Source organism: Streptomyces sp. UW30 (assembly GCF_008042075.1).
Classification (GTDB): domain Bacteria; phylum Actinomycetota; class Actinomycetes; order Streptomycetales; family Streptomycetaceae; genus Streptomyces.
Genome location: NZ_RDBN01000021.1, coordinates 198,980 through 253,790, shown reverse-complemented (window position 1 = coordinate 253,790; position 54,811 = coordinate 198,980). Strand labels below are relative to the sequence as shown.

At 71.0% G+C, this 54,811-nt stretch carries 57 protein-coding genes and 2 pseudogenes (1 of these 59 only partly in view); 23 read left to right on the top strand and 36 right to left on the bottom strand.

The window, feature by feature from the left end:
• Positions 1–256, bottom strand: the 5' end (the start) of a protein-coding gene (locus EAO75_RS11475) for a (2Fe-2S)-binding protein (protein WP_147994942.1). The gene continues 596 nt to the left of window position 1, outside the view; the window shows 256 of its 852 coding nt (coding positions 1–256); it begins with the start codon at positions 254–256; its stop codon lies beyond the left edge, outside the window.
• A gap of 154 nt (positions 257–410) precedes the next feature.
• Here EAO75_RS11475 and EAO75_RS11470 point away from each other — a divergent pair, with 154 nt between their 5' ends.
• Positions 411–1,253: a GntR family transcriptional regulator gene (locus EAO75_RS11470; RefSeq protein WP_187284390.1), complete on the top strand. Its 843-nt coding sequence runs from the start codon at positions 411–413 to the stop codon at positions 1,251–1,253.
• A gap of 364 nt (positions 1,254–1,617) precedes the next feature.
• Here EAO75_RS11470 and EAO75_RS11465 read toward each other — a convergent pair whose 3' ends face one another.
• From EAO75_RS11465 to EAO75_RS11445, 5 genes are read right to left on the bottom strand one after another with little or no spacing between them, the layout of a single operon-like run.
• On the bottom strand, positions 1,618–2,415 hold the full coding sequence (locus EAO75_RS11465) for a type III pantothenate kinase (protein ID WP_147994941.1): 798 nt from the start codon (positions 2,413–2,415) through the stop codon (positions 1,618–1,620).
• A gap of 7 nt (positions 2,416–2,422) precedes the next feature.
• A complete protein-coding gene (nadC, locus tag EAO75_RS11460; protein WP_147994940.1) occupies positions 2,423–3,394 on the bottom strand; it encodes a carboxylating nicotinate-nucleotide diphosphorylase in 972 nt (323 codons plus the stop codon).
• A gap of 5 nt (positions 3,395–3,399) precedes the next feature.
• A complete protein-coding gene (locus tag EAO75_RS11455; protein ID WP_147994939.1) occupies positions 3,400–5,109 on the bottom strand; it encodes an L-aspartate oxidase in 1,710 nt (569 codons plus the stop codon).
• Positions 5,106–6,107 carry a pantoate--beta-alanine ligase gene (panC, locus tag EAO75_RS11450; RefSeq protein ID WP_147994938.1) on the bottom strand — a complete coding sequence of 334 codons (1,002 nt, stop codon included), beginning with the start codon at positions 6,105–6,107 and terminating at the stop codon, positions 5,106–5,108. The genes EAO75_RS11455 and panC overlap by 4 nt, the downstream gene beginning before the upstream one ends.
• Positions 6,104–7,042, bottom strand: a complete 939-nt coding sequence (locus tag EAO75_RS11445) for a Rossmann-like and DUF2520 domain-containing protein (protein ID WP_147994937.1) — start codon at positions 7,040–7,042, stop codon at positions 6,104–6,106. The genes panC and EAO75_RS11445 overlap by 4 nt, the downstream gene beginning before the upstream one ends.
• A gap of 276 nt (positions 7,043–7,318) precedes the next feature.
• Here EAO75_RS11445 and EAO75_RS11440 point away from each other — a divergent pair, with 276 nt between their 5' ends.
• Positions 7,319–8,722 carry a threonine aldolase family protein gene (locus EAO75_RS11440; protein WP_261989242.1) on the top strand — a complete coding sequence of 468 codons (1,404 nt, stop codon included), beginning with the start codon at positions 7,319–7,321 and terminating at the stop codon, positions 8,720–8,722.
• Here the strand turns inward: EAO75_RS11440 and EAO75_RS11435 are convergent.
• Positions 8,712–8,927: a hypothetical protein gene (locus EAO75_RS11435; RefSeq protein ID WP_147994936.1), complete on the bottom strand. Its 216-nt coding sequence runs from the start codon at positions 8,925–8,927 to the stop codon at positions 8,712–8,714. The two genes, EAO75_RS11440 and EAO75_RS11435, sit on opposite strands and share 11 nt — an antisense overlap.
• Positions 8,928–9,093: 166 nt before the next feature.
• On the opposite strand from EAO75_RS11435, the gene EAO75_RS11430 reads away from it, so the two are divergent.
• A complete protein-coding gene (locus EAO75_RS11430; RefSeq protein WP_147994935.1) occupies positions 9,094–10,200 on the top strand; it encodes a DUF5937 family protein in 1,107 nt (368 codons plus the stop codon).
• Between the two features lie 41 nt (positions 10,201–10,241).
• Here EAO75_RS11430 and EAO75_RS11425 read toward each other — a convergent pair whose 3' ends face one another.
• From EAO75_RS11425 to EAO75_RS11415, 3 genes are all read right to left on the bottom strand, one after another.
• On the bottom strand, positions 10,242–10,898 hold the full coding sequence (locus tag EAO75_RS11425; RefSeq protein WP_147994934.1) for an AAA family ATPase: 657 nt from the start codon (positions 10,896–10,898) through the stop codon (positions 10,242–10,244).
• Between the two features lie 52 nt (positions 10,899–10,950).
• Positions 10,951–11,622: a response regulator gene (locus tag EAO75_RS11420; RefSeq protein ID WP_147994933.1), complete on the bottom strand. Its 672-nt coding sequence runs from the start codon at positions 11,620–11,622 to the stop codon at positions 10,951–10,953.
• A 75-nt stretch (positions 11,623–11,697) separates the two neighbouring features.
• A complete protein-coding gene (locus EAO75_RS11415) occupies positions 11,698–12,912 on the bottom strand; it encodes a sensor histidine kinase (protein ID WP_147994932.1) in 1,215 nt (404 codons plus the stop codon).
• A gap of 118 nt (positions 12,913–13,030) precedes the next feature.
• Here EAO75_RS11415 and EAO75_RS11410 point away from each other — a divergent pair, with 118 nt between their 5' ends.
• Positions 13,031–14,023 (top strand): SAM-dependent methyltransferase, encoded by a 993-nt coding sequence (locus tag EAO75_RS11410; RefSeq protein WP_147994931.1) that lies wholly within the window; start codon positions 13,031–13,033, stop codon positions 14,021–14,023.
• A gap of 42 nt (positions 14,024–14,065) precedes the next feature.
• On the opposite strand, the gene EAO75_RS11405 is transcribed toward EAO75_RS11410, so the two are convergent.
• A complete protein-coding gene (locus EAO75_RS11405) occupies positions 14,066–15,217 on the bottom strand; it encodes an NADH-quinone oxidoreductase subunit D (protein WP_147994930.1) in 1,152 nt (383 codons plus the stop codon).
• Between the two features lie 31 nt (positions 15,218–15,248).
• On the opposite strand from EAO75_RS11405, the gene EAO75_RS11400 reads away from it, so the two are divergent.
• Entirely contained in the window at positions 15,249–15,767 is a 519-nt protein-coding gene (locus EAO75_RS11400) for a PH domain-containing protein (RefSeq protein WP_147994929.1), read from the top strand.
• Complete coding sequence (locus EAO75_RS11395; RefSeq protein ID WP_147994928.1) at positions 15,764–17,098, top strand: PH domain-containing protein; 1,335 nt, start codon at positions 15,764–15,766, stop codon at positions 17,096–17,098. Before EAO75_RS11400 ends, EAO75_RS11395 begins: the two co-directional genes overlap by 4 nt.
• A gap of 73 nt (positions 17,099–17,171) precedes the next feature.
• On the opposite strand, the gene EAO75_RS11390 is transcribed toward EAO75_RS11395, so the two are convergent.
• Positions 17,172–18,677 (bottom strand): hypothetical protein, encoded by a 1,506-nt coding sequence (locus EAO75_RS11390; protein ID WP_147994927.1) that lies wholly within the window; start codon positions 18,675–18,677, stop codon positions 17,172–17,174.
• Between the two features lie 144 nt (positions 18,678–18,821).
• On the bottom strand, positions 18,822–19,940 hold the full coding sequence (locus EAO75_RS11385; protein WP_147994926.1) for an alpha/beta hydrolase: 1,119 nt from the start codon (positions 19,938–19,940) through the stop codon (positions 18,822–18,824).
• 257 nt (positions 19,941–20,197) lie between these two features.
• On the opposite strand from EAO75_RS11385, the gene EAO75_RS11380 reads away from it, so the two are divergent.
• From EAO75_RS11380 to folK, 5 genes and pseudogenes are all read left to right on the top strand, one after another.
• Positions 20,198–21,967: a phosphatidylglycerol lysyltransferase domain-containing protein gene (locus EAO75_RS11380; protein WP_147994925.1), complete on the top strand. Its 1,770-nt coding sequence runs from the start codon at positions 20,198–20,200 to the stop codon at positions 21,965–21,967.
• Between the two features lie 102 nt (positions 21,968–22,069).
• Positions 22,070–22,972 carry a dihydropteroate synthase gene (gene folP, locus EAO75_RS11375; protein ID WP_147994924.1) on the top strand — a complete coding sequence of 301 codons (903 nt, stop codon included), beginning with the start codon at positions 22,070–22,072 and terminating at the stop codon, positions 22,970–22,972.
• The gene (locus EAO75_RS11370; protein ID WP_147994923.1) at positions 22,969–23,472 is read left to right on the top strand and encodes a nuclear transport factor 2 family protein; all 504 of its coding nucleotides are present in this window, start codon (positions 22,969–22,971) and stop codon (positions 23,470–23,472) included. The genes folP and EAO75_RS11370 overlap by 4 nt, the downstream gene beginning before the upstream one ends.
• Before the next feature lie 304 nt (positions 23,473–23,776).
• The gene (gene folB, locus EAO75_RS11365; protein WP_147994922.1) at positions 23,777–24,136 is read left to right on the top strand and encodes a dihydroneopterin aldolase; all 360 of its coding nucleotides are present in this window, start codon (positions 23,777–23,779) and stop codon (positions 24,134–24,136) included.
• Positions 24,133–24,489 (top strand): annotated as a pseudogene (folK, locus tag EAO75_RS11360) (2-amino-4-hydroxy-6-hydroxymethyldihydropteridine diphosphokinase); the annotation flags it as partial. The gene folB and the pseudogene folK, both read left to right, overlap by 4 nt.
• Before the next feature lie 153 nt (positions 24,490–24,642).
• On the opposite strand, the pseudogene EAO75_RS11350 reads toward folK, so the two are convergent.
• Positions 24,643–24,846, bottom strand: a pseudogene (locus EAO75_RS11350) (DUF3180 family protein); the annotation flags it as partial.
• Positions 24,847–24,970: 124 nt separating this feature from the next.
• On the opposite strand from EAO75_RS11350, the gene EAO75_RS11345 reads away from it, so the two are divergent.
• The gene (locus EAO75_RS11345) at positions 24,971–25,459 is read left to right on the top strand and encodes a DUF3180 domain-containing protein (RefSeq protein ID WP_147994921.1); all 489 of its coding nucleotides are present in this window, start codon (positions 24,971–24,973) and stop codon (positions 25,457–25,459) included.
• A gap of 73 nt (positions 25,460–25,532) precedes the next feature.
• Here the strand turns inward: EAO75_RS11345 and folE are convergent, their stop codons facing one another.
• The 6 genes from folE to dacB all read right to left on the bottom strand — a co-directional run bounded on the left by folE (position 25,533) and on the right by dacB (position 33,367).
• Entirely contained in the window at positions 25,533–26,138 is a 606-nt protein-coding gene (gene folE, locus EAO75_RS11340; protein WP_147994920.1) for a GTP cyclohydrolase I FolE, read from the bottom strand.
• A 141-nt stretch (positions 26,139–26,279) separates the two neighbouring features.
• Positions 26,280–28,319: an ATP-dependent zinc metalloprotease FtsH gene (gene ftsH, locus EAO75_RS11335; RefSeq protein ID WP_147994919.1), complete on the bottom strand. Its 2,040-nt coding sequence runs from the start codon at positions 28,317–28,319 to the stop codon at positions 26,280–26,282.
• 207 nt (positions 28,320–28,526) lie between these two features.
• Positions 28,527–29,087 (bottom strand): hypoxanthine phosphoribosyltransferase, encoded by a 561-nt coding sequence (gene hpt / locus EAO75_RS11330; RefSeq protein ID WP_147995251.1) that lies wholly within the window; start codon positions 29,085–29,087, stop codon positions 28,527–28,529.
• Between the two features lie 73 nt (positions 29,088–29,160).
• Complete coding sequence (gene tilS / locus EAO75_RS11325) at positions 29,161–30,327, bottom strand: tRNA lysidine(34) synthetase TilS (protein ID WP_147994918.1); 1,167 nt, start codon at positions 30,325–30,327, stop codon at positions 29,161–29,163.
• A gap of 211 nt (positions 30,328–30,538) precedes the next feature.
• Positions 30,539–31,663 carry a zinc-dependent metalloprotease gene (locus EAO75_RS11320; RefSeq protein ID WP_147994917.1) on the bottom strand — a complete coding sequence of 375 codons (1,125 nt, stop codon included), beginning with the start codon at positions 31,661–31,663 and terminating at the stop codon, positions 30,539–30,541.
• A 72-nt stretch (positions 31,664–31,735) separates the two neighbouring features.
• Complete coding sequence (dacB, locus tag EAO75_RS11315) at positions 31,736–33,367, bottom strand: D-alanyl-D-alanine carboxypeptidase/D-alanyl-D-alanine-endopeptidase (RefSeq protein ID WP_187284389.1); 1,632 nt, start codon at positions 33,365–33,367, stop codon at positions 31,736–31,738.
• 79 nt (positions 33,368–33,446) lie between these two features.
• Between dacB and EAO75_RS11310 the strand changes: the two genes are divergently transcribed.
• Together EAO75_RS11310 and EAO75_RS11305 are read left to right on the top strand one after the other, a co-directional pair.
• Positions 33,447–33,938, top strand: a complete 492-nt coding sequence (locus EAO75_RS11310; protein WP_147994916.1) for an inorganic diphosphatase — start codon at positions 33,447–33,449, stop codon at positions 33,936–33,938.
• 118 nt (positions 33,939–34,056) lie between these two features.
• Positions 34,057–35,688 carry a threonine/serine exporter ThrE family protein gene (locus tag EAO75_RS11305; RefSeq protein WP_147994915.1) on the top strand — a complete coding sequence of 544 codons (1,632 nt, stop codon included), beginning with the start codon at positions 34,057–34,059 and terminating at the stop codon, positions 35,686–35,688.
• A gap of 27 nt (positions 35,689–35,715) precedes the next feature.
• Here the strand turns inward: EAO75_RS11305 and EAO75_RS11300 are convergent, their stop codons facing one another.
• Positions 35,716–36,615 carry a DedA family protein gene (locus EAO75_RS11300; RefSeq protein ID WP_147994914.1) on the bottom strand — a complete coding sequence of 300 codons (900 nt, stop codon included), beginning with the start codon at positions 36,613–36,615 and terminating at the stop codon, positions 35,716–35,718.
• Positions 36,616–36,752: 137 nt separating this feature from the next.
• On the opposite strand from EAO75_RS11300, the gene EAO75_RS11295 reads away from it, so the two are divergent.
• Positions 36,753–37,118, top strand: coding sequence for a YbjQ family protein (locus EAO75_RS11295; protein WP_147994913.1), 366 nt, complete (start codon positions 36,753–36,755; stop codon positions 37,116–37,118).
• A gap of 27 nt (positions 37,119–37,145) precedes the next feature.
• Here the strand turns inward: EAO75_RS11295 and EAO75_RS11290 are convergent, their stop codons facing one another.
• Positions 37,146–37,907 carry a MerR family transcriptional regulator gene (locus EAO75_RS11290; RefSeq protein WP_147994912.1) on the bottom strand — a complete coding sequence of 254 codons (762 nt, stop codon included), beginning with the start codon at positions 37,905–37,907 and terminating at the stop codon, positions 37,146–37,148.
• Positions 37,908–37,995: 88 nt separating this feature from the next.
• On the opposite strand from EAO75_RS11290, the gene EAO75_RS11285 reads away from it, so the two are divergent.
• The gene (locus EAO75_RS11285; protein WP_147994911.1) at positions 37,996–39,414 is read left to right on the top strand and encodes a glutamate decarboxylase; all 1,419 of its coding nucleotides are present in this window, start codon (positions 37,996–37,998) and stop codon (positions 39,412–39,414) included.
• Between the two features lie 22 nt (positions 39,415–39,436).
• On the opposite strand, the gene EAO75_RS11280 is transcribed toward EAO75_RS11285, so the two are convergent.
• The 5 genes from EAO75_RS11280 to EAO75_RS11260 all read right to left on the bottom strand — a co-directional run bounded on the left by EAO75_RS11280 (position 39,437) and on the right by EAO75_RS11260 (position 44,337).
• Entirely contained in the window at positions 39,437–40,198 is a 762-nt protein-coding gene (locus tag EAO75_RS11280; RefSeq protein WP_147994910.1) for an ABC transporter permease, read from the bottom strand.
• Positions 40,195–41,175 carry an ATP-binding cassette domain-containing protein gene (locus tag EAO75_RS11275; protein WP_147994909.1) on the bottom strand — a complete coding sequence of 327 codons (981 nt, stop codon included), beginning with the start codon at positions 41,173–41,175 and terminating at the stop codon, positions 40,195–40,197. Before EAO75_RS11275 ends, EAO75_RS11280 begins: the two co-directional genes overlap by 4 nt.
• A 74-nt stretch (positions 41,176–41,249) precedes the next feature.
• The gene (locus EAO75_RS11270; RefSeq protein ID WP_147994908.1) at positions 41,250–41,891 is read right to left on the bottom strand and encodes a PadR family transcriptional regulator; all 642 of its coding nucleotides are present in this window, start codon (positions 41,889–41,891) and stop codon (positions 41,250–41,252) included.
• 69 nt (positions 41,892–41,960) lie between these two features.
• Positions 41,961–43,421: an aldehyde dehydrogenase family protein gene (locus tag EAO75_RS11265; protein ID WP_147994907.1), complete on the bottom strand. Its 1,461-nt coding sequence runs from the start codon at positions 43,419–43,421 to the stop codon at positions 41,961–41,963.
• A 91-nt stretch (positions 43,422–43,512) separates the two neighbouring features.
• Entirely contained in the window at positions 43,513–44,337 is an 825-nt protein-coding gene (locus EAO75_RS11260; RefSeq protein WP_147995249.1) for a helix-turn-helix domain-containing protein, read from the bottom strand.
• Positions 44,338–44,670: 333 nt separating this feature from the next.
• Between EAO75_RS11260 and EAO75_RS11255 the strand changes: the two genes are divergently transcribed.
• On the top strand, positions 44,671–45,195 hold the full coding sequence (locus EAO75_RS11255) for an ATP-binding protein (protein WP_147994906.1): 525 nt from the start codon (positions 44,671–44,673) through the stop codon (positions 45,193–45,195).
• 92 nt (positions 45,196–45,287) lie between these two features.
• Here the strand turns inward: EAO75_RS11255 and EAO75_RS11250 are convergent, their stop codons facing one another.
• The 8 genes from EAO75_RS11250 to rpmG all read right to left on the bottom strand — a co-directional run bounded on the left by EAO75_RS11250 (position 45,288) and on the right by rpmG (position 48,863).
• On the bottom strand, positions 45,288–45,566 hold the full coding sequence (locus EAO75_RS11250) for a DUF397 domain-containing protein (RefSeq protein ID WP_147994905.1): 279 nt from the start codon (positions 45,564–45,566) through the stop codon (positions 45,288–45,290).
• Positions 45,567–45,698: 132 nt separating this feature from the next.
• Positions 45,699–46,184, bottom strand: a complete 486-nt coding sequence (locus tag EAO75_RS11245; RefSeq protein ID WP_147994904.1) for an SRPBCC family protein — start codon at positions 46,182–46,184, stop codon at positions 45,699–45,701.
• Positions 46,181–46,534, bottom strand: a complete 354-nt coding sequence (locus tag EAO75_RS11240) for an ArsR/SmtB family transcription factor (RefSeq protein ID WP_147994903.1) — start codon at positions 46,532–46,534, stop codon at positions 46,181–46,183. Before EAO75_RS11240 ends, EAO75_RS11245 begins: the two co-directional genes overlap by 4 nt.
• Before the next feature lie 15 nt (positions 46,535–46,549).
• Positions 46,550–46,921 carry a VOC family protein gene (locus EAO75_RS11235; RefSeq protein ID WP_147994902.1) on the bottom strand — a complete coding sequence of 124 codons (372 nt, stop codon included), beginning with the start codon at positions 46,919–46,921 and terminating at the stop codon, positions 46,550–46,552.
• An 87-nt stretch (positions 46,922–47,008) separates the two neighbouring features.
• The gene (rpsR, locus tag EAO75_RS11230; protein ID WP_147994901.1) at positions 47,009–47,239 is read right to left on the bottom strand and encodes a 30S ribosomal protein S18; all 231 of its coding nucleotides are present in this window, start codon (positions 47,237–47,239) and stop codon (positions 47,009–47,011) included.
• A gap of 4 nt (positions 47,240–47,243) precedes the next feature.
• Positions 47,244–48,437 carry a CobW family GTP-binding protein gene (locus EAO75_RS11225; protein ID WP_147994900.1) on the bottom strand — a complete coding sequence of 398 codons (1,194 nt, stop codon included), beginning with the start codon at positions 48,435–48,437 and terminating at the stop codon, positions 47,244–47,246.
• Between the two features lie 4 nt (positions 48,438–48,441).
• Entirely contained in the window at positions 48,442–48,690 is a 249-nt protein-coding gene (locus EAO75_RS11220) for a type B 50S ribosomal protein L31 (protein WP_147994899.1), read from the bottom strand.
• 8 nt (positions 48,691–48,698) lie between these two features.
• Positions 48,699–48,863 (bottom strand): 50S ribosomal protein L33, encoded by a 165-nt coding sequence (rpmG, locus tag EAO75_RS11215; RefSeq protein WP_147994898.1) that lies wholly within the window; start codon positions 48,861–48,863, stop codon positions 48,699–48,701.
• A gap of 62 nt (positions 48,864–48,925) precedes the next feature.
• Between rpmG and rpmB the strand changes: the two genes are divergently transcribed.
• The 4 genes from rpmB (at position 48,926) to EAO75_RS11195 (ending at position 50,678) form a co-directional block, all read left to right on the top strand.
• Entirely contained in the window at positions 48,926–49,162 is a 237-nt protein-coding gene (gene rpmB, locus EAO75_RS11210) for a 50S ribosomal protein L28 (RefSeq protein ID WP_147994897.1), read from the top strand.
• Positions 49,162–49,467, top strand: coding sequence for a 30S ribosomal protein S14 (gene rpsN / locus EAO75_RS11205; protein ID WP_147994896.1), 306 nt, complete (start codon positions 49,162–49,164; stop codon positions 49,465–49,467). The genes rpmB and rpsN overlap by 1 nt, the downstream gene beginning before the upstream one ends.
• Positions 49,468–49,626: 159 nt before the next feature.
• Positions 49,627–50,100 carry a hypothetical protein gene (locus EAO75_RS11200; RefSeq protein WP_147995248.1) on the top strand — a complete coding sequence of 158 codons (474 nt, stop codon included), beginning with the start codon at positions 49,627–49,629 and terminating at the stop codon, positions 50,098–50,100.
• A 53-nt stretch (positions 50,101–50,153) separates the two neighbouring features.
• Positions 50,154–50,678 (top strand): DUF4232 domain-containing protein, encoded by a 525-nt coding sequence (locus EAO75_RS11195; RefSeq protein ID WP_147994895.1) that lies wholly within the window; start codon positions 50,154–50,156, stop codon positions 50,676–50,678.
• 15 nt (positions 50,679–50,693) lie between these two features.
• On the opposite strand, the gene EAO75_RS11190 is transcribed toward EAO75_RS11195, so the two are convergent.
• Positions 50,694–51,809, bottom strand: a complete 1,116-nt coding sequence (locus tag EAO75_RS11190) for a DUF2786 domain-containing protein (protein ID WP_147994894.1) — start codon at positions 51,807–51,809, stop codon at positions 50,694–50,696.
• A 90-nt stretch (positions 51,810–51,899) separates the two neighbouring features.
• Here EAO75_RS11190 and EAO75_RS11185 point away from each other — a divergent pair, with 90 nt between their 5' ends.
• Together EAO75_RS11185 and EAO75_RS11180 are read left to right on the top strand one after the other, a co-directional pair.
• On the top strand, positions 51,900–52,664 hold the full coding sequence (locus tag EAO75_RS11185; protein WP_147994893.1) for a Clp protease N-terminal domain-containing protein: 765 nt from the start codon (positions 51,900–51,902) through the stop codon (positions 52,662–52,664).
• A 52-nt stretch (positions 52,665–52,716) separates the two neighbouring features.
• Entirely contained in the window at positions 52,717–54,420 is a 1,704-nt protein-coding gene (locus tag EAO75_RS11180; protein ID WP_147994892.1) for a bifunctional 3'-5' exonuclease/DNA polymerase, read from the top strand.
• The last annotated feature ends 391 nt before the right edge of the window (positions 54,421–54,811 follow it).

Here is a 54,811-nt window from a genome sequence, read left to right as displayed (position 1 = left end):
AGGCGTAGCGGTGCAGGCCGAAGCTGGCCACGACGTCGGGGCGGGCGGGCTGTCCGTAGTCGCGCCGTACCTGTGCGTCGTCCCAGGCCAGGAAGGTGTCGAGGGCCTCGCCGCCCTCCGCGAGGGAGGCCGCGGTGAGCCAGCCGCCGTGGTGGGGAAGCTGTTCGTGGGCGGGTGGCTGGATGATGTCGAGCCCCGGGAAGGCCGTGGTGAGACGCGTGTAGGCGGCTGCGAGGGCCGAAGGGGGCACGGACATGTGGGCCGCCGATCCGTGAGGCTTCAAAGGTAAGCCTTACCTTACCCAAGATCGCTGCGGTTTGAACTGTCGCGTTCTGCGCCTAAGGTGCTTGACGGCTGAGTAACAACCCGCCGTAATGACCCCAAGTACCGACACATCCGCAGGAGGACCCGTGAAGCAGGGCGCGCAGGGCTCCGCGGTGACGGGAAATCCGGGTGGCTCGCAGGGGCGGCAGGTCCCTTCGGGTGTGGAGGACGTCGAGGTCCGTGCGGACGTGACGCGTGTGCCGGCGCAGGGGCGGGGCGCGGACGCCGGCCGGGACCGGGGTGGCGCGGCGCCCTCGGCGCGTGGTGAGCACACGCACAGTGAGACGCCCATCCCGCGGCCTCGGCCGCTGGTGCAGCGGGCCTCGGTGCGGGGGCAGATCCTGGACGCGTTGCGTACCGCGCTGGTCACGGGTGAGCTGACGCCCGGGGCGGTGTACTCGGCGCCCGCGTTGGGGGAGCAGTTCGGGGTGTCGGCCACGCCGGTGCGGGAGGCTATGCAGCAGCTCGCGCTGGAGGGGGCCGTCGAGGTCGTGCCCAATCGGGGGTTCCGGGTGGTCGAGCGGGGGGCTCGGGAGCTGGCGGAGCTGGCCGAGGTGCGGGCGTTGATCGAGGTGCCGGTGATGCTGCGGCTCGCGCGGTCGGTCGGCGCCGAACGGTGGGCGGAATTGCGGCCGTTGGCTGAGGCGACGGTGCGGGCGGCGTCGACGGGGTGCCGGGCCACGTACGCGGAGTCGGACCGTACTTTTCATCGGGCTGTGCTGTCGTTCTGCGGCAACGAACAGCTCGTCCAAATCGCGGACGACCTGCACCGGCGGGCTCAGTGGCCCCTGGGGAGCGCCGCACGGCCTTCGGTCCGGCATGCCGACCTGCTCGCGGACGCCGCTGAGCACACGGCGTTGCTGGATGCGTTGATCGTCGGGGATCTGGATGTGGTGCGGTCGCTGGTGGGGGAGCACTTCGCCGAGTAGTGCGGGTGGGGTGCCTGCGGCGGCCTGTTGTTGGTCGGTGGGGGTGCGTGTAGCGCCTGCGGGTTGGTTTGTGGGTCGGGGCCGCGTCGGGGGGTGTCCGTCCTCGGTCCGGCGGTTGCTGTGCCTCAGAGGGGTGCTGTTTCTTGACGCCGGCCGCTGCGGGCGGACACCCCCCGACGCGTCCCCTTGCCGCCGTGGGCGACCGCGGGTGTGTGGGGCTGCCCGCGTCCCCAGCGGTTTGGTCCAGCCCGGGACCGCGCCATTCCGCCCGGCGGTGCGCGGTCTTGGGGGCGGTCCCTCCGGAATCCTTCAGCCCGGCCGGCCTACGAGGACGAGTCCTCGGCGGCCTGGGCACAGGACCCAGTCACATACGGGAGACGTTGCGTTCGTAGACCAGGCGTAGGCCGATCAACGTCAGCCAGGGTTCGTGTTCGTCTATGACCGAGGACTCGCCCAGGACCATGGGAGCCAGACCACCCGTCGCGATGACCGTGACCTCGTCGGGGTCCTCCGCGAGTTCGCGGGACATGCGGTTGACGACGCCGTCGACCTGGCCCGCGAAGCCGTAGATGATGCCGGACTGCATGGCCTCGACGGTGTTCTTGCCGATGACGCTGCGCGGGCGGGCCACCTCGATCTTGCGGAGTTGGGCGCCGCGGACGCCGAGGGCCTCGACGGAGATCTCGATGCCGGGGGCGATGACACCGCCGATGTACTCGCCGCGCGCGCTGACCGCGTCGAACGTCGTCGCCGTACCGAAGTCGACGACGATCGCGGGGCCGCCGTAGAGGTCGACCGCCGCGACCGCGTTGATGATGCGGTCGGCGCCGACCTCCTTGGGGTTGTCGGTGAGGATCGGGACGCCCGTCTTGACGCCCGGTTCGACGAGGACCGCGGGGACGTCGCCGTAGTAGCGGCGGGTCACCTCGCGGAGCTCGTGCAGGACCGAGGGGACCGTCGCGCAGATGGCGATTCCGTCGATGCCGTCGCCCAGTTCGTCGCCGAGGAGCGGGTGCATGCCCATCAGGCCCTGGAGGAGGACCGCGAGTTCGTCGGCCGTGCGGCGGGCGTCCGTGGAGATGCGCCAGTGCTCGACGATGTCCTCGCCGTCGAACAGGCCGAGGACGGTGTGCGTGTTGCCTACGTCGATGGTGAGCAGCATGCCGGTTCTACTCCGCCGCTCGCAGGTCCAGGCCGATGTCCAGGATCGGCGAGGAGTGGGTGAGGGCTCCTACGGCGAGGTAGTCGACGCCCGTGTCCGCGTACGCCTTGGCGTTGTCGAGGGTCAGGCGGCCCGATGCCTCCAGTGCCGCGCGGCCGCCGACGATGGCCACGGCCTCCTCGCACTCGCCCGGCGTGAAGTTGTCCAGGAGGATCAGGTCCGCGCCCGCGTCCACCACTTCGCGGAGCTGGTGGAGGGTGTCCACCTCGACCTCGATCGCGAGGTCCGGGAAGGCTTCGCGGACCGCCTCGAAGGCCTGGGTCACGCCGCCGGCCGCCAGGACGTGGTTGTCCTTGACCAGGGCCGCGTCCGACAGGGACATGCGGTGGTTGACCCCGCCTCCGCAGCGGACCGCGTACTTCTCGAGGGCGCGCAGCCCGGGGGTTGTCTTGCGGGTGTCCCGGACCCTCGCCTTCGTGCCGTCCAGGAGGTCCGCCCACGCGCGCGTGGCCGTCGCGATGCCCGACAGGCGGCAGAGGATGTTCAGCGCGCTGCGCTCGGCCGTCAGGAGGTCGCGGGTGCGGGCGGTGATGGAGAGGAGCTTCTCGCCTGCCTCCACCTTCTCGCCGTCCTCCACGTGGCGTTCCACCTCGAACTCGTCCTCGCAGACGATGGAGACGACCGCTTCGGCGACCCTGAGGCCCGCCACCACGCCCGCCTCGCGCGCCACGAAGTCGGCCGTGGCCACTGCTTCTTCGGGGACGGTCGCGACCGTCGTCACGTCCACGCCGTGCGCCAGGTCCTCCTGGATGGCGACGCCCGCGATGTCCTCGACCTCGACGGGGTCCAGGCCCGCGTCGGCGAGGAGCTCGGCGAGTGCGGGGTCGAGGCCGCACTCCAGGTACTCCCCGTCGGCACCGCAGGCGCAGTCGTCGCCGCAGCCGCCGTTCGAGGCGAGGGGAAGGTCGGGGGTGGTCACTGCTGTCACTGCTCCTGGGGACGGGTCGGGGGGAAGTCTGCGGTGTCTGTGGTGTGCACGGCCAGTGTGCGGTCCGGGTTCAGGCGTACGACGATGTGGCGGCGCCAGGTGGTGTCGTCACGGTCGGGCTCGTCGTCGCGCCAGTGGCAGCCTCGGGTCTCTTCGCGCAGTTGTGCTGCGGCCACCAGGACCCGGGCCACGCAGAGGAGGTTCGTGGCCTCCCAGGTGTCGACGCCGGGCTCGGCCGTCTTGCCGTTCTCGGTGAGGGCGTCGCGGGCCTCGGTGCGCAGTCGCTGGAGCTGGTCGGCGGCCTTGGCGAGGGACTCGGCGGAGCGCAGGACCCCGGCGCCGTCGGTCATCGTCCGCTGGATCACGAAGCGGGCCTCGGGGGCCAGCAGCGGGTGCTCGGGGGTCTCGGGGTACGGCACCGGGTGCGGCACGCGCGCGTGGAGGCCGTTCGCCGCGCGGGAGGCCGCGATGTCCTCCACGATGCGCTCGGCGTAGACCAGGCCTTCGAGGAGTGAGTTCGAGGCCAGGCGGTTGGCGCCGTGCACGCCGGTGCAGGCGACCTCGCCGCACGCGTACAGGCCGGGGACGGTCGTACGGCCCTGGGAGTCGGTGCGTACGCCGCCCGAGGCGTAGTGGGCGGCCGGGGCGATCGGGATGGGGTCGTGGACCGGATCGATGCCGTGGGCGCGGCAGGCGGCGAGGATCGTGGGGAAGCGGTGCTCCCACATGTCGGCGCCGAAGTGGCGGGCATCGAGGAACATGTGTTCCGCGTCCTGCTCCTGCATGCGTCGCATGATGCCCTTGGCGACGATGTCCCGGGGGGCGAGTTCGGCGAGTTCGTGCTGTCCCACCATGAAGCGGATGCCGTGGGCGTCGACCAGGTGGGCGCCCTCGCCGCGTACGGCCTCGGAGACCAGGGGCTGCTGGCCCTCCGCCTCGGTGCCCAGGAAGAGGACCGTGGGGTGGAACTGGACGAACTCCAGGTCGCTCACCTCGGCGCCGGCGCGCAGCGCCAGGGCGACGCCGTCGCCCGTCGACACCGACGGGTTCGTCGTCGCCGAGAAGACCTGGCCCATGCCGCCGGTCGCCAGGACCACGGCGGGGGCGTGGACCGCTCCCACGCCGTCGTGCTGGCCCTCGCCCATGACGTGCAGGGTGACACCGGCCGTACGGCCTTCGGTGTCCGTGAGGAGGTCGAGGACGAGGGCGTTCTCGATCGTGCGCAGGCCACGCGCGCGTACGGCCTCCACCAGGGCGCGGGAGATCTCCGCGCCGGTCGCGTCGCCGCCCGCGTGGGCGATACGGCGGCGGTGGTGGCCGCCCTCGCGGGTGAGCTCCAGGCCGCCTTCCTCCGACTCGTCGAAGTGGGCGCCGGTCTCGATCAGGCGGCGTACGGCGTCGGGGCCCTCGGTGACGAGGATGCGGACCGCCTCCTCGTCGCACAGGCCCACGCCCGCGACCAGGGTGTCGTCCAGGTGCTGCTCGGGGGTGTCGCCCTCGCCGAGGGCCGCGGCGATGCCGCCCTGGGCCCAGCGGGTGGAGCCGTCGTCGAGGCTGGCCTTGGTGACGACGACCGTCTTGAGGCCGACGGCCTCGCAGCGCAGGGCGGCGGTGAGGCCTGCGACGCCGGAGCCGACGACCACTACGTCCGCCGTGATGGACCACCCGGGCGCGGGCGCGTGCAGTCTTATGCCTGTGCTGGTCACGAGGCGGCTCCGAAGGTGAGGGGGATGTTGTCGATCAGCCGGGTCGTCCCGACCCGGGCGGCGACGGCGAGGACGGCCTCGCCGATGTATTCGTCCTCGTGATCGGTGATCTCCGTGAAGTCGGACGGGTCGACGAGGGCGACGTAGTCCAGTTCGAGCGGCGGGTCGAGGCGGGCGGCCTCGTCCAGGACCAGGCGGGCGGCGGCACGGACGGCCGCGGCGGCGCCGGGGACGGCCTTGGCGACCGCGTGCGCGTCGGCCGCCGCGCGGGACTCCCCTATGGCGCTGAGCGCCTCGGCACGCGCACGCGTGGCGGGCACTTCACGCGCGCGTGCGCGCAGCGCCTCCTGCGCCGCGTGCCGGTCGCTGCCGGCGAACAGCGCCTGGGACAGCGCGAGGGCCGTGCGGCGTTCCTTGGGCGAGAGGAAGCGGTTGCGGCTGGAGAGGGCGAGGCCGTCCTCCTCGCGCACGGTGGGGACGCCGACGATCTCGACGCCGAAGTTCAGATCGCGGACCATGCGGCGGATCAGCGCGAGCTGCTGGGCGTCCTTCTGGCCGAACAGGGCGATGTCGGGACGGGTGAGGTGCAGCAGCTTGGCGACGACGGTGAGCACGCCGTCGAAGTGGCCGGGGCGCGAGCTGCCCTCCAGGCGCTCGCCCATGGGGCCGGCGCTGATGCGGACCTGGGGCTCGCCGCCCGGGTAGACCTCGTCGACAGCGGGGGCGAACACGGCGTCCGCGCCTGCCCGTTCGGCGATCTTGAGGTCGGCGTCCAGGGTGCGCGGGTAGCGGTCGAGGTCCTCTCCCTTGCCGAACTGCAAGGGGTTCACGAACACGGTGACGACGACCTCGCCGTCCGCTCCGGCGACCGCGCGCGCGGTGCGGATCAGGGTGGCGTGGCCCTCGTGCAGGGCGCCCATGGTCATCACTACGGCGCGGCGGCCGGCACGCGTGCGTGCGTGCAGTTCGTCGGCGGTACGCAACAGGGTGGTGGTCATCGGGCGTCTCCCTCGGCGCCGGCGGTCCCGGTGGTCCCGCCCGCGAGTACGTCGAGGAGGTCCTCGGCGAGTTCCGGCTTGAGCAGGCCATGGGCGAGCGCTCGGTCGGCGGTCGCGCGGGCCATCGCGAGATACCCGGCGACGGTCTGCGGGGCGTGCCGGCGCAGCTCGGTGACGTGCGCGGCGACGGTGCCCGCGTCCCCGCGCGCGACGGGGCCGGTCAGGGCCGCGTCGCCGGAGCGCAGGGCGTTGTCGAGGGCGGCGCCGAGGAGCGGGCCGAGCATGCGGTCGGGGGCCTCCACGCCCGCCTCGCGCAGCAGCTCCATGGACTGGGCGACCAGCGTCACCAGGTGGTTCGCGCCCAGCGCGAGCGCCGCGTGGTAGAGCGGGCGCATCTCCTCGGCGATCCACTCGGGCTCGCCGCCCATCTCGATGACGAGGGCCTCCGCGGCCAGCCGCAGTTCCTCGGGCGCGGTGACGCCGAACGAGCAGCCGGCGAGGCGCTGGACGTCCACGGGGGTGCCGGTGAACGTCATCGCCGGGTGCAGTGCCAGCGGCAGCGCGCCCGCGCGCAGGGCGGGGTCCAGGACCTTCGCGCCGTACCGCCCGGAGGTGTGCACCAGCAGCTGGCCCGGCTTGACGGCCCCGGTCTCGGCGAGGCCCTCGACCAGGCCGGGCAGGACGTCGTCCGGGACGGTCAGCAGCACCAGCTCGGCCCGCGCGAGGACTTCGGCGGGCGGCACCAGGGGCACGTCGGGGAGCATCCGCTCGGCCCGTCGCCGGGAGGCCTCGGAGACCCCGGAGACGGCCACCGGACGGTGCCCGGCGAGCTGGAGGGACGCGGCGAGCGCGGGGCCCACCCGACCGGCGCCGACGACACCGACGGTGAGCCGCGCGGGGCGGTCCCTGGGATCTGGCTGTTGGCTTGTACTCACGCGAAGGCGGCCTTCCCGTTCCAGTCCGCTCGGGGTACCGGACGATTTCTCGTCATGTTAACGCGATTGGTTCGAGCGGCGTTCGGTTGTCCACAGGCTGTGGGTTTCGCCACGCCTTCGCACGCGGGCGCGCAGCACGGAGCCGGCGCAGGAAAGAGGCGTGCGGGCGGCGCGGGCCGACGTACCCGGCGCGGGCCCGTGGGCGGGCAGGCGCCGGAGGGCGGGCGCAGAAAATGCGGGTGCTGGCGCGGATGGGCGCGGGGGATGATCCGGGGCATGAGCGATAGGGCGGAGCGGGGCGGGAATCGGGTTGAGCAGGGCGGACAGCGGGCGGGGGCGGATCCGGACGGGCGGGTGCCCGGACGGCGGTCGCCGGACGAGGCGTCACCCGAGCGGCAGCCGTCGGCCGGGCAGCCACCCGGCCGTCAGTCCCGCGACGAACAGTCCCCGGACGGGGAGTCGCCCGTCCGGCAGTCGCTGAACGAGCCGTCACCCGGCGAGCAATTGTCGGCCGAGGCGGTGTCGGACGACGAGCGGCGCAAGCGGCGCCGTGAACGGCGCATCGCCGCCTACCGCAGCGCGCGGCGCGTGCTCGCACGCCCCGGCTACTTGGGCACCCTGCGCGAGCGCCTGGCGCTGCTGGACGAGGCGCGTGCGCTGGATCTGCACGACCTGGACGGCCCCTCGGACCTCTACGGCGACGGCATCGTCGAAGCCCTGGAGGAGAAGACCGCCGGGCTGCTCGGCAAGGAGGCCGCCGCGTTCTTCCCGACGGGCACGATGGCTCAGCAGGTGGCCCTGCGCTGCTGGGCGGGCCGCAGCGGGAACCCGACCGTCGCCCTGCATGGGCTGGCCCACCCGGAGGTGCATGAGCGAGGGGCGTTCAGCCAGGTCAGCGGCCTGCGCCCGGTCCGCGTGACAAGCGAGCCGCGGCTGCCGACGGCCGCCGAGGTACGGGACTTCGACGAGCCCTTCGGGGCGCTGATGCTGGAGCTTCCCCTCAGGGATGCCGGTTTCGTGCTGCCCACGTGGGAGGAGCTCACGGAGATCGTGGAGGCGGCCAGGGAGCGCGACGCGGTGGTGCACTTCGACGGCGCGCGCCTGTGGGAGTCCACCGTCCACTTCGGGCGCCCCCTGGAGGAGATCGCGGACCTGGCGGACAGCGTGTACGTGTCGTTCTACAAGTCCCTCGACGGCTTCGGCGGCGCGGCACTCGCCGGTCCGAAGACGCTGGTGGACGAGGCGAAGGCGTGGCGGCACCGCTACGGAGGCGCGATCTACCAGCAGTTCGCGACCGCGCTGTCGGCCCTGGCCGGCCTGGAGCGGGAGCTGCCCCGGATGCCCGAGTACGTCGCCCACGCGCGCGTGGTGGCCGCCGCGCTGCGCGAGGGGTTCGCGGCGGCCGGGGTGCCGTGGATGGGGGTTCACCCCGAGCCGCCGCACACGAACGAGTTCCAGGTCTGGTTGCCGTACGACGCCGACGTCGTGGCCGAGGCCGCGATCCGGCACGCCGAGGAGACAGGGGCCGTTCTGTTCGCCAACGGCTGGGAGGCCAAGGCACCGGGCCTGGCCTTCACGGAGGTCTACGTACGGGCCGCCGCTCTGGAGTGGACGGCCGACGACGTGAAGGAGGCCGTCGCCGGGTTCGTGGCCCTGCTGACCGAGGAGATCACCAGGTAGAGCGCGGCCACGCATGCAGCCGGCGGACCAGGGCCTGCCGTATCCGGCCGTGGACCGGGCGCCCCGCGATCACGGCCCTGAACTGCCGGTGGTCGCGGAACTCGCGCACGACCTGCCAGTCGTGGGTGCCCGGCGCCGGAGGGGCCGCCTCGTCGAGCAGGCGGGCTCGGTAGGTGTCGAGGAGGTACTGCTGCGTGATGCTCATCGCTGATCGCCTTCTCGGGACGTAGGAGACATGACGTGGGGTGATCGGGCTCCGCGGCTGCCCCGGTGGTCCCAGGCTGCGCCGGGTGCGGCGCTCTCGTCGCGTGAATTGACGGTCGCCGTCAATCGACGGCCGCGTTGTCGGTGGCGGGGTGCACCATGAGGACATGAGCGTGACCATCGACATCGCGGGGCTGCAGCCGGAGAGGCTCGCCGTCGTGCCCTCGCCCCTGGCCGAGCTCGGCATGGCGCTGCACGCGCTGTCGGAGCCGGGGCACCACCCGGGCCTCCAGGGCTGGGTGACGGGCGTGACGGCCCGGCTGGACTCACACCTGGCCGACCGGATGTGCGAGGCCGACTTCCTGTGGCGGACGACCTTCTCCGACCTGTTCATGCCCTACGCCGGCATCCCGGGCCGCAGCACCCTCCCGGGCGCCACGCTGGCGGAGGAGCTGGACCAGCTGGACAAGCTCACGGACGAGCAGTTCGTGGACGCGGCCCTGGAGTTCACCTGTGCGCTTCCGTACGCCACGCAGGCGCCCGACGTGCTGGCCGACGCGGAGCTGCGCCGACGTGCTCTGGAGCTGGCTGCCGCGCGTGGGCCGCAGCAGTTGCGATTCAGCCAGCGGCTGATCGAGGATCCGCCGCGCATCCGAGCCTGGCTGCGGCAGTTCCTGGAGGACTGCGACGAGATGTTCTTCGCGGACGCCTGGTCACGCCTGCGCCACCAGCTCGCGGCGGATGCCCGCCACAAGACCGACCTGCTGCGGCACAAGGGGCTGGCCGAGGCGCTGACCGCGGTGTCCCCGGCGGTCGGCGTCGACGAGGCCACCGGCATGGTCACCATCGACAAGCTGCGCCAGGGTCACATCGTCATCAAGGGCGGGGGCCTGCTGCTCGTGCCGACGAGCCTGGGCTGGCCTCATCTGAGCGTGCTGGACCGGTACGGCTGGCAGCCGGTGCTGCACTACCCGATCGGCTCCCCCGGACTCGCCGCGCCGCCATCGGTCGACCAGTTGACCCTGAGGATGACGGCCCTGTCCCACCCGGTGCGGATGCAGATCTGCCGCAACATCGCCCGCAGCACCTACACCACGAGCGAACTCGTGCAGATCCACGGCATGACCGCCCCTGAGCTGTCCCGGCACCTGAGCGTCCTCAAGAAGGCGGGCCTGATCACCACCCGCCGCCGAGGGCGGTACGTGCTGCACCAGCTTGACGTCACCGCAGTGGCGCGGCTCGGCAGCGACCTCCTCGAAGCTCTCCTGAGGTGACCGTGCTCTCCTGATGTGACCGTGCTCTCCTGAGATGACCGTCAGTCGAACCGGATGTGCCTGATCCCGACCCCCGCCTGCCGCAGCCGCGTGCGCAGCGCGCCCTCGTTGTTGGGCAGCAGCCGCAGCCCGGCGAGGACGGCGATGCGGTCCGCCGTCTTCGGCACGGTCGAGTGGTCGGTCCACAGATGCTCGGCGAACTCCGGCTCGCGCAACCGCTCCAGGCAGTGGTCGAGCTGCTGCACGGCCCAACTCTCCCGTCGCAGCCCGGCGTTCCTTCCCGCACTCTTTCCGGAGTTCTTCCCGGCGACGTACTGGAGGAGGTGCCCGAAGCCGCGCTCCCGCAGCCGCTTCAGGACGGTCTCCCGCTCGGCGAGGAGGGTGAAGTGCCGTACGTCATGGCCGAGTTCGCCCAGCCGCCCGACCGTCTCGGCGAAGTAGTCGGAGTTCGTGACCGTCATGGGGGCGATCACCACGCCGTCGTGCTGGGTGAGGGCGAGGTCGAGCACTTCGACGACGCCCTGCCGCCAGGACGTCAAGTCCTGGAAGTTGCCCCGAAGTTCGGGCGGGAGCGTGCGCCGCAGACCGAACCCGGCATGCTCCGGGTCGCAGATGACGCTGCCGGGCAGGCGGCGCCGGATCTCGTGTGCGGTCTGTGTCTTGCCACCCCCGAAGGGGCCGTTGATCCACAGGAGCATGCGCAGACCCTAGTGGGCACCGGTCACGCGGGGGTCACGCCCCCGCGGTGCGTCAGCCGTGCCCGCCGGCCCGGACCAGCCCCGTCTCGTACGCCAGGACCACCACCTGCACCCGGTCGCGCAGCCCCAGCTTGGTCAGGATGCGGCCCACGTGGGTCTTCACGGTCGCCTCGGAGAGCACCAGCCGGGCGGCGATCTCCCCGTTGGAAAGCCCCTGGGCGACCAGCACCATGACCTCGCGCTCACGGTCGGTGAGCCGCTCCAGCTCCTTGTGCTTGGGCTCCTTGCCGGTGGACGGCAGCATGGGCGCGAACCGGTCCAGCAGGCGTCGGGTCGTCGACGGGGCGACCACCGCGTCGCCGCTGTGCACCGAGCGGATGGCGGCGAGGAGCTCGCCGGGCGGCACGTCCTTGAGCATGAAGCCGGAGGCGCCGGCCTTCAGCCCGGAGAAGGCGTACTCGTCGAGGTCGAAGGTGGTCAGGATCAGCACCTTGGGCGGATCCTCGTCCAAGCAGATACGGCGGGTGGTCTCCACGCCGTCCAGCTTCGGCATGCGCACGTCCATCAGCACCACGTCGACGGCGGTCTCCCGCAGCACCTGGAGGGCCTCGACGCCGTCGCCCGCCTCCGCGACGACGTCCATGTCCGGTTGGGCGGCGAGCACCATCCGGAACCCGGTGCGCAGCAGCACCTGGTCGTCGACGAGCATCACGCGGATCGCCATCGGGGTCCTCTTCCGTGTCTTTCGTATCCGTCTACAGGGCCGTTACAGGTGTCAACAAGGTGCATGGCTCAGAGGTCAGTGTGCTGGTTTGAGCGGCAGCAGCGCACTGATGCGGAATCCTCCGCCCGGGCGCGGTCCCGCGTCCAGGGTGCCGCCGACCATGCCGACGCGTTCGCGCATCCCGATCAGGCCGTGCCCGCGGCCGTCGGCGCCGCCGTCCTCGTACAGCTCGTGCGGGGCGCCCTTGCCGTCGTCCTCGACGAGCAGGCCGAGGCCGTCGTCGAAGTAGACCAGGCGCACGCTGGCGCCCGCGTTCGGCCCGCCGTGCTTGCGCGTGTTCGTCAGCGCTTCCTGCACGATGCGGTACGCCGTCAGCTCCACGCCGCTGGGCAGCGGGCGCGGGGTGCCCTCGACCTTGAAGTCGACCGGGAGACCGGAGGTGCGGCAGTGCTGGATGAGCTCGTCGATCTGCTCGACGTCGGGCTGCGGGACGTACTCGCCGCTCTCCTGGTGCTCGCCGGTGCGCAGCACGCCGAGCAGGCGGCGCATCTCGGCGAGGGCCTGGCGGCCGGTGGAGGAGATGGTCTCCAGCGCCTTCTTGGCCTGGTCCGGGGCGGAGTCCAGGACGTAGGCGGCGCCGTCGGCCTGCACCACCATCACGGAGACGTTGTGCGCCACGACGTCATGGAGCTCGCGTGCGATCCGGGCGCGTTCGGCGGCGACCGCGACCTTGGCCTGCGCCTCGCGCTCCTTTTCGAGCCGGGTCGCGCGCTCCTCCAGCTGCTCGTAGTAGGCGCGGCGGGTGCGGATCGAGTCGCCGAGCACCCAGGCGAGCGCGAACGGCACCGTAAGGAAAATCACCAGGGCGATGTTGCCCAGCGCACTGGAATCCTCCTCCGGCCAGCGCAGCTGGGCCAGCGGCGCCGCGCACAGGCCGGCGCCCAGCGCGAGCCAGGAGGCCCAGCGTGCGCCGGTCGCGGCCACGGTGTAGGTGATCACCAGGAAGGCGAAGTTGGCGGGCGTCGTCGCCACGTCCAGCACCAGTTGCGCCAGCCCCACACCGAGGGCCAGCAAGAGCATCTTCTCCGGCATACGCCGGCGCAACGCGATGACCAGGCACAGCAGCAGGACCACGACGATGATGGCCGGCACTGAGTCCGTGCCCGGAGAGTTCTGCCCGCCCTCGTCGCGGACGGCCACGGTGACCCCAGAAATCCCGAAGAGGAAGACGGCCCAGAAGCTGTCGACCCACGTCGGGTGTCTGCGGATGAAGTCGTAGAGGCGCTGCACGTAACCCAGCGTAGGGAAGCGAGATGTGTGCAGGGGTCAACCGGAGGGCCGATCCGCACCCGGCGCGCGTACTCCGCAAGGTGGAGGCTGCATTCCTCTGTGCGCTTAGCCTGGGCCGGTGACAGCGGAGGCGACGGGCGAGTGGCACGGGTGGCGCACGGCAGCGGAAGCCGCCCTCTACGGCCCGGAGGGCTTCTACCGGCGCCCCGAGGGACCGGCCGGCCACTTCCGTACGTCCGTCCACGCGTCCCCGCTCTACGCCGCGGCCGTGGCCCGGCTGCTGTGCCGGGTGGACGAGGCCCTGGGCCGGCCCGCGTCGCTCGACCTCGTGGACATGGCGGCCGGGCGGGGTGAGCTGGTCACCCGCGTACTGGCGGCCCTCCCTGCCGACGTGGCGGCACGCACGCGTGCCTGCGCCGTGGAGATCGCCGACCGCCCGGAAACCCTCGATCACCGGATCGAGTGGCTGCGCCGGCCGCCGAAGCGCATCACGGGGCTGCTGTTCGCCAACGAGTGGCTGGACAACGTCCCCCTGGACGTCGCGGAGGTGGACTCGGCGGGCGCAGCGCGCGAGGTCCTGGTACGAGCGGACGGCACCGAACGCCTCGGGGAGCCGGTCGCCGGGGCGCAGGCGCAGTGGCTGGCGCGGTGGTGGCCGCTGGGGGATGCGCAGGGGACGCGGGCCGAGATCGGGCTGCCGCGGGACCAGGCATGGGCCGCCGCCTGCGCGACCCTCGACCGGGGCCTCGCGGTCGCGGTGGACTACGCGCACACGGCGCACGCCCGGCCGCCCTTCGGCACCCTGACCGGCTTCCGCGAGGGGCGCGAGACGGCGCCCGTCCCGGACGGTTCGTGCGACATCACGGCTCACGTGGCGCTGGACGCGTGCGCCCTGCCCGGGGCGCATCTGCTGTCCCAACGCGACGCCCTGCGCACCCTGGGCATCACAGGCGCACGCCCCCCGCTGGAGCTGGCCTCCACCCGCCCCGCAGAGTACGTACGAGCCCTGGCGAGCGCGGGCGAGGCCGCCGAGCTGACGGCGACGGGCGGACTCGGGGACTTCGTCTGGCTGGTGCAGCCGGTTGGAATTCCGAACGTACTCGCGCACTGACGGCCCACTCGCGGGCATACGGCCTGCTCGCGGACCGACGGCCTACTTGTCGATGTCCCCCACGACGAAGAACATCGACCCCAAGATCGCCACCATGTCCGCGACCAGCGTCCCCGGCAGCAGCTCGACCAGCGCCTGGATGTTGTTGTACGAGGCCGAGCGCAGCTTCAGCCGGTACGGGGTCTTCTCGCCCTTGCTGACGAGGTAGTAGCCGTTGATGCCGAGCGGGTTCTCGGTCCACGCGTACGTGTGGCCCTCGGGCGCCTTCAGCACCTTGGGCAGCCGCTGGTTGATCGGCCCGGGCGCCAGCTCGGCGAGCCGGTCGAGGCAGGCGTCGGCGAGGTCGAGGGCGACGTGGGTCTGCTCCAGCAGGCACTCGAAGCGGGCGAGGCAGTCACCCTCCTCGCGGGTCACCACCCTCAGCACGTCCCCCAGCTCGCCGTAGCCGAGATAGGGCTCGTCGCGCCGCAGGTCGAAGTCCACGCCCGACCCGCGCGCGATCGGCCCGCTCACGCCGTACGCGTGCACGGCCTGGGGCGTGAGGGTGCCCACGCCCCGCGTACGCCCCCGGAAGATCTCGTTGCCGAGGACCAGGTCGTCGAACCGGTCCATGCGGGAGCGCACGTCGGCGACGGCGGCACGCGCACGCGTGGTCCACCCGGCCGGCAGGTCCTCCTTCAGGCCGCCCACCCGGTTGAACATGTAGTGCATCCGCCCGCCGGAGACCTCCTCCATGACGTGCTGGAGTTCCTCGCGCTCGGAGAAGGCGTAGAAGATCGGCGTGATCCCGCCCAGCTCCAGCGGGTACGACCCGAGGAACATCAGGTGGTTGAGCACCCGGTTGAGCTCGGCGAGCAGCGTGCGGGTCCACACGGCCCGCTCGGGCACCTCCATGCCGAGCATGCGCTCCACGGCGAGGACGACGCCCAGCTCGTTGGAGAACGCCGACAGCCAGTCGTGGCGGTTGGCGAGCATGATGATCTGGCGGTAGTCGCGGGCCTCGAAGAGCTTCTCGGCGCCGCGGTGCATGTACCCGATCACCGGCTCCGCGCTGGTGATGCGCTCGCCGTCGAGGACCAGCCGCAGTCGCAGCACGCCGTGCGTGGAGGGGTGCTGGGGCCCGATGTTGAGCACCATGTCGGTGCTCTCCGCGGCGCCGCCGATACCGACCATGGTCTCCGTCGTAGGAGTCATGGACACAGTCTCTCCTACGTACGCTGGCCCCATGGAGACGGGGAGCCCGGAGAACACGGGAACGGCGGGGCMCGAGCGGGCGGGGGACGAGCCGGGGTGGACCGGGCTGCCACCGGGCCTGCTGCGCATGCGCCGGCTGCTGCTGGTGGTGTGGCTGGGACTGCTGACGATCGGCCTGGCCGTGCTGCTCGACCTGCTCGCCGGGCCGAGCTGGGCGGCCTTCGCGCTGCTGCCGTTGGCCCTGATGGCGTGGGGCTGGGTGATGCTGGGCCGCAACTGGCGTTCGTGGCGCTACGCGGAGCGCGCCGACGACCTGCTGATCAGCCGGGGCGTGCTGTGGCGCGAGGAGACGGTCGTGCCGTACGGCCGTATGCAACTGGTCGAGGTCACCTCGGGCCCCGTGGAGCGGCACTTCGGCCTGGCCAGCGTGCAGCTGCACACGGCGGCCGCCGCGACCGACGCCACGATTCCCGGCCTGGACCCGGCGGAGGCGGAGCGCCTGCGGGACCGGCTCACCGAGCTGGGCGAGGCACGATCGGCGGGCCTGTGACGACGCCCGGCGTCGATGACGCCGTACGCGAGCGGCGGCCGGTGACCGAACGGCGTCTGCATCCCGTGACGCCGCTCAGGCGCGCGTGGGCGCCGGTGGCCGTCCTGATCGGCTGGGCGGTGCACGACCCGGACCAGGCGCAACGCCAGCTCACCAGGCTGACCACGACCACCCTGCTGATCGCAGTCGCCGTACTGCTCCCCGCGGCCGCCCTGTACGGCTTCCTCACCTGGTGGTTCACGCACTTCGCGGTGACCGACGCGGAACTGCGCATACGTACCGGCCTGGTGTTCCGGCGCACCGCGCACATCCGGCTGGAACGCATCCAGGCGATCGACGTCACCCAGCCGCTCCTCGCGCGCGTGGCGGGAGTGGCGAAGCTGAAGCTGGACGTCCTCGGCACGGGCAAGAAGGACGAACTCGCCTTCCTGGGCGCGCAGGAGGCGCGCGCCCTGCGCGCGGAACTCCTCGCACGCGCCGCCGGTTTCGCCCCCGAGACGGCGCACGAGATAGGCGAGGCGCCGTCCCAGCAGCTTCTGCGGGTCCCCCCGGCCGTCCTGGCCACTTCCCTCCTCCTGACCGGTGCGACCTGGGCAACGCTGGCCGCCGCGCTGGTCGTACCGACCGTCCTCTGGCTGGTCACCTCAAGCGCGTGGACGGTCCTGGCCACCGCGATTCCCCTGTTCGGCGCGGCCGGAGCGAGCAGCGTGGGGCGTTTCGTCGCCGAGTACGACTGGACGGTGGGCGAGTCCCAGGACGGTCTGCGCATCGACCACGGCCTCCTCGACCGCGCCCACGAGACGGTGCCGCCGGGCCGCGTGCAGACGGTACGGATCGTGGAGCCGCTGCTGTGGCGACGACGCGGCTGGGTGCGGGTGGAACTGGACGTGGCCGGCTCCGCCAACTCACTCCTGCTGCCGGTGGCCCCGCGCGAGGTGGCCGAGTCGGTCATCGCGCGTGTGCTGCCCGGCGTGACGGTCCCGAGCCGGGCCTCCCTGTCGCGTCCGCCGCGGCGTGCGGCCAGGTGCGTGCCCCTGTGGTGGCGTGGCTACGGTCTCGCCGTCACGGACGGGGTCTTCGCCGCCCGCTCGGGCCTCTTCCGCCGCAGCCTCGCGCTGGTACCGCACGCCAAGGTCCAGAGCGTACGGATGGCTCAGGGCCCCTGGGAGCGCCTGTGGGGCGTTGCCGACGTCCACGTGGACACAGGGGCCAACAAGACCGTCACCGCCCGCCTGAGGGACGCCGAGGAGGCGGCGGAGCTGCTCCGGGGTCAGGCGGAGCGATCCCGCACGGGGCGCCGGGATGCCCGGCCGGACCGATGGATGGCGTGAGCGGATCGCGCAATGGCATGAGCGGATCGCGCAATGGCGTGAGCGGCCGCTCCTGAGGGCGGACCCGCTCCCGTCAGGAGACCGCGCTGCGCAGCCCCTGCATATCGATCTGCTCGGTCTCGTCGTGCGCCGTCAGGTCGATGACCTGGCCGATGCCCCGGGTCTCCTCGTCCGCCGGCTTGAACTGCGCCTCGGACTCGGCCTTGTGCAGGGCGAGGGCCTCCTGGCCGACGACGTCGGCGAGGTCCTCGTTCTGGACGGACTCCAGCGCGGACGGCGCCGCGCCCTGCTGCGTACCGAAGAAGTCGAACCCGCCCTCGATCGCCGGACGTCGCACGGGCGCGGCCGGCACGACGGCCACCGCGGTCGGCTCGATGAAGTGCCCCGCCGGCCGCTGAGCGGAAGGCAGCGCCGGCCGGGTCGTGGCGACCTCGCCTGCCGGGGTGACGGCGGCCGCGTGCTCATGCCCGTCGGCCGCCCCGGGCTTCCCCTGCGGGTCGTCCTCCAGCACGGGTTCCGTCTCTGACCCGGCGGTTCCCTGGACCTCGGCCTCACCCGAGTCGTCCTTCACCGGCTCACCGCCGGAAGGACCGTCGCCCTTCGGGGGGTCGTTCTTCGGGAAGTCGTTCTTCGGGAAGTCGTTCTTTGGGGACTCGTCCTTCGAAGGCTCGTCCTTGGAGAGCTCGGCCCTGGGGATCTCGCCCTTCGGCGACTCGTCCTCGGGAGCCTCATCCGTCAGCGGCTCATCGATCAGCGACTCGTCCTCGGCAGACTCGCCCCGCGGCGACTCCTCCTCGGGCGACGCGCCCTTCACCGGCCCACCGTCCTCGTCGAACCGCGCCAGCGCGGCCTTGGCCCGCAGGAACAGCCGTGACCCCTCCGGCGAGAAGACGCCCGAACCCACCGGCTCGGCCTCGTCGGCATCGTCGGTCTCATCGGCGTCCGGAGTCCCGGCAACCTCGCCGTCCTCCCCACCCTCGGCGTCCTCCGCCTCGGCCGGGGCAGCCACAGCCCCCGCCTCCTCGACGGACTCCGCGGACTCCGCGGACTCGGCATCGGCAGCAGCGGCCGCGTCGGCCTCCGCGCCGTCACGCGGCACCGGCGGCAGCGCCCGCGCAGGCGCGGTGGCCTCTATCTCCAGGACCCGGCGCTCCTCCAGGACGGTCGCCCGCTCGGTCTCCGCCGTGGCATAGCGCCGCAGCAGCGACGCGTGCTCGTTGCGCAGCCCGGCGAGCTCCGCCCGCTTGCCCCGCAACCGCTGCTCCAGCTTCACCCGCAGCTCGCGCGACTCGTCGAGATCGGCCTCCAGTTCGGCGACCCGCTCCTCGTGCCGCCACTCGTCGCTGGCACGCGCGCGCGTGAGGTCGGCGACCTGCTTGCCCGCCTGCGAGTCCCAGCGACGCATGACGATCCCACCCACGACCGCCGTCGCCGCGGCGGCCGCGGCGAGACCGCGCAGCGCCATGGGCTCGGTGAACACCCAGGGGGCGAGCGCACAGACGACGGACACGCCAGCGATCGCCGACGGGGGCAGCAGCCTGTGCAAGGGCGGGGAATGGCGGTGACGTCCACGTGGCATGGCCAGAAACTTACCGCGCGTAGGCGATTCTTGGTGCCCCGCCCCGTAAAAAGACAGCCATCCTGAGTCGTTCACTTGGCATCAGGATTCAGTTACGCCACCGAATTGGCCATGAACCAAGATCAAAGCGCCGGATCGGCCACCTCACCTGCCGCCCAGCCGTCCGCTCATCCACTCCAGCGTCCCCGGAATCTCGCGCCGCCAGGTGTTGAAGTTGTGCCCTCCGCTTTCGAGGATGACCGACGAGATCCGGGTCAGCCCGGTCGCCTTCACACGCTCAATGAACTTCAACGTGTCCTTGTAGTTGGATTCTCCAACTTTGCTGCTGCTGACGAGCAATGAAGTGTCCGGAGCCGGCATGTGCTTGAGGTACCACCACAGGTTCGCGCGATTGCGCAGTTCCTCGTCGCCGTGGAAGAGATCGCCCGTCGTGGCGTCGATCGGCGCCTTGTAATAGGCGGAGAGTCCCGCCCCCGCGGCGTACACCCGCGGATGGTGTATGGCGAGCTTCAGCGCGCAGTAGCCGCCGGTGGAGTCCCCGATGATGCCCCAACTGCCCGGATTGCCGCCCACCCTGTAGTGGCCGCTCACGGCTTCGGGCAGATCCGACGCGAAGAACGTCTCGGTCTGCGGGCCCCCGGGAATGTCCACGCACTCCGTGTCCCTGGGCGGCGCCACGGTCGGCCGCATCATCACCAGGATCATCGGCTCCATCCGGCCCTGCGCGGTGAGCCGGGCGGCCGTACGCGGGTAGTCGAGCTTGTCCACCAGCGCCTGAGCCGTACCGGGGTAGCCGGTGAGGACGACGGCCGCGGGGAACGTACGCGTCCGGTAATCCGGCTGAAAATACTCGGGCGGCAGATAGACATAGGCGGGCGTCGCTATGTGCGTCGTGCGCCCCACGATGTCGATCTTCTGGATCTGGCCGCCCCGGTCCGGGCCGACGCTCGCCGCACCCTGCACTCGACGCGTCTCGACGACCCGCAGCGGCCCGCCGGCCGGCACATGGTCCACGACCACGCCCTGGTCCTTCTCCTGCCCGAACAGGTCGGCCCAGCTGGCATAGAACCCGAAGGCCTGGTTGGCGACGAGACCGACCGACGCGAAGAGCGCCAACTGCGTGGCGAGCAGCAGCCCGACACGGCCGGTGACGGCCCGCAGGCCCCGCCGCGCCAGTCGTGGCCACAGCCACACCGTGCCGACGAACAGCCCTGTGGCGGCGAGCACCGCCAGCGCCAGCACCTTGTCGCTCGTGAGACCCATCGATGGTTACCTGTCCGCACTTTCCGCCCGGACCACGGGCGCGCTCATCTGCCGCACGCCGCGTCTCCCCCACTCCTTCGCGAGGGCTTGCCCCGGACTTTCCTTGGCCTTTGAAACGGTTTTGGGAAGCGGAGTGAACCTCTCCCCTCAAGACACCGTCCTAGAGGGCGCAATGTCGCCGGATGCCCGAATCGGCACCGGATCCAAGGTCTCTCGCAGAACTATGGGATGCGATGTCTGTCAGGACAGATGTGGAAATGTCGGGCAAGGTTCCTCAACGATCAAGCCAGGTGGGGCCCCTGACCGGCCGCGTACGGCAGCTGCTGCGCGGCCCGCGCGCCGAAGCCGTTCCCGTCCTCCTCGGCAGAGCCTGCGCCGTGGTCGGCCTGCTGGACGTCGCCGCCGGCGTCTTCCCGCGCTTCCGGCACAGCCGTATGCACGCCATCGCCGAGGTGCTGCCGGGCTCCACGGGCCCGTTCGCGGCGGCGCTGTCGCTCAGCGCCGGCGTGCTGTTGCTGCTGCTCGCGCACGGCCTCAAGCGCTGCAAGCGGCGGGCGTGGCGCGCGGCCGTCATCCTGCTGCCGGCCGGAGCGGTGGCGCAGCTGCGCCACCGCGACCAGTTCGCGGCGCTGCCCGACCCACGCAGCCGCTGGCGCGCGCTGGCCAACTTCGTCCTCATGGGCGCCGGTTCGCTCGCCCTCGGCCTGGTCATCGTCAGCGCCCACCCGAAGACCCTGCTCGGCGACCCGAGCCTGGCGGACCGCATCACCCACGTCCTGTACGGCCTGTTCGGCTTCGAGGGCCCGGTCGACTACCAGGGCAACACCTCCTGGACGGTCGCCTTCTCCCTCGGCGCCCTCGGCCTGCTCACCGCGATCACCACCATCTACCTGGCCTTCCGCCCCGAGCACCCGGCCGCGGCCCTGACCGAGGACGACGAGTCCCGGCTGCGCGCCCTGCTCGCCAAGCACGGCGGCCGCGACTCCCTCGGCCACTTCGCGCTGCGCCGCGACAAGGCCGTCGTCTTCTCCCCCAGCGGCAAGGCGGCCGTGACGTACCGCGTCGTCTCCGGCGTGATGCTCGCCAGCGGCGACCCCATCGGCGACGTCGAGGCCTGGCCCGGCGCCATCGAGCGCTTCATGGACGAGGCCAAGGCCCACTCCTGGACCCCCGCCGTCATGGGCTGCTCCGAGACCGGCGCCGAGGTCTGGACCCGCGAGACCGGGCTCGACGCCCTCGAACTGGGCGACGAGGCGGTGGTGGACGTCCCGGATTTCTCGCTCGCCGGCCGCGCGATGCGCAACGTACGACAGATGGTCAAGCGCATCGAGCGCGCCGGTTACGAGACCCGGGTACGTCGTGTCCGTGACCTCGGCGAGACCGAGCTGGAGCGGATCCGGCAGGCCGCCGAGGACTGGCGCGGCACCGACACCGAGCGCGGCTTCTCCATGGCGCTGGGCCGCGTCGGCGACCCGTCCGACGGCGACTGCCTCATCGCCACCGCCCACAAGGCCGACGAGGAGCCGGGAGAGTACGGCGACCTCAAGGCGATCCTCCACTTCGTGCCGTGGGGCACGGACGGGGTCTCGCTCGACCTGATGCGCCGCGACCGCGCGGCCGACCCCGGCATGAACGAACTGCTGATCGTGGCCGCCCTCCAGGCCGCCCCGAAGTTCGACATCGCGCGCGTGTCGCTCAACTTCGCCATGTTCCGCTCGGCGCTGGCACGCGGCGAGAAGATCGGCGCGGGCCCGGTGCTGCGCGCCTGGCGGGGCCTGCTGGTGTTCCTCTCCCGCTGGTTCCAGATCGAGTCCCTGTACAAGTTCAACGCCAAGTTCCAGCCGCGCTGGGAGCCCCGCTTCGTGGTCTACCGCGCCTCGGCCGACCTGCCCCGCCTCGGCATCGCCGCCATGCAGGCGGAAGGCTTCGTGAACCTGGCCCTGCCGCTGCCGCGCTTCCTGCGCCGCCGCAGGCCGGCCCGCCCGTGCGCGCACCGGGTGGCCGAACAGGGCGTGCGCGCCGCGTGAGCCGCGCCCGCCCGTGACAGGCCCGAGCGGAAGCCCGCCCCCCACCGGGCTCCCGCTCGGGCCGCGGCACGTCGCGGCCCGTGCTGGGCCTACGCTGAACGTATGAGCAAGCACAGCGGGCGCGGGCGCGTCACGGGCCTTCCCCAGTGGGACCGGTGCGCGGTCATGGGAGTCGTCAACGTGACCCCCGACTCCTTCTCCGACGGCGGCCGCTGGTTCGACACGACGTCCGCCGTCAAGCACGGCCTCGCCCTGGTCGAGGAGGGCGCCGACCTCGTCGACGTCGGCGGCGAGTCCACCCGCCCCGGCGCCACCCGGGTCGACGAGGACGAGGAGCTGCGCCGCGTCATCCCCGTCGTGCGCGGCCTCGCCGCCGAGGGCGTCACGGTGTCCGTCGACACCATGCGCGCTCGCGTCGCCGAGCAGGCCCTCGCCGCCGGCGCCGCCCTCGTCAACGACGTCAGCGGCGGCCTCGCCGACCCCGCGATGATCCCGGTCGTCGCCGACGCCGGCGCCCCCTTCGTCGTCATGCACTGGCGCGGCTTCCTCGAAGGCGCGAACGCCAAGGGCGTGTACGCCGATGTCGTCACCGAGGTCGTCGAGGAGCTCCACGCGCGCGTGGAGGCCGTCCTGGAGGGCGGCATCTCCCCCGACCGCGTCGTCGTCGACCCCGGCCTCGGCTTCTCCAAGGACGCCGAGCACGACCTCGTGCTGCTCGCCCACCTCGACCGACTGCTCACCCTCGGCCATCCGCTCCTCGTCGCCGCCTCCCGCAAGCGGTTCCTCGGCCGGGTCCTGGCCGGCCCGCAGGGCGCGCCGCCGCCCGCCCGGGAGCGCGACGCCGCCACCGCCGCCGTGTCGGCGCTCGCCGCGCAGGCCGGTGCCTGGGCCGTGCGCGTGCACGAGGTGCGCGCCACGGCGGACGCGGTGCGCGTCACACGCGCCATCGAAGAGGCACGCGACGCCGGGCACAGCGGCGCACACGGCCCCGAGGGAGCCCGGTGAGCGCCCCGCACACCGACGTCGAGCAGGTGGAAGCCGCCAACACCGCCTTCTACGAGGCCATGGAGCGCGGCGACTTCGAGCAGGTCTCCTCGCTCTGGCTCACCCCGTCCGACCTCGGCGTCGACGAGACCTACCACGACCCGGCCGACTCCGGCGTGGTCTCCTGCGTCCACCCCGGCTGGCCGGTGCTCACCGGACGCGGCGAGGTCCTCAGGTCGTACGCGCTCATCATGGCGAACACCGACTACATCCAGTTCTTCCTGACCGACGTGCACGTCTCCGTCACCGGCGACACCGCCGTGGTCACCTGCACCGAGAACATCCTCAGCGGCGGTCCCGCACCCGAGGGCGGCGAGGAGCTCGGCCCGCTCGTGGGCCAGCTGGTGGTCGCCACGAACGTGTTCCGGCGCACGCCCGCGGGCTGGAAGATGTGGTCGCACCACGCCTCGCCGGTTCTGGCCGAAAACGACGAGGCCGACAGCGACGAGACCCCGTCCTGAGTGGGTAGGCGACCCCCAAGGACTACACGGGGACGCCCCGGGAGCCACCCGCAAGGGGGCCCGCGGAGCCCCGCCGGGACCAAGAAGTGGTTGGAATCACGTGCGTGCGGGTAGGGGCGGCTACCAACCCGTGAGCCACCGGATTCCCCAGGGAAAACACACGATGAATCCTGTCGGCCCGGACCGGGCCCACGCCCCCGTTGCCCGGCCCTGTCAGTGCCCGCAGGTAGATTCGTTCGAGGCCGGTGTGCCGCCCGCACACGGCATCGACCGGCCGTCACCGACGATTGCAGGAGTGATTCGCGTGGATCGTGTCGCGCTGCGCGGCCTGAAGGCCCGCGGGTACCACGGCGTGTTCCCCGAGGAACGCGCGCAGGGCCAGACCTTCGTCGTGGACCTCGTCCTCGGCCTGGACACCCGGCCCGCCGCCGCAGACGACGACCTGGCGAAGACCGTGCACTACGGCATCGTGGCGGAGGAGGTCGTGGCCGTCGTCGAGGGCGAACCGGTCAACCTCATCGAGACGCTCGCCGAGCGCATCGCCCAGGCCTGTCTGAAGCACGAGGGGGTCCACGAGGTCGAGGTCACCGTCCACAAACCGGACGCGCCGATCACGGTCCCCTTCGACGACGTGACCGTCACCATCACCCGGAGCCGAGTATGACTGCACCGTTCATCAAGGGCCCCAGCGACCCGACCGTACAGCCGGTACCCGCCTCCGTCGTCGAGCAGGTCGACGCCGCCGACACCACCCTCAGCAACCCCAAACGGGCCGTGATCTCCCTAGGCGCCAACCTGGGGAACCGGCTGGAGACCCTCCAGGGCGCCATCGACGCGCTGGAGGACACCCCGGGCGTGCGCATCAAGGGAGTCTCTCCCGTCTACGAGACGGAGCCCTGGGGCGTCGAGCCGGGCAGCCAGCCCTCCTACTTCAACGCGGTCGTGGTCCTCAAGACCACGCTCCCCCCGTCCTCCCTCCTGGAGCGGGCGCACGCGGTCGAGGAGGCCTTCCACCGGGTCCGCGACGAGCGCTGGGGCGCGCGCACCCTCGACGTCGACATCGTCGCCTACGCCGAGGGTGAGCAGTCGGTCGAGGTGGGCGAGCAGCACGAGGTCGTGCTCGGCGTCCTTGGAGAAGCCGAGGCCGGGGTCGACGACGACGCGGTCGGGGGAGATGCCGCCCTCCAGGACGGCCTCCACGCGCGCGTGGAGCTCGCCCGTGCCGCCGTACATGCCGGCGACAAGGGCGGCTACCAGGGCGCTGGCCTGGCCGAAGTCGACCGCGCGAGCGGCCATCAGGGGGTCGACGCCCTTGGCCTCGGGGTGGCGTTCGCGCTGGGCCTTGAGGCGGGCGCGGATCGAGATCGCCGCGCTGCTCGGCGCGGTCACCCGGGCCGGCGTGGCGCCGCGCATGGACCTGGAACTCCGGCTGCCCGAATAGTCGTTAAGGTCAAGACGACCACAATCCGCGGGCACCCGGGGGAGCTGAAGAAACACCGTGAGAGAGCTGCGCATCAGGATGCTGGCCGGCGTGTTCATCGTCGCCGGAGTCCTGTCCTGGGCGGGCGCCCGACTGTGGAACGCCGTCGGGACCCTGCCCAGCGTCCCCCTGGCCGCCCCCATCGTCCTCGCCCTGATCGCCGTGGTGCTGCTGTCCACGGCGATCTCGATCCGCGCCCGCCTCAAGGCCCAGCGCGAACGCCACCCCGAGGCCAAGGGCGTCGACCCCCTGATGGCCGCTCGCGCGGTCGTCTTCGGCCAGGCCAGCGCCCTGGTAGCCGCCCTTGTCGCCGGCATGTACGGCGGCACGGGCGTCTTCCTCCTGGAACACCTCGAAGTCCCCGCCCGCAGAGACCAGGCCATCTACGCCGGCTTCGCGGTCCTGGCAGGCCTCGGCGTGATAGCGGCAGCGGTGTTCCTGGAGCGAGTCTGCAAACTCCCGGAGGACGACGAACACAACGGCGCGGGGGCGGCGCCGACGGCGTGACAGCGCCGGGCCCCCCTTGATCAGCGATCAACTCCACCGATCAAGGAAGGTACGGGCACCACTGACCATCAGGTCAGCGCGCCAGTATCAGGCTCATCGCCTCGGCCCGGGTCGTAGCGTCGCGAAGCTGACCGCGCACCGCCGACGTCGTGGTCTTGGCGCCGGGCTTGCGGATACCGCGCACCGACATGCACATGTGCTCAGCCTCGATGACGACGATCGCACCCCGGGCCTCGAGGATCTTCATGAGGGAGTCGGCGATCTGGGTGGTGAGTCGTTCCTGCACCTGCAGGCGACGGGCAAAGACCTCAACGAGTCGCGCAAGCTTGGAGAGACCCGTGATCTTGCCATTTTCGGCCGGAATGTACCCAATGTGCGCTACGCCATGGAATGGCAGCATGTGATGTTCACAGAGGCTCACGATCTCGATGTCCTTCACCAGGACCATCTCGTCATGCCCGATGTCGAACGTGGTCGTCAGCACATCCTCAGGCTGCTGCGTATGTCCCGCCAACAGCTCCCGATACGCCCGCGCCACCCGCGCCGGCGTCTCCCTGAGGCCCTCACGGTCCGGGTCCTCGCCGACCGCGATCAGCAGCTCGCGTACCGCGTTCTCGGCGCGCTTCTCGTCGAACTCGCCGATGCGGCCCTCGCCGTCCAGCGTCACGGGGTCGGTCATGTGGTGCCTCGTTCCTGTGCGGGTGGCGCGTGTGGGTCACGCGTCTGAACTGCGGGCATACGAGAATGCCGCGCCCCCCAGGCTAAAACCAGGGAGGCGCGGCATCCATTCCGGGCCCGGTGGACTCACCGGGTCACGGCGTCAGCTCTCGGGACGCTCCTCGGGGGCCGGCTCGGCCGCCGGGGCGGGCTCCGTCACCGTCGACTTGGCGGTGGAGATCGCCGGGGTCGCGCCGTTGGCGCCGTTCGTCAGTGCGAGCTCCTTGGGGGAGAGCACCGGCGGACGGGTGGACGGCGTACGGCGGGAGGATCCGGTCCAGGCGGGCCGGGGCGGACGCTTGACGATGGGGGCGAAGATCTCGGCGATCTCCTCCTTGCCCAGCGTCTCCCGCTCCAGCAGCTGAAGCACCAGGTTGTCGAGGACGTCGCGGTTCTCGACGAGGATCTCCCAGGCTTCGTTGTGCGCGTTCTCGATGAGCTTCTTGACTTCCTCGTCCACCAGCGCGGCGACCTCTTCCGAGTAGTCGCGCTGGTGAGCCATCTCACGTCCGAGGAACGGCTCGGTGTTGTCGCCACCGAACTTGATGGCGCCGAGACGCTCGGTCATGCCGTACTGCGTGACCATCGCGCGGGCCGTGGTCGTGGCCTTCTCGATGTCGTTCGCAGCGCCCGTGGTCGGGTCGTGGAAGACGAGCTCCTCGGCCGCGCGGCCGCCCAGCATGTAGGCCAGCTGGTCCAGCATCTCGTTGCGGGTCGTGGAGTACTTGTCCTCGTCCGGCAGGACCATCGTGTAGCCGAGAGCACGGCCTCTGGAGAGGATCGTGATCTTGTGGACCGGGTCGGAGTTCGGGGAGGCCGCCGCGACCAGGGCGTGTCCGCCCTCGTGGTACGCGGTGATCTTCTTTTCCTTGTCCGACATGATCCGGGTCCGCTTCTGCGGGCCCGCCACGACGCGGTCGATGGCCTCGTCCAGCATCTGGTTGTCGACCAGCTTCCGGTCCGAGCGGGCCGTCAGCAGCGCTGCCTCGTTGAGGACATTGCTCAGGTCCGCGCCGGTGAAGCCCGGGGTGCGGCGGGCGACCGCCGACAGGTCGACGTCCGGGGCGACCGGCTTGCCCTTCTGGTGGACCTTGAGGATCTCCAGACGGCCCTGCATGTCCGGGCGGTCGACCGCGATCTGGCGGTCGAAGCGGCCGGGGCGCAGGAGGGCCGGGTCGAGGATGTCGGGCCGGTTCGTCGCGGCGATGAGGATCACGCCGCCCTTGACGTCGAAGCCGTCCATCTCGACGAGCAGCTGGTTGAGGGTCTGCTCGCGCTCGTCGTGACCGCCGCCGAGGCCGGCGCCGCGGTGGCGGCCGACCGCGTCGATCTCGTCGACGAAGACGATCGCCGGGGCGTTCGCCTTGGCCTGCTCGAACAGGTCACGGACTCGGGAGGCACCGACACCGACGAACATCTCGACGAAGTCGGAACCGGAGATCGAGTAGAAGGGGACGCCCGCCTCGCCGGCGACGGCGCGCGCGAGGAGCGTCTTGCCGGTACCGGGAGGACCGTAGAGCAGTACGCCCTTGGGGATCTTGGCGCCGACGGCCTGGAACTTGGCCGGCTCCTGGAGGAATTCCTTGATCTCCTGGAGTTCCTCGACGGCCTCGTCCGAGCCGGCGACGTCCGAGAACGTCGTCTTCGGGGTGTCCTTGGTGATGAGCTTCGCCTTGGACTTGCCGAAGTTCATGACCCGGGAGCCGCCGCCCTGCATCTGATTCATCAGGAACAGGAACACGACGACGATGAGGACGAAGGGAAGCAGCGAAAGCAGGATCCCGACGAACGGGTTCTGCTTGGACGGCGAGACGGTGTAGCCGTCCGGGATCTGCTTGTCCTGGTACTTGTTCTGCAGCGTGCTGGCGATGGTCACGCCTTGGTCGCCGATGTAGCTCGCCTGGATCTTGGTGGCGCCCTCGACCTTTTCGCCGTCCTTGAGCTGGACCTTGATGGTGTTCTCGTCACCTGTGGTCAGCTTGGCCGACTCGACCTTGTTGTCATTGATCGCCTGGACGACCTGGCCGGTGTCCACCGTCTTGTAGCCGCCGGACGAGCCGACGACCTGCATCAACACGACCACGGCAAGGACGGCCAGCACGATCCACATGACCGGCCCACGGAAGTATCGCTTCACGTCCATCCATACGGAGCGATGTCGCCCCGTCCCTCCTGCCATAGTGAGTTTGATAAGACAGTTCTTCTGACGGTACCCCAGCTTTGTCGCGCGTAGCCGCACGGGACGGCCGGTAAGCCCGTCTGCATGCTCCAACGGCGCGAGGCCCGCCGGGGTTCCCGATCTTCGTACGGGGGTTGGGCCCTTCGGGTCCGCGGTCGCGGACCGTCGGACTCAGCCGCCGTAGACGTGGGGCGCGAGCGTACCGACGAACGGGAGGTTGCGGTACTTCTCGGCGTAGTCGAGGCCGTAGCCCACGACGAACTCGTTGGGGATGTCGAAGCCGACCCACTCGACCTCGATGGCGACCTTCGCGGCGTCCGGCTTGCGCAGCAGGGTGCACACCTTGAGCGACTCCGGCTCGCGCGAGCCGAGGTTGGACAGCAGCCAGGACAGGGTCAGGCCGGAGTCGATGATGTCCTCGACGATCAGGACGTGACGGCCCTTGATGTCGGTGTCGAGGTCCTTGAGGATCCGCACGACACCGGAGGACTGGGTGCCGGCGCCGTACGACGACACGGCCATCCAGTCCATGGTGACGGGGGTGGACAGCGCCCGGGCGAGGTCGGCCATGACCATCACCGCGCCCTTGAGGACACCGACGATGAGCAGGTCCTTGCCCTCGTATTCCGCGTCGATCTTCGCTGCCAGCTCTGCCAGCTTGGCGTCGATCTCTTCCTTGGTGATGAGCACCTGCTGGAGGTCGTCACCCATGTCTTTCGCGTCCACCCGCATCACTTTCGGTCGGTCGTCCCGCATTCTCGGCCCGCCGGCCCCTCCGTGATCTGCACTGCGGAGGGGTCGCGAATCAGCCTTGCCGAATCACCAGTCTGCCACCCTGACGCTGGGCGACGACTTTGCCGGGGAGATTGATGGCTCCCTGGCCGCGCCAGCCGGTGATCAGACGGTCGACTTCCTCGATGTGACGGGCGAACAGCGAACCGGCGGGCGCTCCGGCCTCGATGGCGGCGCGGCGCAGGATCCGGCGGCGCACGGCGGGCGGCAGCGCGTACAGCTTGGCGCACTCCAGGAGGCCGGTCGCGTCGCGTACTGCGGCCTCGGCCTGGCTGGCCCAGGAGTCGAGGGCGTCGGCGTCGTCGCGGGAAAGCTGGGCGGTGCGGGCGAGGGCCTCGACGACGCCTTTGCCGAGCGCCTTCTCCAGGGCGGGCAGGCCTTCCTGGCGCAGTCGCGACCTGGTGTACGCGGGATCGGAGTTGTGGGGGTCGTCCCAGACCGGCAGGGACTGGACCATGCAGGCTTTGCGGGCGGTCTGCCGGTCGAGTCCGAGGAAGGGGCGGCGGTAACGGCCGCCGGCCCCCGAGACCGCGGCCATTCCGGACAGGGAGCGGATGCCGGAGCCGCGGGCGAGGCCGAGCAGGACGGTCTCGGCCTGGTCGTCGCGGGTGTGGCCGAGCAGGACGGCGGTGGCGCCGTGGCGTTCGACGGCGTCGTCGAGGGCGGCGTAGCGCGCGTCGCGGGCGGCTGCCTCGGGGCCGCCGGCGCGGCCGACGGTCACGGCGAGGGACTCGACCGGGTCGAGGCCGAGTTCGCGCAGGCGCAGGGCGACTTCGTCGGCGCGCAGATCGGAGCCGGGCTGGAGGCCGTGGTCGACGGTGATGCCGCCGGCGCGGATGCCGAGTTTGGGGGCTTCGAACGCGAGGGCGGAGGCGAGGCCCATGGAGTCGGCGCCGCCGGAGCATGCGACGAGCACGAGCGGGGAGGGGGGCCGCTCGTGCGGGGCAGCGCGCGGGGGCTCCTGGGGGCTCTGGCCGGGGAGCTCGTACGACGTTTCGAGCGCGGTGCCGTGGGGGGCGCGCTGGGCGCCGGTCGACAGCACGGGCGGCGCCTTGGGCGAGGCCGCGCGCGGGCTGCTCGGCGCGGGGACGTCGGTGATGCGGCTGTGTTCGGTGAGGATGTCGTGGAGGACGCGGCGGACCGCCAGGCGTATCGCCGCGACCGCAGGATGGGGACCCATGTCCGGTTCCCTTCATGAAGTTGTCGGGGGGTGAGTCCGAGTTCAGTCACTCAGAGTGTGTAGATGGTGACAGAACCGGGCCGTTCCCCGAGCATTGCACGCCTACCCATGGCTCACGGTCCCTCGGACGGGTGATTGGAGGGGCGTTCGCCTGCCGTCGGCCGGATTCGGTTCACGACCTTCGTATGAGATGCACGACTCGGCGCGTGTTTCACGACTCCGCCTTGCGGTGCACCCGCGCGATCCAGTCCGCCGGTTTGGCGATCTCCGCCTTGGTGGGGAGGGTGTTCGGGGATGTCCAGACGCGGTTGAAACCGTCCATGCCGACCTGTTCCACGACGGCTCGTACGAAGCGTTCCCCGTCGCGGTACTGCCTGAGTTTGGCGTCCAGGCCGAGCAGCTTGCGCAGGGCGATGTCCAGCCTTGAGGCGCCCTTGGCGCGTCGCTGCTGGAACTTTTCGCGGATCTCGGCGACGGACGGCACGACCGCGGGACCGACGCCGTCCATCACGAAGTCGGCGTGGCCCTCCAGGAGGGACATCACGGCGGTGAGGCGGCCGAGGATCTCCCGCTGGGCCGGGGTCTGCACCAGTTCGACGAACGAACGTCCGCCGTCGTCCTCCTCGGCCTCGGGCCGGCTGCCGGTGAGGGACTGGGCGGCCTCGCGGATGCGCTCCAGGACGGTCATGGGGTCGACGTCCGTCTCCCCCAAGAACGACTGGATTTCGCCCTCCAGGTGGTCGCGCAGCCAGGGCACCGCGCTGAACTGCGTGCGGTGGGTCTCTTCGTGCAGGCACACCCACAGGCGGAAGTCGTGGGGGTGTACGTCGAGTTCGCGCTCGACGTGCACGATGTTCGGGGCGACGAGGAGGAGGCGGCCGCCGCCGTGCTCGCCCGCCGGGAGGTCTCGGGTGGCCGGGGCGAAGGTCTCGTACTGGCCGAGGACGCGGGAGGCGAGGAAGGACAGCAGCATGCCGAGTTCGACGCCGGTGACCTTGCCGCCGACCGCGCCGAGGACGGCGCCGCCGGGGCTGCTGGTGCGCCGCTCCTGCATCTTGTCGAGGAGGGGCTTGAGGATCTCGCGGAAGCCGGCGACGTTCGCCCGGACCCAGCCGGGGCGGTCGACCACGAGGACGGGGGTGTCGTGGATGTCGTCCGTGCCCATGAGAGTGAAGCCCCGGACGTGTTCCTCCGCGGCCTTGGCATGCCGGCGCAGCTCGGCGACGATGGCGCGGGCCTCGTCGCGGCTCACCTCCGGGCCCGGCCTTACGAACCGGGTCGCGGTCGCGACCGCGAGATTCCAGTCGACCATCTCGGCACCACCGATGCTCGTCATGTGTCAACCGTACGTGAGCGTTCCCACTTGGGGCAGGCCGTGGGGGTTTGCGGCGGCGGGGGTCGGAGGTGGTCAGCCGCAGCCGCACGCCGCCAGTGCCGTCGCCGTTCTGTCCAGCGCGGACCGGGCCGCCTCGGTGTCGGTGCCCGTCGACAGGAACGCGAAGGCGAGCAGGCGGCCGTCCTGGTCCACGACCGTGCCGGCCAGGGAGTTCACGCTGGACAGGGTGCCCGTCTTCGCTCGGACGATGCCGGCCGCGCCGTCCGTGTAGCGGCCGGCCAGGGTGCCCGTGAAGCCTGCCACGGGCAGGCCGGTCAGGACCGGGCGGAGTTCGGGGTGGGTCGGGTCTGCCGCCTTGGCCAGAAGTGCCGTGAGCAGGTCGGCGGTGAGTTTGTCGGCGCGGTTGAGGCCGCTGCCGTCCTTGAAGTCGGCGCCCGCCACCGGGAGCCCGAGCTTCTTCAGCTGAGCCCCGATCGCCTTGCCCGCGCCGGCGAAGTCGGCGCGCGCGCCGCTCGCCACGGCGGTCTGGCGGGCGAGGTGCTCGGCGATGTCGTTGTCGCTGTTGGTGAGCATGCGCTCGACCAGGGCGGACAGCGGCGGCGAGGAGACCTGGGCGAGCGACTGGGCTCGGCCGGTCGCCTTGGACGGGCCGGGCGCGGTCGTCTTGATGCCGTGGTCGGCGAGGAGGGCCGCGAACTTGACCGCCGCGTCCCTGGCCGGGTCCTCCACCCGCTCCACGGGGCCGCTGGTGGAGTCGTCGGGACGGGCCTCGTCGACCATGAGGGCGCTGACCGGGGCGAGGTTGCCGTTGTCCCCGATGGGGTGCAGTTCAGGGCCGGCGTAGAGCGTCTTGTCGTACGAAAGGGTGACCTGGCGCATGCCCCGCTGTGCCAGGGCCTCGGCAGTGCGGTCGGCCAGTTCGCGCAGGCTCGCCCAGCCTTCGGCGTCCTTGCGGGCCGTGAGGGTGGGGTCGCCACCGCCGACCAGGACCAGTTCCTTCGTGTCGGGTTCCAGGGCGGTACGGGTGGTGAGGCGGCGGTCGGGGCCCAGTGCGGCGAGGGCGGCCGCGGCGGTGGCGATCTTCGTGGTGGAGGCGGGCGTGAGGGCCTCGTCGGCGCCGTCGCCGTACAGGCGCTTGCCGCTGGCCACGTCGACGATCGCCGCCGAGCTGCGGCCGAGCGCCGGGTCGTCCAGGAGCGGGCCGACGAGGCCGGCGACGGCCTTGCCGTCCGGTGCCGTGTTCACGGCGCCGACACCGCCGCCCAGGCCGGTCAGGACGGAGGCCGCGCTGGGGGCCGGGCGGGGTTCTTCGGCCGATGTGCCGGAGGAATCGGATGTATCGGCATTACGGCCGTGATCTGTGCCACCCGTGCGCTTCTGGGCGGCCGCCCAGTCCCGCTCGGCCGTACGCTGACCGGTGGAGTCCCAGGGTCCGGCGGAGGTCACCACTGCGGCGGCCAGCGCCAGTCCGGCGGTGGCGGCGCCCGCGGTGTACTGCCAGGTCTTCGGCCTCGTGATCCGCGCGGCCTGCGGGGATACGGCTCGCGCGAACCGTGCGACCCGCGGTTTCGCGGCCGTCGCGGCGCGCGCGAGACGGGGGCGTACGGCCTCCGCGGCCCGTGCCAGACGGGGTCGTACGGCACTCGCGACCCGCGTCACATGCGGTCTCGCGGCTCGCCAAGGCCTCAGCTCTGGCACGACCACCAGCCCCTTTCGCGATCACACACCTGCGTGAGGGACACTTAACCACCAGAACTATGTGTTGATCATGGAGGAGCCACCGGTGGAGTTCGACGTCACGATCGAGATCCCGAAGGGTTCGCGGAACAAGTACGAGGTGGACCACGAGACCGGTCGGATCCGCCTGGACCGTCGACTCTTCACCTCGACCAGCTACCCGGCCGACTACGGCTTCGTCGAGAACACCCTCGGCGAGGACGGCGACCCGCTGGACGCGCTGGTCATCCTGGAGGAGCCGACCTTCCCCGGCTGCCTCATCAAGTGCCGTGCGATCGGCATGTTCCGGATGACCGACGAGGCGGGCGGCGACGACAAGCTGCTGTGCGTGCCGGCGTCCGACCCGCGCGTGGAGCACCTGCGCGACATCCACCACGTGTCGGAGTTCGACCGCCTGGAGATCCAGCACTTCTTCGAGGTGTACAAGGACCTGGAGCCCGGCAAGTCCGTCGAGGGCGCCGACTGGGTGGGCCGCACCGAGGCCGAGGTCGAGATCGAGCGTTCCTACAAGCGCTTCAAGGACCAGGGCGGCCACTGACGCAACCCTTGGCCTTTCGGCCATGTGAACGGGCTGTACGCGCACGCGTGCAGCCCGTTCGTGTGTCTGTGCGCATACTGAGTGCGGCAGGAGGTGTCGTACAGGGAGTGCTACGCAGGTGACGGACGCGGAGGACCGCAAGCCGCAGTCGGACGAGGCGAGGATGGCGTTCACGCCGCCCGCCGGGATCGAGGTGGGGGACAGCGAGTCGGAGACCACCTCCGAGTTCGCCCTGCCCAAGGGCCTGGGGGTGCCGCAGCCGCCGGTCCACGAACCCGAGCGCTCGGCGTTCAGCACGCCCAGCGGCTACGACGTCGAGGACGCCGTGCCCGCGTTCACCCCCGCCGGCGGCATACCGAAGATCAGCCTGACCAAGGACCTGCCGTGGCAGGACCGGATGCGCACGATGCTGCGCATGCCGGTGGCCGAGCGGCCCGCGCCGGAGCGGATGCCGAAAGCGGAGGAGGAGGGTCCGGCCGTCCCGCGCGTGCTCGACCTGACGCTTCGCATCGGCGAGCTGCTGCTGGCGGGCGGTGAGGGCGCGGAGGACGTGGAGGCCGCGATGTTCGCGGTCTGCCGGTCCTACGGACTGGACCGCTGCGAGCCGAACGTCACCTTCACGCTGCTGTCGATCTCGTACCAGCCCTCGCTGGTGGACGATCCGGTGTCGGCGGCGCGCACGGTACGGCGGCGCGGCACCGACTACACGCGTCTGGCGGCCGTGTACCAGCTCGTCGACGACCTCAGCGACCCGGAGAGCCACATCTCGCTGGAGGAGGCCTACGGGCGCCTCGCGGAGATCCGCCGCAACCGGCACCCGTACCCGACCTGGGTGCTCACCTCGGCGAGCGGGCTGCTCGCGGGCRCGGCATCCGTGCTGGTCGGCGGTGACCTGATCGTGTTCGTCGCGGCCATGATCGGCGCGATGCTCGGCGACCGGCTGGCGTGGCTGTGCGCGGGGCGGGGGCTGCCGGAGTTCTACCAGTTCACGGTGGCCGCGATGCCGCCGGCCGCGATAGGCGTCGCGCTGACCCTTGCCCACGTCGACGTGAAGGCGTCGGCGGTGATCACCGGTGGGCTGTTCGCGCTGCTGCCGGGGCGGGCGCTGGTGGCGGGCGTGCAGGACGGGCTGACCGGCTTCTACATCACCGCGTCGGCGCGGCTGCTGGAGGTCATGTACTTCTTCGTCGGCATCGTGGTCGGGGTGCTGGTGATCCTGTACTTCGGTGTGAACCTGGGCGCCAAGCTGGACCCTGACGCGGCGCTGAACATCTCCCCGCGGCCGTACTGGCAGATCGCCGCGTCGATGCTGCTGTCGCTGACCTTCGCGGTACTGCTCCAGCAGGAACGGTCCACCGTGCTCTCGGTGACCCTCAACGGGGGTGTCGCCTGGGTCGTGTACGGCGCCATGCACTACACCGGTGGGTTCTCGGCGGTTGCCTCAACGGCTGTCGCGGCCGGGCTGGTGGGGTTGTTCGGGCAGCTGATGGCGCGGTATCGGTTCGCGTCGGCGTTGCCGTACACCACCGCGGCGATCGGGCCCTTGCTGCCGGGTTCCGCGACGTATTTCGGGCTGTTGTCGATCGCGCAGAACAACGTCGACAAGGGGTTGGTGTCGTTGGCCACGGCCGCCTCGCTCGCCATGGCCATTGCCATCGGAGTCAATCTGGGGTCCGAGATCTCCCGGCTGTTCCTGCGGATCGGGTCCCCGGAGAAACGACGAGCCGCCAAGCGCACCCGAGGATTCTGAGCGCCTGGCGGCTCGGTCGCGGAGGCCTCAGTAACCCTGGTTCGGCGGGTACTGCTGGTTCTGCTGGCCGCCGTAGGGCTGCTGTTGGCCGTAGCCCTGGGGGTACTGCTGGGCGTACGGCTGCTGCTGTTGGGGCTGTTGGGGTTGCTGGCCGTAGTACTGCTGGTCGTAGCCGTACTGCTGCTGGCCGTGGTTGCCGTTCTGCTGCTGGGGCGGGTCGTCGGGCTCGATGCGGCGGAGCTGGGTCGTCGCGTCGTCCATCGCCTGGGGGTGCTGCTGGGCAGGGGCCGGAGCCTGTGCCGCCGCGCGCTTCTTCTTGGCGCGCTCGCGCAGGACCTCGATGAGGATCGGGACCACGGAGACGAAGACGATCAGGATGAGGATCGCCTCGACGTTCGTCTTGATGAACGTGATCTGACCGAGCCAGTAGCCCGCGAGGGTGACGCCGGTGCCCCAGGCGATACCGCCGATGACGTTGTACGTGAGGAATGTGGCGTACCTCATGCGGCCGGCACCCGCCACGATGGGGGCGAAGGTACGCACGATCGGCACGAAGCGCGCGAGGACGATCGCTTTCGGGCCGTACTTCTCCATGAACTCGTGCGCCTTCTCCAGGTTCTCCTTCTTGAAGAGCCTGGAGTTCGGGCGGTTGAAGAGCTTGGGCCCGAAGAACTTGCCGATCATGTAGCCGACCTGGTCGCCGATGACGGCCGCCAGGACGATGAGCGTGCAGACCAGCCACAGCGGCTGGCTGATGTAGTTCCCCTCGGCCACGAACAGGCCCGCCGTGAACAGCAGGGAGTCCCCGGGCAGGAACGCGAAGAGACCGGATTCGGCGAAGACGATCAGCAGGATGCCGGGGAGGCTGAAGGTCTCGATCAGATAGTCCGGACTGAGCCACTCGGGTGCGAGCGCAAGCGTGGTCACGGGATTGTGGCTCCTGCGGGGAAGGGGCGGGCGGGCTGTGACTGGCGCGTCAAAAGTATCAACGCCGCGCCGGTCGCCCAGGTTCCATGGACCCGTTCAGGATGCACTGTGCCCCCGCTCGGACAAAGCTGTGAGGCATGGGCATCGATGAGTACGGCGGCGGGCAGGGACCCCAGCCCGACGTTCTGGTAGTGACCACGAATGACGTCCCCGGACACCGGGTCACGGAGGTCATCGGCGAGGTCTTCGGACTGACCGTGCGCTCCCGGCRCGTCGGCAGTCAGATCGGCGCCGGGTTGAAGTCATTGGTCGGCGGTGAGCTCAAGGGGCTCACCAAGACGCTCGTTCAGACCCGCAACCAAGCCATGGAGCGGCTCGTCGAGCAGGCACGCGCGCGTGGCGCGAACGGTGTGCTGGCGTTCCGCTTCGACGTGACCGAGGCGGCCGACGTGGGCACCGAGGTGTGCGCCTACGGGACCGCGGTGGTCCTGGCCCGGGAGTGACCCGTACGGGGTCCCGGGCCAGGACCCTTATGCGGTCTGGCGGTCGGCGTTCGCGAGAATCGCTGCCCTCAAGTGCTCGGCGAGACCTGGGTGCATGGAGTCGTAGAACGCCTTGAAGCGCTCGTCGGCGACGTACATCTCGCCGAAGCACCGGTGCATCTCGTAGGGGACCTCGAAGTAGTACCGGCTCATGTGCTGCCGGTGTTCCTCGGCGAGGTCCATGGCCGCCTCACCGGACGGCTGCTCGTCGGCCGCCACGAGGGCCGCGTACCGCTGGCCCCAGTCGTCGACCTCGGCCTGAATGCGCTTCCAGTCCTCCTTGGTGTAGCTCGCGGCGCGGCGCTGTGACTCGGCGTACGCCTCCGTGTTGCCCCAGCGCTGTTCCGCCTCCTCGGCGTACTGCTCCGGGTCCTTGTCGCCGAAGACCTCGAAGCGTTCCTCCGGCGTGAGATTGATCCCCATCTTGCGTGCCTCCATGGCGTGCTCCACGGCCTCCGCCATCTTGCGCAGCTTCTCGATCCGGGCGGTCAGCAGCTCGTGCTGTCTGCGCAGGTGTTCGCGCGGGTCCGCGGCCGGGTCGTCGAGCAGGGCGGCGACCTCTTCGAGCGGGAAGCCGAGCTCTCGGTAGAACAGGATCTGCTGCAGCCGGTCGAGGTCGGCGCCGTTGTAGCGCCGGTGGCCCGCGTGGCTGCGCTCGCCGGGTACGAGCAGGCCGATGTCGTCGTAGTGGTGCAGGGTGCGCACCGTCACGCCGGCGAAGCCCGCGACCTGTCCCACGGAGTAGCTCACTTCCGCTCCCTTCTCGGTTCACGCTTCACACTGGGTCCTTACGCGACGTGAGGTGCAAGCCGGGCGGCTCGGTTCTACCGTCGATTGCATGCCACTGCATCGTGGGAACAGCGAAGCACCGGACAAGGACGGCCTGCGCAGGCTGTCCGTGAACCCCTTCTACGGCGAGGCGAACCCGGTCGGCGGCATGACCGAGGCCCCGCCCACGCATCGGCTCCCCGACGCCCCCATGTCGCCGTCGTCGGCGTATCAGCTGGTGCACGACGAGCTGATGCTGGACGGCAACTCACGGCTGAATCTCGCGACCTTCGTCACCACGTGGATGGAGCCGCAGGCGAGCGTATTGATGGCGGAGTGCCGCGACAAGAACATGATCGACAAGGACGAGTACCCGCGCACCGCCGAGCTGGAGCGGCGCTGTGTGGCGATACTTGCCGATCTGTGGAACGCGCCCGACCCGTCGGCGGCCGTGGGCTGCTCCACCACCGGCTCCAGCGAGGCGTGCATGCTCGCCGGGATGGCGCTGAAGCGGCGCTGGATGCGGCGCAACGCCGACCGTTACCCCGCCGCACGCCCCAACCTGGTGATGGGCATCAACGTCCAGGTCTGCTGGGACAAGTTCTGCAACTTCTGGGAGGTGGAGCCCCGGCTGGTGCCGATGGAGGGCGAGCGGTTCCATCTCGATCCGCAGGCGGCGGCCGAGCTGTGCGACGAGAACACCATCGGGGTCGTGGGGATCCTGGGCTCGACCTTCGACGGTTCGTACGAGCCGATCGCGGACCTGTGCGCCGCGCTCGACGCCCTCCAGGAGCGCACCGGGATCGATGTCCCGGTGCATGTCGACGGAGCGTCCGGCGCCATGGTGGCGCCGTTCCTCGACGAGGACCTCCGGTGGGACTTCCGGCAGCCGCGGGTCGCCTCGATCAACACCTCCGGGCACAAGTACGGCCTGGTCTACCCGGGCGTCGGCTGGGCCCTGTGGCGGGACAAGGAGGCGCTGCCCGAGGAGCTGGTGTTCCGCGTCAACTATCTGGGCGGCGACATGCCGACGTTCGCGCTGAACTTCTCGCGGCCGGGTGCGCAGGTCGTGGCGCAGTACTACTCGTTCCTGCGGTTGGGGCGGGAAGGGTTCCGGGCCGTGCAGCAGGCCGCGCGGGACGTGGCCGGGAAGGTCGCCGAGGCCGTGCAGAAGCTCGGCGATTTCCGGCTGCTGACCAGGGGTGACGACCTGCCCGTGTTCGCCTTCACGACGGCCCCGGACGTCAAGGCGTACGACGTCTTCGACGTCTCGCGACGGATGCGTGAGGCCGGCTGGCTGGTTCCTGCGTACACGTTCCCGCCGAACCGCGAGGACCTGTCGGTTCTGCGGGTGGTCTGCCGCAACGGTTTCTCCACCGATCTCGCCGAGCTGTTCGTGGAGGACCTGAGCCGGTCCCTGCCGGAGCTGCGCCGGCAGCCGCGCCCCTTCACCCAGGACAAGTCCGCGGCCACCGGCTTCCACCACTAGGGCCGGGCGAACTGCGGGGGCGTCAGCGGCTCAGGCGCGCGAACCGCCGTACCGCCAGCGGGAAGAACACAGCCAGGAGCACCAGCGGCCACAGGATCGCCGCGCCGAGGTGTTCGGTGCCGGTGCCGCCGAACAGGTCCCGTACGGCCGTCGCCGTATGGGACATCGGGTTCCACTCGACGACGGTGCCCAGCCAGCCGGGCATGGACTCGGGCAGGGCGAGGGCGTTGGACAGGAAGCCGATCGGCCAGACCAGGATCTGCACGGCCTGCACCAGCTCCGGCTTGCCGGCCACCAGGGCCAGCTGGATGCCGATCCACAGCATGGCGAAGCGGAAGAGCAGAAGCAGTCCCACGGCGCCCAGGAAGGCCCCCGGGCCGCCGTCGGCGCGCCAGCCGAGCGCGAATCCGACGCCCATGAGGACCAGCAGGGCCAGCGCCGACTGGAACATGTCGGCCACCGAACGGCCCACCAGCACCGCCCCGTTGGTCATCGGCATGGACCGGAACCGGTCGATCACGCCCTTGTTGAGGTCCTGGGTGACCGCGATCATCGTGCCCTCAAGGCCGAAGGCCATGGTGAGCGCGAGCATGCCGGGGACGAGGTAGTCGATGTAGGAGCCGCCGACGCCGCGGCCGCCGCCTATGAGGTAGCCGAACATCAGCAGCAGCATCACGGGGAAGACCAGGTTGACCACGACCTGCACGGGCTGGCGCGCCCAGTGGGCGAGTTCGCGGCGGGTCATGGTCCAGGAGTCGGCCAGGGCGTAGGCGTTCGTACTCATGCGGGCTCCTTCACTCGGTGGTCGTCCCCGGTGAGGTGCAGGAACACCTCGTCCAGCGTCGGTCGGCGCAGCGCGACGTCCTCGGCCTCGATCCCGGCCGCCTCCAGGGCCCGTACGACGCCGGAGAGCGCCGCCATCCGCTCGGTGACGCGGGCGCTGAGCAGACGGCGGTCGGGGTCCACCGACACGGCGTCCTTCGGTACGGGCAACAGGGCCACCGCGGCGCCCAGTTGGCCCGCGTCGCGCAGGACGACGTCGATGCGGTCGCCGCCGGTCGTCGTCTTGAGCTCGTCCGCCGTGCCGTCGGCGATGACCCGGCCGGCGTCGACGACCGAGATGCGGTGGGCGAGCTGGTCGGCCTCCTCCAGGTACTGGGTGGTGAGCAGGACCGTGGTGCCGCCGCCGACCAGGGAGCGGACGGCGGACCAGACCTCGGCGCGGCCGCGCGGGTCGAGGCCGGTGGTGGGTTCGTCCAGGAAGAGCACCTCGGGGTCGGCGCCGTGCCGGTCGCCGATGAGAGAGGCGGCCAGGTCGAGGCGGCGCCGCATGCCGCCGCTGTACTGCTTGACCGGCTTACGGCCGGTGTCGGCCAGGCCGAAGCGCTCCAGGAGCTCGCCGGCACGCACGCGCGCGTGGCGGGCGCCGAGGTGGTAGAGCCTGCCGAACATCTCCAGGTTCTGGCGGCCGTCCAACTCCTCGTCCAGGGCCGCGTGCTGGCCGAGGAGGCCGATGCGCAGGCGCACCTCGTACGCCTGGCGCACCACGTCGTGTCCGGCCACCTCGACGCGGCCGCTGTCGGGCCGCAGCAGGGTGGACAGGATGCGGACCAGGGTCGTCTTGCCCGCGCCGTTCGGGCCGAGCACTCCGTGCACGGTGCCGCGCGCGACCGTGAGGTCGAGCCCGTCCAGTGCGTACTTGCCGGCTTTGCCGCCGTACTTCTTGCGTGCCCCTTCGACGATGATCGCCGTGTCGGCCACTGAGAACTCCCTCGCTAGTCAAAGTTGACTACCAGCTCGAAGCTAGTACCCCGGAATCGGTTAGTCAAACTTGATTAGCGGTCGTCCTCCGGATGCCGCTCCCCCGTCGCGTACGGGTTCTCCTGATCCTCGGCGAGGACCCCGACGAAGGGATCGCCCTCCCCGGCGAATGTGTACGCGCCGTCCTCGATCCGCTCGATGAGCCCCTGGGTCCACTCGGCCTCGGCGTCGGCGGTGTGGATCCAGAGGTTCATGATCTCGCCGATGTGGCCGAGCTGTCCCGGGCCGGCCTCGGGCACGTAGTGCTCGGTGACGGCGGAGCGCCACTCCTCGATGCGCCGGATGCGCTCCTTGAGCAGGGCGACCGTCTCGCCGCGCGGCAGGTCGACCATGAAGCCGATGGCCGCCGACTTGACGTCCATCTTCTGGTCGTAGGAGGTCAGCGCCTCGCGGACCAGCCCGAGGTACTCCTCGATGCCCTTCTCGGTGATCTCGTACTCCGTGCGCGGCGGCCCGCCGGCCGTGGACGGCGCGATCTCATGGGCGTGCAGCAGCCCCTGCTTCGCCATCTGCTTCAGGGCGTGATAGATCGAGCCGGGCTTGGCGTTGGACCACTCGTGCGCGCCCCAGTACTCCAGGTCGTTGCGCACCTGGTACCCATGGGCCCGCCCGTGCTGCCGGACCGCACCGAGCACGAGGAGACGGATCGCTGACATGCGCTCCAGGTTATGACCGCGCCGGGCCGGGGCCGAGGTCAGCCCCGGAACGCGCCGCCGTGTGTCGGATCAGAACGGGAAGCCGCTGCGGCCGTGCTGCACCGAGATCCACTTCATCGTCGTGAACGCGTCCAGCATCGTCTCGCCGTTCAGGCGGCCGAGCCCGGAGTGCTTCTCGCCGCCGAAGGGGACGATCGGCTCGTCGTGGACGGTGCCGTCGTTCACGTGGAACATGCCCGTGTCGATCTGCTTGGCGAAGGCGACGCCGCGCTCGATGTTCCCGGTGTGGACGGCGCCGCTCAGGCCGTACGGGGTGTCGTTGACCAGGCGTACGGCCTCCTCCTCGCCGTCGAAGGTGGCGAGGAAGGCGACCGGGCCGAAGACCTCCTGCTTCAGCAGGGGCGAGTCGGCCGGGAGGCCGGTCAGGACCGAGGGCTCGACGAGGTTGTCCGTCGTCGTGCCGTGCACCAGGGCCGTGGCGCCCTCGGCGATGGCCTGCTCGACGGTGGCCGAAATGGCCTCCGCCTGGGAGGAGTTGATGACCGGGCCGATGACGGTCTCCGGGTCGCGCGGGTCGCCGGCCTTCAGCGACTTCACCTTGGCGACGAACTTCCCGGTGAACTCGTCCGCGACCGAGCGGTCCACGAGGACGCGGTTCGCGGCCATGCAGACCTGGCCCTGGTGGACGTACCGGCTGAAGACCGCCGCGTCGACGGCGTAGTCGATGTCGGCGTCGTCCAGGACCACCAGCGCGCTGTTGCCGCCGAGTTCGAGGACCGAGCGCTTGAAGTTCGAGGCGCAGACGGTGGCGACGTGGCGGCCGACCTTGTCGGAGCCGGTGAAGGAGATGACCTTCGGGACCGGGTGCTCGATGAAGGCGTCACCGATCTCGGCGATGTCCGTGATGACGACGTTGAGCAGACCGGCCGGCAGGCCCGCGTCCTCAAGGATCTTCGCGACCAGGGAGCCACCGCAGATCGGCGTGTTCTGGTGCGGCTTGAGAACGACGGCATTGCCGAGCGCGAGGGCCGGGGCGACCGACTTCAGCGACAGCAGGAAGGGGAAGTTGAAGGGGCTGATCACGCCCACGACGCCGACCGGCACGCGGTAGACGCGGTTCTCCTTGCCGTCCACCGGAGAGGGGATGATCCTGCCCTCGGGGCGCAGCGCCAGATGGACCGCCTCGCGCAGGAACTCCTTGGCGAGGTGCAGTTCGAACGCCGCCTTCAACCGGGTGCCGCCGAGCTCGGCGATGATCACCTCGGCGATCTCCTGCTCACGGTCCTCTATCAGGCGCAGTGCCTTCTCGAAGACGGCGCGGCGGGCATAGGGGTTGGTCGTGGCCCACTGCTTCTGGGCGCGCGCGGCCGCCTGGTAGGCGTCGTCCACCTCGTCGACCGTGGCTATGGTGATCGACGCCAGCTTCTCGCCGTCATACGGGTTGAAGTCGATGATGTCCCAGGAACCTGTGCCCGGGCGCCACTCACCGTCGATGTACTGCTGAGCCAGGTCGGTGAAGTAGGACGACATGTGATCCCTCAATCCCTAGCAGACCCGCGATCGGCACGGCCGCCATCGCGCTCGTCTTCACGGTCTGATCACACGTCATCGTACTTGCGATTCAAGAGAGTTGAAGGAGACCCCGGAGAAGATCCCGGCTCTCGTCCGGGCCCGGACTGTCCTGCTGGAGCTCCTTGAGCGCCGTCTCGTACTGGGCGACGTCCTCGTGCTTGTCGAGGTAGAGCGCGCTGGTGAGCTGCTCCAGGTAGACGACGTCCGACAGGTCGGACTCGGGGAAGCTGAGGATGGTGAAGGCGCCGGACTCGCCGGAGTGGCCGCCGAGGCTGAACGGCATGATCTGGAGCCGTACATTGGGCCGCTGGGAGATCTCGATCAGGTGCTGGAGCTGACCGCGCATCACCTCGCGGTCGCCGTAGGGACGGCGCAGGGCGGCCTCGTCCAGGACGATGTGGAACTCGGGGGCGTTCTCGTCGACGAGGTACTTCTGCCGCTCCAGGCGCAGCGCCACGCGCTTTTCGATGTCGGCGGCGCTCGCGCCCTTCATGCCGCGCCGGACCACCGCGCGGGCGTAGGCCTCGGTCTGCAGCAGGCCGTGCACGAACTGCACCTCGTAGGCGCGGATGAGACTGGCCGCGCCCTCCAGTCCGACATACGTGGGGAACCAGCTGGGCAGGACGTCCGAGTAACTGTGCCACCAGCCGGCCACGTTGGCCTCGCGGGCGAGGGACACCAGCGAGCCGCGCTCCTGTTCGTCCGTGATGCCGTACAGCGTCAGCAGGTCCTCGACGTCACGCGTCTTGAAGCTCACCCGACCCAACTCCATGCGGCTGATCTTCGACTCGGACGCACGGATCGAGTACCCCGCGGCCTCGCGCGTGATCCCTCGCGCCTCCCGCAGCCGCCTCAGTTGCGAGCCGAGCAGCATGCGCCGCACCACCGATCCGGGCTCTCCCGCGCTCACGTTCGCCAGCCTCCCCAACCGTCTTCAGGGCCCGCAGTCTGCCACTAAATCACTTCGAGCAGTACTCGTCCGATTACAGAGACGGAAAGAAGACAAGGATTTCACCCAGGAAGGAGACACCGGAACGCAAGGAGAGGGAGGGAAGTTGGCGGAAAAAATGGCCAACAAGCGGTACGGGAGCGTCCAATTCGGTCACGTGCACGTGCATCTGCCCTTGCATCTGCCCTTCGCATCGGAAACCATGGTCCCGCGCAACCGCTGCATCGCAACGACCGCGAACTCCCGGGAGTGCCTCGCATGGGGACGAATGGATCGACCATGCTCGAGCCGTTACGGCAGGGCCTTCCGCCACTGGATCCCGCAGCCGTCTCCAGCGCCGCCTCCTGCGCTCTGCCCGCCCGTTACGAAGCGGTGCGCGAGGCACGGAAGTTCACCCGCCGCACGATGGACCAGTGGGACCTGGGCCACCGCTTCGACGACGTCTGCCTCGTGGTGTCGGAGCTGGTGACCAACGCACTGCGGCACGCGCTGCCGGCCGGTGCGCAGCGGTTGCCGGAGCAGACGCCACCCGTGCGGCTGCATCTGATGCGGTGGACGGAGCGGCTGGTGTGCGCGGTGCGCGACCCCAGTCACGACAGTCCGGTGGCACGCGACTCCGACGACTTCTCCGCGGAGTCCGGGCGCGGTCTCTTCCTCGTCGACTCCTTCAGCGACAGCTGGGGATGGCAACCGCTGGCGGGTTCGCTCAGCGGGAAGGTGGTCTGGGCGCTGTTCCGGCTGCAGCCGGGGCAGGCGACCACAGGTGGTTCGGCGGACTCATGAACCGCGGCGCTCGCTGGCGCCGCGGTTCTACGCGCGTTACCGAGCGATAGGCGAGGATTGCCCTCAGTTGCGCACCAGAGTGGACGGGTGGGTCAGCCCGCGACCAGGTGGTCGAACTCGCCGTCCTTGACGCCGAGGAGCATGGCCTCGATCTCGGCGCGGGTGTAGACGAGCGCCGGGCCGTCCGGGAAGCGCGAGTTGCGTACCGCCACGTCCCCGCCGGGCAGCCGCGCGAACTCCACGCAGGAACCCTGCGAGTTGCTGTGCCGGCTCTTCTGCCAGGCAACCCCGTACAGCTCCGTGGCCGCCATGCCGTTGTACACGTCGTGGTCCACAGGTCGCTCCCCGGTGGTGCGGTGGCTCGAGGCCATTGAGGCAAGAGGTGGTGCAGTGGTGCGGAAGTCAACTGCTTCCGGATCATAGCTCTGTTCACGTGCAACTGCATGAGCAGATGCACGTGCACGCGGGGTGTTCCTGTGGTTACTCCTGTGACGTACGCGGGACTACATGCGTTCCAGCGTTTGCCCCAGGGATCGCATCACATGCGTCCGCCAGCCGCCGCCCATGATCTTCCTGGCCATGAGTTGAGCGGGGTCGTCCGGATCGAATCCCTCGTGCACTAGGAACAGACGCGTTCCGCGCCCTTCTTGTTCCAAACGCCAAGTAACCTTCCACTTGGCGGAGTTGGCCGGAGATGGGTCACTCCAGCCCAGGCTCAGCATCCGCCCGGCCTCGTACGCCAGGACCTCCACCTCGACGGTGCCGGAGAAGTCGGTGTTGGGCCGCGGCACGGAGGTCATCGTGTACCGGTGCCCGATCTCCAGCCGGAAGCCCTCGACGCCCTGCATCTGCCACTGCACGAGCAGCTCGGGCTCGGTCAGGGCACGCCAGACCTTGGCGGGCGGGTGCGCGAAGTACTGGTCCACGCGGATGACGGTCAGGTCGTCGTCGGGCTCGGGGCCGAGGTGGGGGCCGGGTTCGGTGCTCATGCCGGCTCATCGTCGGGCATGCGGTCGAGCAGATCGCCGAGGCCCTTCATACGGTCGCGCCAGAACCGCTCGTACGGATGGAGCCAGTCCTGCACCTCGGCGAGCGGGGCGGCCTCCAGTCGGTAGATGCGCTGCCGGCCTGAGCGCTCCTCGGAGACGAGGCCGGCGTCCCGGAGCACCTTCAGATGCTCCGAGAGGCTGGGGCGGCGCATGTCGAAGTGATCGGCCAGGACCTGGACCGGCTGGGGCCCGCCGTCACGCAGCAGCCGCAGCACCTCGCGGCGGGTGCCGTTGGCGAGCGCGGCGAAGACGCGGTCCTCCATGGCCTCCCGGGCCCCGGTCGCGGTCATGCCCTGCCCTTTCCGTTACTGAGCGGCCTCCGTCAGCAGCATCAGGCCGTTGCCGTCGGGGTCCTGGAAGCCGGCCATCCGCCCCCAGGGCATGGCGTCCGGCCCCTGCACGGGGACGCCTGCCTCCGCGAGCCGGGCACAGTCCGCGTCGACATCGGTCGTGACCAACATGATCCCCCGGGTCGAGCCCGCCTCAAAACCGCCCATCCCGGGGCCGGAGAGCGTGAAGACCGTCTGCGCGCCCTTGGGCGCGACCTGGAGCCACCTCCCCTGCGGCATGTCCAGATCGGCGGTGACCTCGAAGCCGAGGACCTCCGTGTAGAAGCGCAGGGCGCGGTCCTGGTCCGCGACGGGGAGCGTGACGAAGGAGGCGTGAGTGATGTTCATGGGAACGACAATAGGTAGGAGATTCCCTACGCGTCAAACGTAGGAAATCTCCTACCTATGGATCGGTGGAGCCAGGGCACCGAACCGCTACCGGGGCGAGTACGGCAGCAGCGCCATCTCCCGCGCGTTCTTGATGGCCTTCGCCAGCTTTCGCTGCTGCTGGACCGTCACGCGGGTGACGCGGCGGCTGCGGATCTTGCCGCGGTCGGAGATGAACCGGCGCAGGAGGTCGGTGTCCTTGTAGTCGATGTGGGTGATGCCGGCCTGGTCCAGGGGGTTGGGCTTCCTGACGGGCTTGCGTTCGGGCTTGCGGGGCATGGGGTCAGACCTCCAGGAGGGTGTCGAAGGCGGGCGGAAGCCGCTTCCAGGCGGCGCGGCCGGCGGCGTACTCGGCGTCGGTGAGCAGGCAGGACTCAAGGAGCCGTTCGAGGCCGTCGCGGTCCAGGCCGGGCGAGGTGAAGACCAGGTGCTGGCAGCAGTCGCCGTGCTCGGGGTGCCAGTCCAGCGCGGCGGCGGCCCGGCGCACCGGCGGGACCATGTCCCAGGCCGCGTCGGGCAGCGAGGCGAGCCAGGGGCCGGCGCTCTCCACGCACAGGGCGCCGCCCGCCGCGTCCCAGTGCAGCAGCACGTCGGGCTTGTCGGCGAGCCAGAAGCGGCCCCTGCTGCGGGCTGCCGCGCAGGTGATGTCCTCCAGGGCCTCGTACAGCCGCTCCGGGTGGAAGGGACGGCGGCGGTGCCAGACCAGGGTGCCGATGCCATGCGCGTCGGCCTCGGCGGGGAGCAGGGCGCACGCCGGATGCTGGGCGGCCGCGGCCGCCTCGATGTCGAAGCCGCCCAGTGCCGCCCGGGCCAGGGGCGACGCGGGGCGACGCCGTGGGGCGGGCACCGTCAGGTCGTCCCGCTCCGCGCCCACCGGGTCACCGTGGCCGATCGGGACCTGGCGGGCCGTCGGGTGGAGCTGGGCGAGCAGCTCGCGGTCCTCGTCGTCGGCGTCCGGGGAGTCGGCGACGGCGAGGACGGGGGCGTACTCCAGCTGGCGCGCGAAGGTGTCGGCGACGGTGCGCTGGTCGGTCGCCGCGGCCGCCAGGCCGCGCTCGGCCAGGTCGTCGCCGTTGCCCAGATACGGCAGCACCAACGCCGGGTCGACCGCGGTGAGCACGCCGGTGACCGTGAGCCCGCCGGCCGTGACCACCTCGGCCATGGCCTTCGGCTCGACCGAGTCCCACAGTTCGACGACGGCCATGCGCGTGCCGCCCGCGTCCCGGATCCTCAGCAGCTCCGGCACCAGGTCCTCGCGCAGGGCGCAGCAGGCGCAGTCGTTGACGAGGGGCGCCTCGCCGGCGTCGAGGAGGCCGGTGGCGTCACGGACCGTCCGCACGACAGTGCCGGCGGCGGCCGTCGCCAGGTCGTGGTGGAGGACGACGCTGTCGGGGACGTCGGCGAGCAGCCGCGCCACGGCCGCCTTGCGGGCGTCGGCGTGCAGCCCGCCGACGATCACGACGGAGAGGTCGGGCACCGCGTCAGCCCTGCTTTCCGTACCGGCGCTCGAAGCGCTCCACGCGGCCGGCGGTGTCCAGGACGCGGGCCGTGCCGGTGTAGAAGGGGTGGCTGACGTTCGAGATCTCGACGTCGACGACGGGGTAGGTGTTGCCGTCCTCCCACTCGATCGTCTTCTCGCTGGTCATCGTCGAGCGGGTGAGGAAGGCGTGGCTCGCGGCACGGTCCCGGAAGACGACGGGGCCGTAGGCCGGGTGGATTCCGTTGCGCATGACTGTCTTCAGCGCTCCTCTCGGAAGTCGACGTGGCGGCCCGCGACCGGGTCGTACTTGCGCAGGGTCATGCGGTCGGGGTCGCTTCGGCGGTTCTTGCGGGTCACATAGGTGAAACCGGTGCCGGCGGTGGACCGGAGCTTGATGACCGGGCGGAGTTCGTTGCGTGGCATGCTGCTATCTTACTGAAAATGAATTCCATTAACAGTAGCGCTCGAGGAGAGGTTCGTCACCCATGTCCGCCCACTGCATGCTGACCGGCGCCAAGCCCGGTTTCGGCAACACCGTTTCCCACTCGCACCGGCGCACCTCCCGCCGCTTCGACCCCAACATCCAGACCAAGCGGTACTGGCTGCCCGGCGAGGGCCGGCACGTGCGGCTGCGGCTGAGCACCAAGGGGATCAAGACGGTCGACGCCATCGGTGTCGAGGCGGCCGTCGCGCGGATCCGCGCCCGGGGAGTGAGGGTCTGATGGCCAAGAAGAGCAAGATCGCGAAGAACCGGCAGCGGCAGGAGGTCGTCGCGCGGTACGCGGAGCGGCGGGCCGAGCTGAAGGAGATCATCCGGCGACCGTCGTCCACGGACGCCGAACGGCTCGCCGCCCAGCGCGAGTTGGGCCGCCAGCCGAGGGACGCGTCCGCCACGCGCGTACGCAACCGCGACCAGGTGGACGGACGGCCGCGCGGCTACTTCCGCACCTTCGGGCTGTCCCGGGTGAGCCTGCGGGGGCAGGCGCACGCCGGATATCTGCCAGGGGTGCGCAAGGCGTCCTGGTAGGCCGGGCGAATGCTGGGGTCCCGACACGACTCCCTGGTAACTTGCTGCGGTCGTTTCGGCCACGTCGGCCGAAACGGCCGTATGCCGACCGCTACAGCTTGGGAGCTTCCAGTGACCTCGGCGACTTACTCGCGCACGCGCACGATGTCGGGCCGGCGGATGCGGGCCGCGGCCCTGGCCGCGACACTGGCGGGCGCGCTCGCACTGACCGCGTGCAGCAGCGACGGCGACTCAGGCGGTGACGACAGCCCCAGCGGCTCCGCGACCGGGAGCGCCGACACCGGCGGCGGCACGGGCGGAGGGTCCGCCTCCGCGTCCGGTGAGCTGGAGGGCAGCTGGCTCGCCACGACCGACGGCAAGGCCGTCGCGCTGGTCGTCACCGGCAAGCAGGCCGGCCTCTTCGCGACCGGCGGGACCGTGTGCAGCGGGACCGCCGGCGAGGAGGGCGGGATGAAGATGATCCGTCTGAAGTGCACCGACGGCAGCAAGGACCGGGCGATCGGGATGGTCGAATCCGTCGGCAAGGCCTCGCTGAAGGTGACCTGGAAGGACGGCCTCGGCGCGGAGACGTACACCAAGGCGGAAGGCGGCAAGCTGCCTACGGGGCTGCCCACGGCCGGTCTGGGATCGTGAGGTTTGATTCGGTCACTGCCCGCGATGACCGACGTGACTCCCCGAAGGACCTCATGCGCGCCACCACCCTCACCGTCGCCGCCCTCTCCGCGGCCCTCCTCCTGACCGCCTGCTCCAGCGGCGGGGACGGGGACAGCGACCAGGACCGCAAGGCCGCCGCCTCCTGCGTCGACGAACTGGCCGTGGAGTTCGGACCGGCCAACGCCGCCCCCGCCGCAGGGGACACCGGCAATGTGCCCGTCACCGTCACCAACCGCGGCGGTGCCGAGTGCGCCCTGGACGGCCTGCCCGCGGTCGAGTTCGACGCGGGCGCCGCCTCGACGGCCGTCGCGCCCGACCAGGCCGCCCCGTCGGGGAAGACCGAGCTCGCGAAGGGCGCCTCCACGTCCTTCACGCTCACCTACGTGCGGGGCGAGGAGGGCGGCGGCAAGAGCCTCGTCGCGCAGAAGGCGAAGGTGACGCTGCCCGGGTCCACCAAGGGGCACAGCTTCAAGTGGTCGTACGGCGCCGTCGCGTTGAAGAGCGACGGGAAGACGCCGGACGCCTCGGTGAGCGGGTTCCAGCGGTCCGGCGACTGACGCCGGGCCGACGGTTCAGGGAAGCGGCCGGCGTGGTGCCATCTGTGCCCGGTCGGCCGCCTCCGCGCCCTGCACCCAGCCCGCCTCGTCGCTGACGCCACGCAGGCGGGTCGTGGTGGTCTCGGGGAACATCCGGTCCAGGCGGCCGGTGACCGCCACCTCGCGCGAGGCGAGGACCGGGAGCAGGTCCTCGGTCACCTGCGTCCGCGCCGCCGCGTCCAGTCGGGTGCCGATGCGGTGGGCGTAGGCCGCCAGGAACGACTGCCGGAAGGTCTTGGTCCGCTTGCGGCCGCCCGCACGCTGGGCCGCCTCCGCCCTCGCCATCGCGGACTGGGCCTGCACGAGGAGCGAGGTGTAGAGGAGTTCGACCACCTCCAGGTCGGCCTCGAAGCCGACGACGGTGGAGAAGGCGAAGGGCTCGTTCCACACGGCACGGCAGTGGTTGGCACTCGCCACCGCGTCCAGCAGAACGGCCTTCGCCTGCTCGTACGGCGGCTCCACACCGATCCGGTAGGCGCCGGGCGCGTCCTTGGCGTCGGGCGCGCGGGACGCCAGCAGGGCCTCGTCGATGCTGTGCCGGGCCATCAGCTCCTGCGCCTTGGCGCTGAGCGCCTCCGCCTCCTCGGGGAACCCGGTCGCCTCCGCCTTCGCCAGCAGCGCGCGGATGCGGGTGAGCATGCGGGACTCGGGCCGGGCGGCCTTTCCGGCCGGACCGGGGGCCTCGTCGAGGGGCTCCAGCGCGGGCAGGCGCAGCAGCAGGCGGTACAGCTCCAGGACGGCGGTGGCATGCGAGAAGCGGTCGCCGCGGGCCGGGGCCTCGGTGGGCAGGTCGTCGAGCTGCGCCTGCCAGCGCGGGCCGCGGGGGCGGTCGTGCGGTACCTGTGCGCGGATCAGCGCCGCGAGCAGTCGTATGTGTACGTCGTCCAGCTCGCGCCGCACCAGCCGTACGGCATCAGCCGGCTGCCAGCCGCGCCGCCAGGCCGCCGCCACGAACTCCTCGCCGCGCCGGGCGAGTTCGGCGTCCGACCCCGGGTCGGCCGCGAGCAGGGAGGCGCCCGTGTCGAGGGTGCTGTGCTCGGTGCCGTAGAGGGCCGCCTCGAAGGCGCGGTCGACGGTGCTGGGCGTACTCACCAAGGGATCGTAAATCCGTTGTGCCAGGAGGGCGAAGATCGATGTCAACCTCGGGTTGACACTCCCTGTGTGTCAACCTACGGTTGACACATGTCGACGAACCCGACCACCATCACGTCATCCGTACGTCTCGACGAACTCATCGCGGCCATCAAGAAGGTCCACCCCGAACCCCTCGAACAGCTCGAGGACGCGGTGATCGCCGCCGATCACCTCGGCGAGGTGGCCGACCATCTGATCGGCCATTTCGTGGACCAGGCGCGGCGGTCCGGCGCTTCCTGGTCCGACATCGGCAAGAGCATGGGCGTCACCCGGCAGGCCGCGCAGAAGCGGTTCGTGCCGAAGGAGGGCACCGACCTCGACCCCCAGCAGGGCTTCGGCCGCTACACGCCGCGTGCCCGCAATGTGGTCGTCGCCGCGCACAACGAGGCCATCGCGGCCCGCAACCCCGAGGGCCGTCCCGAGCACCTCGTCCTCGGTCTGCTGGCCGAGCCGGACGGCATCGCCGCCAAGGCGATCACGGCCAAGGGCGTCCTGCTGGACTCCGTGCGCCAGGCCGCCGCCGCCGCGCTGCCGCCCGCGGCCGACGAGGTCCCCGAGCTCATCCCCTACGGCTCCGACGCCAAGAAGGTCCTGGAGCTCACCTTCCGCGAGGCCCTGCGCCTCGGACACAACTACATCGGCACCGAGCACATCCTGCTGGCCCTGCTGGAGTTCGAGAACGGCACCGGCGTCCTGTCCGGCCTCGGCCTCACCAAGCAGGAGGTCGAGCAGTACATCGTCGAGCTGCTCTCCCAGTTCCTCAAGAGCGGCGAGGAGACCACCAAGCAGGCCCGGGAGCAGGGCGAAGGGTAGGGCGAGAGGCAGGGCCGGGGCCGTTGTCAGACCCGGGTGCCACACTCGCAGCATGACCGACCGGTGGGCACTCGCTCCGGCCGAGGACGGCGGCGTGGAGGTCGCCCCCCTCGGCCCGGACGGGCTGCTCGCCGGGCCGGTGCGCCGGGAGCCGGATCCGGCCGCGGCCGTGCGCGGGCGGCCGGAGGTCGCGCGATGGGTGTGGCGGTCCACCCCCGAGGTCTATCCACGGCTGCTCGCCACGGGGGTGCGAGTGCAGCGGTGCTACGACATCGAGGACGCCGAGACACTCCTGCTCGGCCACGAGGGGCGCTACGGCGAACCGAGATCGGCCGCGGCGGCGCTGGCCCGGCTGCGGGGCGGTGCCGTACCGTCCGATCCGCCCCAGCGCTCGGCCGAACCCGGCGCACAGTCCCCGCTCTTCGAGCCACAGGCGGTCCATGTCCCGCTCGCCGACCTCGTCGAGGTCTACGCCGAGCAGCAGCGGCGGCACGAGCGGACCGGGCACCCGGAGCGGATGCGGCTGCTGACGGCGGCGGAGTCGGCGGGGATGCTCGTGGCCGCCGAGATGAACCGGGCGGGGCTGCCGTGGAGCGCCGACGTGCACCGCGCGGTGCTGCACGAGTTGCTGGGCGAGCGGTATGCCGGCGGCGGGGAGCCGCGCCGGCTGGCCGAGCTGGCGGACGAGGTGTCGGCGGCGTTCGGGCGCCGGGTGCGGCCCGACCTGCCGGCCGATGTGATCAAGGCCTTCGCGCAGGCCGGCATCAAGATCAGATCGACCCGGCGCTGGGAGATCGAGACCCTCGACCATCCGGCCGTGAAGCCCCTGATCGAGTACAAGAAGCTGTATCGGATCTGGGTGGCCCACGGCTGGTCCTGGCTCCAGGACTGGGTGCGTGACGGGCGGTTCCGGCCGGAGTTCCTCGCCGGCGGGACGGTCACCGGGCGATGGGTGACCAACGGCGGGGGCGGGTTGCAGATCCCCAAGGTCATCCGGCGTGCGGTGGTCGCAAACCCGGGCTGGCGGCTCGTGGTGGCCGACGCCGACCAGATGGAGCCGCGCGTGCTCGCCGCGATCTCCCGTGATCCCGGGCTGATGGAGGTGGCCGGGCGGGAAACCGACCTGTACCAGTCGGTGTCCGACCGCGCCTTCTCCGGGGATCGCACCCAGGCCAAACTCGCCGTACTGGGCGCCGTCTACGGGCAGACCTCCGGCGACGGCCTCAAGAACCTCGCCGCGCTCAGACGCCGCTTCCCCAAGGCGGTGGCCTACGTCGACGACGCGGCGCGGGCCGGCGAGGAGGGGCGGCTCGTGCGGACGTGGCTGGGACGGACCTGTCCGCCGGCGGCCGGGGCGACGGACGACGCGGTCGAGGAGGCCGGCATTCCGATGTCGGTCGAGCAGGGCGAGCCGGCCGAAGGTTCCGGGCCGCAGGAATGGGTGCCGGGCTACGCCTCCACCAACGCCCGCGCGCGGGGCCGCTTCGCGCGCAACTTCGTCGTGCAGGGCAGCGCCGCCGACTGGGCACTCCTGCTGCTCGCCGCCCTGCGGCAGGCCTGCACTGGGATGGCGGCGGAGCTGGTCTTCTTCCAGCACGACGAGGTGATCGTGCACTGTCCCGAGGAGGAGGCCGAGACGGTGGTGACGGCGATCCGGGAGGCGGCGGAGCTGGCCGGACGACTGACGTTCGGCCAGACGCCGGTGCGGTTTCCGTTCACCACGGCGGTGGTGGAGTGCTACGCCGACGCGAAGTGACCGGCGTGGTGGCGGACGTTCCTGGCGCCAGGTCCCCGGGGTGACCGCGCGAGGCGTTCGACATGGCCGACGCGATGGCCGACGCGATGGCCGTCGCGTGTCGCGGAACACAATCGACGAGCTGTCAGCGACCTGTCGGCATGGCTTAATCTGATCACTACATCGGGTCCGGCCCGACGGTGCGCGCGTACGACGCGCAGCTCGGGGGAGCGTCGCCGCCGTGGCCGGATCCGGGGACTCAGTCGGGTCCCGGTCGGCAGAGGTGAACGACCGGGACCCGCGTCCCGCCCCTCCTCCCCCGGCCACGTCAGCGACATCACCGAGAACGCCCTGCGCGACCTCTTCCTCCCCCTCGGCCTGGTCGACGTGAAGGTGGCGGCGCTGGGGGAGG

Coding starts and splice junctions, on each gene's coding strand:
- EAO75_RS11240 (WP_147994903.1), bottom strand. CDS start 46,534: ATGACCGCGACCGGGGCCCGGGAGGCCATGGAGGACCGCGTCTTCGCC.
- EAO75_RS11180 (WP_147994892.1), top strand. CDS start 52,717: ATGACCGACCGGTGGGCACTCGCTCCGGCCGAGGACGGCGGCGTGGAG.
- EAO75_RS11440 (WP_261989242.1), top strand. CDS start 7,319: ATGAGCGATAGGGCGGAGCGGGGCGGGAATCGGGTTGAGCAGGGCGGA.
- EAO75_RS11380 (WP_147994925.1), top strand. CDS start 20,198: ATGTCGGGCAAGGTTCCTCAACGATCAAGCCAGGTGGGGCCCCTGACC.
- EAO75_RS11255 (WP_147994906.1), top strand. CDS start 44,671: ATGGGGACGAATGGATCGACCATGCTCGAGCCGTTACGGCAGGGCCTT.
- EAO75_RS11465 (WP_147994941.1), bottom strand. CDS start 2,415: ATGCTGCTCACCATCGACGTAGGCAACACGCACACCGTCCTCGGCCTG.
- EAO75_RS11425 (WP_147994934.1), bottom strand. CDS start 10,898: ATGCTCCTGTGGATCAACGGCCCCTTCGGGGGTGGCAAGACACAGACC.
- EAO75_RS11220 (WP_147994899.1), bottom strand. CDS start 48,690: ATGCGCAACGGAATCCACCCGGCCTACGGCCCCGTCGTCTTCCGGGAC.
- rpsN (WP_147994896.1), top strand. CDS start 49,162: ATGGCCAAGAAGAGCAAGATCGCGAAGAACCGGCAGCGGCAGGAGGTC.
- rpmG (WP_147994898.1), bottom strand. CDS start 48,863: ATGCCACGCAACGAACTCCGCCCGGTCATCAAGCTCCGGTCCACCGCC.
- EAO75_RS11405 (WP_147994930.1), bottom strand. CDS start 15,217: ATGACTCCTACGACGGAGACCATGGTCGGTATCGGCGGCGCCGCGGAG.
- tilS (WP_147994918.1), bottom strand. CDS start 30,327: ATGGGTCCCCATCCTGCGGTCGCGGCGATACGCCTGGCGGTCCGCCGC.
- EAO75_RS11235 (WP_147994902.1), bottom strand. CDS start 46,921: ATGAACATCACTCACGCCTCCTTCGTCACGCTCCCCGTCGCGGACCAG.
- EAO75_RS11270 (WP_147994908.1), bottom strand. CDS start 41,891: ATGTCAGCGATCCGTCTCCTCGTGCTCGGTGCGGTCCGGCAGCACGGG.
- EAO75_RS11250 (WP_147994905.1), bottom strand. CDS start 45,566: ATGGCCTCGAGCCACCGCACCACCGGGGAGCGACCTGTGGACCACGAC.
- EAO75_RS11285 (WP_147994911.1), top strand. CDS start 37,996: ATGCCACTGCATCGTGGGAACAGCGAAGCACCGGACAAGGACGGCCTG.
- EAO75_RS11280 (WP_147994910.1), bottom strand. CDS start 40,198: ATGAGTACGAACGCCTACGCCCTGGCCGACTCCTGGACCATGACCCGC.
- EAO75_RS11245 (WP_147994904.1), bottom strand. CDS start 46,184: ATGAGCACCGAACCCGGCCCCCACCTCGGCCCCGAGCCCGACGACGAC.
- EAO75_RS11435 (WP_147994936.1), bottom strand. CDS start 8,927: ATGAGCATCACGCAGCAGTACCTCCTCGACACCTACCGAGCCCGCCTG.
- EAO75_RS11420 (WP_147994933.1), bottom strand. CDS start 11,622: ATGGCGATCCGCGTGATGCTCGTCGACGACCAGGTGCTGCTGCGCACC.
- folE (WP_147994920.1), bottom strand. CDS start 26,138: ATGACCGACCCCGTGACGCTGGACGGCGAGGGCCGCATCGGCGAGTTC.
- rpsR (WP_147994901.1), bottom strand. CDS start 47,239: ATGCCCCGCAAGCCCGAACGCAAGCCCGTCAGGAAGCCCAACCCCCTG.
- EAO75_RS11385 (WP_147994926.1), bottom strand. CDS start 19,940: ATGGGTCTCACGAGCGACAAGGTGCTGGCGCTGGCGGTGCTCGCCGCC.
- EAO75_RS11200 (WP_147995248.1), top strand. CDS start 49,627: ATGCGGGCCGCGGCCCTGGCCGCGACACTGGCGGGCGCGCTCGCACTG.
- folP (WP_147994924.1), top strand. CDS start 22,070: ATGAGCAAGCACAGCGGGCGCGGGCGCGTCACGGGCCTTCCCCAGTGG.
- EAO75_RS11195 (WP_147994895.1), top strand. CDS start 50,154: ATGCGCGCCACCACCCTCACCGTCGCCGCCCTCTCCGCGGCCCTCCTC.
- EAO75_RS11185 (WP_147994893.1), top strand. CDS start 51,900: ATGTCGACGAACCCGACCACCATCACGTCATCCGTACGTCTCGACGAA.
- EAO75_RS11430 (WP_147994935.1), top strand. CDS start 9,094: ATGAGCGTGACCATCGACATCGCGGGGCTGCAGCCGGAGAGGCTCGCC.
- EAO75_RS11320 (WP_147994917.1), bottom strand. CDS start 31,663: ATGACGAGCATCGGTGGTGCCGAGATGGTCGACTGGAATCTCGCGGTC.
- panC (WP_147994938.1), bottom strand. CDS start 6,107: ATGACCACCACCCTGTTGCGTACCGCCGACGAACTGCACGCACGCACG.
- EAO75_RS11265 (WP_147994907.1), bottom strand. CDS start 43,421: ATGTCGTCCTACTTCACCGACCTGGCTCAGCAGTACATCGACGGTGAG.
- rpmB (WP_147994897.1), top strand. CDS start 48,926: ATGTCCGCCCACTGCATGCTGACCGGCGCCAAGCCCGGTTTCGGCAAC.
- ftsH (WP_147994919.1), bottom strand. CDS start 28,319: ATGGACGTGAAGCGATACTTCCGTGGGCCGGTCATGTGGATCGTGCTG.
- EAO75_RS11260 (WP_147995249.1), bottom strand. CDS start 44,337: ATGCTGCTCGGCTCGCAACTGAGGCGGCTGCGGGAGGCGCGAGGGATC.
- hpt (WP_147995251.1), bottom strand. CDS start 29,087: ATGCGGGTGGACGCGAAAGACATGGGTGACGACCTCCAGCAGGTGCTC.
- EAO75_RS11390 (WP_147994927.1), bottom strand. CDS start 18,677: ATGCCACGTGGACGTCACCGCCATTCCCCGCCCTTGCACAGGCTGCTG.